Below are 57,671 nucleotides of genomic sequence, written 5' to 3'. Positions count from 1 at the left end.
GACCACGTTGGTTACGACCGCCACGGCCACCACGTTCGTCTTGCTTAGCCGCTGGTTTTTTCTTTTTACGACGGCGAGAAGTTTCTTCTTTGCGGTCTTGTTCGTCTTCTGCAGCACGAGCATATGTAGATGTCGTTGTATGGTAATCAGATTTTTCCATACTTACTGCTTGTTCAGGTTTTACCCCGTTTTTCTCGTTCTGTTCTGCCATTTTGCGAGCCTCTTCTAGCTGACGCTGACTTTCTTCTTCGGCTTTTCGCTTGGCTTCCTCTTCCAGACGACGCTGTAGTACTTCAGCATCTAACTTAGCCTGTCTGTCAACGACGGTGCGCTTAGCTTTTTCGTCAGCTTTACGCTTATCCTGTTCGGTACGATTCGCTTTATCCTCAGCGGCACGCTTCAATTTCTGTTCTGCTTCGCGCTCAGCAGTTTCTGTTGCCTTACGCTGCTCTTCAGCTTGACGTAATGCAGCTTCCTCTGCCTTACGTTTCGCTGCTTCTTCTGCGGCTTGGTGAGCAATCGTATCAGCTTCACGTTGCGCATCAGCTTCTGCTTCACGCTTAACAGCATCTTCTGCTGCACGTTGTTCATCCTCAAGTGCTGAACGTTTCACATAGGTACGCTTTTTACGCACTTCTACTTGAACATTTTTGCTCTTACCACCGTTGCCAGAGACACTTAATGTACTACGTGTCTTGCGCTGCAGAGTCAGACGAGTTGGAGCGCCGTCAGTATTGCCGTCACTGCCATGCTCCTTTTGGAGATGATTAAGTAACGCCTGTTTTTCGGTTTGGCTTACATTTTCATCAACATTCTTAGCAATCCCGGCATCTGAAAGCTGTTGAAGTAAACGGTCAATTGGCGTACCAATTTCTTCCGCCAATGTTTTAACTGTAACCTCTGACATAATGCTCCTCCCTTGCTTTATTTTTTTGATTACGCTTCGTCGCTGAACCAGCAAATATTACGTGCAGCCATAATTAGCTCACCCGCTTTTGCATCGTCTACGCCTTCAATGTCGGTCAAGTCATCAGTTCCTTGATCAGCAAGATCTTCAAGCGTACAAATACCTTTAGCTGCAAACTTAAACGCTAACTCGCGCTCAAGACCTTCCAGACTTAATAAATCTTCTGCAGGTTCAACACCATCAAGCGTTTCTTCTTTAGCAAGCGCTAATGTAGTCAATGCTGCTTTTGCGCGGCTACGTAATTGCTCAATGGTCTCTTCATCAAGGCCATCAACATCCATTAATTCACTTAGTGGAACGTAAGCAATTTCTTCTAGTGTAGTAAAGCCTTCTTCCACCAATACAGTTGCGAAGTCTTCATCAATATCAAGGTGCTTAGTAAACACTTCAATTGATGCTTGTGCTTCTGCTTGGTGTTTTTTCTGTAAGTCTTCAACTGTCATGACGTTTAGTTCCCAGCCAGTAAGCTGTGATGCTAAACGTACGTTTTGACCATTACGACCAATTGCTTGTGCCAGATTATCTTTCTGTACAGCAATATCCATAGTGTGGTTGTCTTCATCAACAATGATTGAATCAACTTCCGCTGGAGCCATTGCATTGATCACATATTGTGCAGCATTTTCATCCCACAATACGATATCAATACGCTCACCGCCAAGCTCACTAGAAACAGCTTGAACACGTGCACCACGCATACCAACACACGCACCTACTGGATCAATACGCTTATCGTTAGTTTTTACTGCGATTTTTGCACGAGAACCAGCATCACGAGCTGCGCCCATAAGTTCAATCAGTTCTTCGCCCATTTCTGGCACTTCAATACGGAATAGCTCAGATAGCATTTCTGGCTTAGAACGCGTCATGAATAACTGAAAACCACGAGCTTCAGGTGCAACTTTGTACAATAGACCACGAACACGGTCGCCTGGACGGAAGTTTTCACGAGGAAGTTGGTCATCACGTTGAATAACAGCTTCTGCGTTGCTACCCAAGTCGATGATTACTGCGTCACGATTTACTTTTTTAACAATACCAGTGATTAGTTCACCTTCGTTGTCAATAAATTGTGCCACAATTTGCTCACGCTCAGCTTCACGTACTTTTTGTACGATAACTTGCTTCGCTGTTTGTGTTGTAATACGGTCAAACGTTACAGATTCAATATCATCTTCAACATAATCGCCTACAGCGATTGTTGGATCTTCATATTGTGCCGCTTCTAACGTAATTTCAAGTGTTGGTTGAGTTACCTCTTCTACTGCTTTCCAACGACGGAAAGTTTCGAATTCACCTGTTTTACGATCGATAACAACACGAACTTCAATTTCTGCTTCGTGTTTCTTTTTAGTTGCTGTCGCTAATGCAATTTCAAGCGCTTCAAAAATACGCTCACGAGGAACAGCTTTTTCGTTGGATACCGCTTCTACGACAGCCAAAATTTCTTTGTTCATTTCTAATGCCCCAATTTAGCGGTTAGAATTTTGGAACTAGGTTGGCCTTGGAGATATTGCTCAGTGCAAAGGACTCGTCATTGCCATCTACGTTAAGTGTGATCAGTTCGCCTTCAACAGCGACAATGTCACCTTTCCACTTACGACGGTTACCCATCGCCATTTTTAATACTAAGCTAACTTCATGACCAATAAATTGTTGGTAATGTTCAGCTTTGAAGAGTGGTCTTTCCAATCCAGGGGAAGACACTTCTAGGTGGTAAGCGACAGTAATAGGATCTTCAACATCCATTACTGCACTAATCTGGCGGCTAACCTCAGCACAACCGTCTACATTAATACCATTTTCATGGTCAATAAACACGCGAAGTGTAGAGTGCTCACCAGCACGGATAAACTCTAAACCAACAAGTTCAAAGCCAATAGCTTGAACTGAAGGCTCAAGTAAGTCGGTTAATTGTGTCTCTAAAGCTGTCAAGACAACCCCCCGGAAACAAAAAAAGGGCATAAAGCCCAGTAAATACCTGAATGGTCATGTTTCAGATAATAAAAAACCCCGAATACGGGGTTTTTTATTACTGGACCCTGATTACTAAGATCATGCAAGCAAGAGTCTCAGTAAGAAAACAAACATTCAAAAATAAGAATAGTCTATTTTCAGGAAAGTGGTTGCGGGGGCCGGATTTGAACCAACGACCTTCGGGTTATGAGCCCGACGAGCTACCAAACTGCTCCACCCCGCGTCCGATTCTGAACAGAGTATACCGTTCAGATGTTACTATTACAAGTAACCAGTATAATGGTGCCGAGAAGGGGACTTGAACCCCTACACCTTGCGGCACTAGCACCTCATGCTAGCGTGTCTACCAATTCCACCATCTCGGCTAAATCTTTACTTACTGAGATTTTTCACTTATTGCTGGTGTTGTCTCAGCTGTGTTCTCAGTCGTTTTTGCTGCGGCAGCTACGTTTTCAGTAGTAACTACAGTCTTTGGTTGTTCAACAGTTTGTGTTGTAACAGGAGCCGAAAGGTCATCCCAACCACTTGTCTCTGTTGATTTCTTAGTACTGATGTTGCCAAGTACAAGACTAATCGCAAAGAAAATAATTGCACAAAGTGTTGTCATTCGAGTTAGAAAGTTTCCTGAGCCGCTAGAGCCGAACAAAGTTCCTGATGCACCAGCCCCGAATGAAGCTCCCATATCTGCGCCTTTACCTTGTTGAATCATTACTAGGCCAATAACACCAAGCGCAGCGACAAGATAAATCACAAGTAGAATTTCGTACATGGGTTCCACCTATGGTAAAATTGCTATACCGACTTTGCTTTAGCAGTGCCAGCGCATTCCTCTTATCTAGAGAGCGAATGAATACTAGCGAAACCCTGTAGCAGTGACAAGTAATATTTACTTAAAAAGTGAATATTCCGAACCACTTGCACAACATTTAGCCAAAAACAAAATCATCAAAATAAAAAGGCTGACTCTATTTTATTAGTCAGCCTCCACCTTTATTGATTAACGCTTAAATAATTAAGCCGTTATCAACAATTGCACTTAGCAGTTTTCTTTTACTGCTGTTGCAATATCTAATGCATATTGCTTAACATCAATTGCATTTTGGCCTTCTACCATAACACGAATCAATGGCTCAGTACCTGATTTACGTAATAATACGCGACCATTATCACCTAATTTTTGTTCAACCGCTTGTGTTGCCGCAATAACCGCTTGTGATTGTAATGGGTCACTCTCACCTTTAAAGCGAACATTTTCGAGCACTTGTGGGAACATTGTCATACCATCACTCAGCTCTTTTAAGCTCATTTTGCTAGATACAATAGAAGCCATGACTTGTAGACCCGCAACAATGCCGTCACCGGTTGTTACTTTATCAAGTAAAATAACGTGACCTGAATTTTCAGCGCCAATTAACCAGTTATTTTTAACCAGCTCTTCCATTACATAACGGTCACCGACTTTTGCACGAACAAAAGGAATCCCCAGATTTTTAAGTGCAACTTCCATACCCATATTGGTCATTAATGTACCAACTACGCCACCTTTTAGTTCACCACAACGTAATGCGTCACGAGCAATAATATAAGCAATCTGATCGCCATCAACTTTATTACCTAACTCATCAACCATGATCACACGGTCACCATCGCCATCAAGGGCAATACCAAAGTCAGCTTTTTCTGCTAATACTTTAGCTTGTAATGCTGCGACATCAGTTGCACCTACTTTATCATTAATATTGATACCGTTAGGCTCGCAACCAATAGTAATAATTTCAGCCCCTAATTCAGCGAAAACTTTAGGCGCAATATGGTAAGTTGCACCATGCGCACAATCGACAACAATCTTAAAGCCTTCAAGGCTTAAATGATTAGGGAATGTGCCTTTACAGAACTCAATATAACGGCCAGCTGCATCATCAATACGGTAAGCTTTACCCAGTAATGCAGACTCAACACATGTTAATGGTTTTTCCATTTCAGCTTCAATCGCCGCTTCAACAGCATCAGGTAGTTTTGTACCTTGCGCAGAAAAGAACTTAATGCCGTTATCGTGATAAGGGTTGTGTGACGCAGAAATCACAATACCCGCTTCAGCGCGGAACGTGCGAGTTAAATAAGCTACAGCCGGCGTTGGCATAGGACCGGTAAAAGCTGCTTTTAAACCTGCAGCGGCAAGACCTGCTTCTAATGCAGACTCCAACATGTAACCTGAAATTCGAGTATCTTTACCGATTAATACTTTTTTAGTGCCCGTTTGTGATAACACACGACCAGCAGCCCACCCTAGTTTCATTACAAACTCAGGTGTAATCGGGCCTTCACCAACCAAACCACGAATACCATCAGTACCAAAGAACTTACGTTCAGCCATTCTACGCTCCTAGCTTTCTTTTATAAGTATATTTGATTGTAATTAGCTCTGTGCTTTCTTCCGTTACAATCATTCACTGTAAATAAGGTTATATCTGCATTAATTTAGAATGATTCATCACTATATTACAGATTTTAATAACATCAATTGTCTCTTGTACGTCATGAACGCGAATTATCTGTGCGCCTTTCATTGCAGCAATCGTCGCACAGGCTAAACTTCCCGCAACACAATCAATAGGTGGCTTATTCAATAATTTTGAAATCATTGACTTACGAGACATCCCCGCTAATAAAGGCAAACCAAACTGATGAAATTGTTCAAGTTGTGCTAATAATTGATAATTATGTGCCATCGTTTTACCAAATCCAAAGCCAGGATCTAATATAAGCTGTTGACGAGCAATTCCATTCTGCTCACAAGCTTGAATCCGTTCAATAAAAAATTGATTAACGTCTACAATCAAATCGTCATAATTTGGATCGGACTGCATTGTACGCGGTTGGCCTTGCATATGCATCAAGCATATAGGAACATTTGCTTGTGCCGCAGCGTCTAATGCACCTAAATCTTGTAATGCGCGAACATCATTAATTAAATCAGCCCCCACATTAACCGCTTCAGTCATCACTTGCGCTTTACTGGTATCAATTGAAATCCAACAATCAAACCGTTGTCGAATCGCCTCTATCACAGGAATAACACGAGCCAATTCTGTCTCAACATTAACATCAGCCGCCCCTGGTCGTGTCGATTCACCACCAATATCAATGATTGCCGTTCCGGCCTCAATCATTGCTTCTACATGATGTAAAGCATGATCTAACTGATGGTATTTACCACCATCAGAAAAGGAGTCTGGCGTAATATTAACAATCCCCATCACTTGAGGCGTTGTAAGATCAAGGGTCTTACTTTTACTGATTAATTGCATATTATGACTCCGTAAATTTTAACAAAAAAAAACCCCGACCTAAGTCAGGGTTTTCTATTCACTTAGCAATTATGCTTGAGGCTTACTATCTGTATCATCTTTCTCAGATAGTGCATCAATACCGTCGCCTACAGGCTCATCAGGAGCAAGTTCAGTTTCTGGTGCATTTCGTAACGTATCACCATCATCAGTCCAGCCTTTTGGAGCTCGAATTTCAGCTTTACGTTCCATTAAGTCATCAATCTGACCTGCGTCAATGGTTTCATATTTCATCAATGCATCTTTCATTGCATGCATGATATCCATATTATCAACCAAAATCTGACGTGCACGTTGGTAGTTACGATCAATTAGAATACGAACTTCAGTATCAATAAGCTTCGCTGTGTCATCAGACATATGCTTACTTTGTGTTACTGAACGACCAAGAAATACTTCGCCTTCGTCTTCTGCGTACAATAATGGACCTAACTTGTCAGAGAAGCCCCACTGAGTCACCATCTTACGTGCAATATCAGTAGCGCGTTCAATATCGTTTGATGCACCTGTTGATACTTTCTCACGACCATAGATAAGCTCTTCAGCCAGACGACCACCGTAAAGGCTTGAAATCATAGATTCTAAGAATTCACGAGAGTGACTTACACGATCTTGTTCAGGTAAGTACATTGTCACACCTAACGCACGACCACGTGGAATAATGGATACTTTGTACACTGGATCGTGATCCGGTACTAAGCGACCAATAATTGCGTGACCTGCTTCATGGTATGCCGTTGATGCTTTCTGATCTTCAGACATCACCATCGACTTACGCTCAGCGCCCATCATGATTTTATCTTTTGCTAGTTCAAATTCAACCATTGAAACAGTGCGCTTATCACCACGAGCGGCAAACAACGCAGCTTCGTTAACAAGGTTTGCAAGATCGGCACCAGAGAAACCTGGTGTACCACGAGCAATCAATGATGGATTCACATCACCGTCTAGCGGTACTTTACGCATGTGAACTTTAAGAATCTGCTCACGACCACGTACATCTGGAAGACCAACAACAACTTGGCGGTCGAAACGGCCAGGACGAAGTAAAGCTGGGTCAAGTACATCGGGACGGTTAGTTGCGGCAATAACGATAATACCTTCATTACCTTCAAAGCCATCCATTTCAACCAGCATTTGGTTTAGTGTTTGTTCACGTTCATCATGACCACCACCAACACCAGCACCACGTTGACGACCTACAGCATCGATTTCATCGATAAAGATAATACAAGGCGCTGCTTTCTTCGCTTGTTCAAACATATCACGGACACGGGATGCACCCACACCGACAAACATTTCAACAAAGTCAGAACCAGAGATAGTAAAGAACGGTACTTTAGCTTCACCAGCAATCGCTTTTGCTAATAAAGTTTTACCCGTACCAGGAGGACCAACCATCAACACACCTGTTGGGATTTTACCACCTAGCTTTTGGAAACGGCTTGGATCACGTAAGTAATCAACCAATTCTTTAACGTCTTCTTTGGCTTCATCACAACCAGCTACATCAGCAAAAGTTGTTTTGATTTGATCTTCACCCATCATACGTGCTTTAGATTTACCGAACGACATGGCACCTTTGCCACCACCGCCCTGCATCTGACGCATAAAGAAGATCCAAACACCAATTAATAGCAACATTGGAAACCACGAAATAAAGATTGAAGCTAAAAGGCTTGGCTCTTCAGGTGGTGTGCCCGCAACAGCTACGTTTGCGTTAATTAAATCGTCTAACAGCTTTGGATCATTTGCAACAGGTAAGTATGTTACATAGCTCGCATTATCACGTTTGGTTACAGTGATTTCACGATCATTGAATCGTACTTCCTTTATCTGATCCTGACCGATTTGACGGACAAATGTCGTATAATCGACTTGGCCTTTGGTACTATTACTATTGGTTCCGAAACTCTGGAATACAGACATAAGAACAACAGCAATGACCAGCCATAAAATCAAGTTTTTTGCCATGTCACTCAAGGTGTTAACCTCGCGATAACTAAAAGATGAATGTAGATTACTACAGTTTGTAACCTGTAGCCACAATATAGACTTCACGCGAACGATCTCGCGAGGAATCTGGTTTACGAATTTTGACCACTTTAAACATGCTACGAATATCAGCGAGATATTGGTCAAAGCCTTCACCTTGGAAAACTTTTACCGTAAAACTGCCATTCGGTGCAAGTACTTGTCGACACATATCTAATGCAAGTTCAACAAGGTACATAGCTCGAGGTTGGTCGGATGCAAGATTACCACTCATATTAGGTGCCATATCAGACATTACCACATCGACCATTTCTGGCTTAATGCGTGTCAATAAAGCATCTAATACTGCTTCTTCGCGAAAATCACCTTGAAGAAAGCTAACCCCAGGAAGTGAATCCATAGGTAATATATCACAAGCGATGACCTGTCCATCATCACCTACAATTTCAGCCGCATACTGTGACCAACCACCAGGTGCAGCACCAAGGTCAACCACAGTCATGCCTGATTTTAATAATTTATCTTTATTTTGAATTTCTTCAATTTTAAAGAAAGCACGAGAACGATAACCTCGTTTTTGTGCTTCTTGTACATATTTATCGTCAAAATGTTCTTTTAACCACCGGCCGGAGCTAGCGGATTGTTTTTTTCTACTCATGCTAAACCTAATGCGTTGCCATACTTAGTAAGTATACGTCGGCTAAAGACTTTTATCGCACCTAATTTACTAGATTGCGTCCTAAAAATGTGCAGTGCAACATAATCACTGTAAATTTTCCGACTATCATCTATTAAACAAATTAGTCTTCTAGAGTAGATGGCGGTAGAATGTCGCGTTTTCAACCCTTGTAACCAAAAAAATAGAGTCATCATGAATCTAAGCACAAAACAAAAGCAATTTTTAAAAGGTCTAGCTCACAACCTAAAACCCGTTGTTCTTATGGGTGCGAATGGTCTTACTGAAGCAGTATTAGCCGAAATCGACCTTGCTCTTAACCATCACGAACTGATTAAAGTAAAAGTAGCGTCTGAAGATCGTGAAACTAAACTATTAATCGTTGATGCTATTATTCGCGAAACTAAAGCGGAAAAAGTACAAGTGATTGGTAAAACATTAGTGATTTACCGCCCAAGCGAAGATCGTAAAATCGAACTTCCTCGCAAATAAAAAAGGCCGCCTAGCGGCCTTTTTTATTGCTGTCGTTGGCAATAAATTCTTTTTGCTAACGACAAATTTACCTTTTATTAATAAGTTAGCGCTTATTTGTCAGACAATAGTCTATCTTTTAAATTACGACAAACAGTAACTAATTATTAAATGTATTGTACATCCATGATTTCAAACTCTTTTAAACCACCAGGGGTCGTAATTTGAACTTCGTCACCAACCAACTTACCAATTAAACCGCGTGCAATCGGTGAATTTATTGAAATCAAGTTTTGCTTAATATCTGCTTCATCATCACCCACGATACAATACGTCATTTCTTTATCACTATCTAAATCTAATAGCTTGATAGTTGTACCAAAAATAACTTTACCTGTGTTGGCTAATGTTGTTACATCAATAACTTGTGCCACTGATAATTTATATTCAATATCACGAATTTGTGCTTCACAAATACCCTGTTCTTCACGTGCAGCATGGTACTCAGCGTTTTCCTTTAAGTCACCAAGTTCGCGAGCTTCAGCAATAGCTTGAGAGATCAGCGGACGACGCTTCAATAACACATCAAGTTCTTTTAGTAGCTTCTGCTCACCGCGAACAGTCATTGGTACTTTTTCCATAAATAAATAGCCTCTGTAACCTGATAGCGCTCGCCAATTTCAGGTAAATAGTGTCAGCCTAACATTGTGCTAGCCTGACAGGATAAAAATGATTTGGTTTATTTTAAACAAAGATGACCCAGAGATCATCATTGATAAATGATAATCCGTATTTAACTGTTATTTATTGACTAATTATTTATACCGCAAGTCAAATATTCAGCAGCAAGAATTAACACCAACAACAGTCAGTGATTACTTACTACCGTTTTTATATCTCTAAATACAAAAAAGGAACCTTACATAATCAACATTAAAAAGAGCGTCAAATCACACTATTAAAAATAAAAATAATTATTTTAAGAATAAAAAATATATTAATACCTAAATAGAACTAAAATATAAAAAATAATTAGAACTTTTACTTATTATAATAACACATTGATTAATAAGAAAACAATAACGTAAAAAAAACTAAAAAAGCCACACACAAACTATTTTTCAGTTTTTTTTACTAACATATTATCAATGACACAAGTAAAAAGAACGCCATAGCATTCAGCATCGAAATGCAACCTATAAAAAACCATATATAAAGGATTCGGCAATGAACAAGAACCTAATTGCTCTAGCAGTAGCTGCAGCGACTTTCTCTGGTGCAGTATCAGCAGCAACAGTTTATTCAGACGACACTTCTAGCCTAGCTATCGGCGGCCGTGTAGAAGCTCGTGCACTACTTTCTGATAATGCAAAAAATGAAACAGCACCGGTTCTTTCACAGCAAACAACCAACGATGTAACCGACATCTCACGTGTTCGTGTAAACATTGATGCAAAAACACAAATTGCTGATGGCGTACAAGGTATTGGTTTTGTAGAAAAAGAATTTGGTAGCGACAGTGACAATGTCCCTGAAGAAACTCGTTACTTATATGCTGGTGTAAACAGTGACCAGTACGGCCAAATCGTTTACGGTAAGGCTGACGGCTCATTAGCTATGCTAACTGATTTCACTGATATCATGGCATATGCGGGTTCTGTTGTTGGTGGTACTAAACTAGCAGTATCTGACCGCGCTTCAAACAACCTTTCTTATGTTGGTGAATTCAACAACCTTACTTTCAGAGCAAACTACGTATTTGATGGTGCGGCATACAATGCTGCGGGTAAGAAAACAGACCAATCTGGTTTCTCTACTGCTGCTAAATACAAAGTAGGCGATACAGGCCTTGCCCTTGGTGTTGGTTATGCTCAACAAAAAGATCAAACTGCTGCAAATGATCTTCAAAACCAAACATCTAAGCAAACTTTCGCAGTTGCATCTTACACTATTGGCGACTTATACTTCGGCGGTCTTTACAAGTACGGTCACCGTGATGCAACTAACTTAGTAAATGGCGATCTAACTGACTCACAAGGTTATGAATTCGCAGCAGCATATACTATGGGTAAAACAGTATTCACTACTACTTACGGCTTCATGAAAGATGAGCGTAACACAAGCGGTGCTTACGACGAATTAGCAAACGCAGTAGCGATTGACGGTACTTACTACTTCAACAGCAACTTCCGTACTTATGCATCTTACACATTCAACATGCTTGATAAGAACGAAGTTGGTAAAGTTGCAGCTTCTGACCAATTTGTTCTTGGTGCTCGTTACGACTTCTAATTTTAATAATTAAAAGCGTACTAAAAAGCGTCGACCTCGGTCGGCGCTTTTTGTTATTTAATCGTACCTGAACACAGCACAGGTACATTTTTACTAAAGCCCCTAAAAAAGCTATCATTGTAACTAATTCTCTTCATACAATTGTACTCTGATATGCTTAAACGACTTATTTGTTCCGCCTTGCTATTAACAAGCATGCCTTCATTTGCTGCATTTTCGCCTCAGCAAGCCCTCAAGCAATTGCCGACAGGTAGTGATGCTTCACTATTAGTTGTTAACCCAACGACCAACAAAGTCATCTACCAGCACCAAGCGAGCCATTTACAAGCACCAGCCAGCACTCAAAAATTATTAACCGCACTAGCAGCTAAATTGTATTTAGGTAATGACTTCCGTTTCAGCACCAACCTTGAGACTCAAGGTAATAATGTTATTTTAGACTTTAATGGTGATCCAACATTAAAAAGCACTGATATTGCTAATCTGCTGCGCCAACTCAAACAGCAAGGTACTAACACCATCAAAGGCAATCTTTACCTTAATGGTGGTCATTTTACAGGCTTTGAACATGCCGTTGGCTCACCATGGGATATGCTGACACAATGCTACAGTGCGCCATCAAGCAGTATTACGTTAGAACATAACTGTTTTGAAGGTGCGTTATATTCAAATATGACCTTTGGTGCCAAAACACGTTTAAATATTCCAAGTCATCAGCCAGTAACGGCAACAAATGATGCGATTGTAGTAACGAAAGCTCAGCAAAAAGAACAATTCTGTGAATTATCATTACAAGCAAATGATAGCAACCACTACCATATCACGGGTTGTATTCAACCAAAGAAAGATCCACTACCACTTCGGTTTGCAGTTCAAAATACCACGTTATATTCAACAGCAATTATTAAGCAGCAATTAAAACGTGCAGGTATACGTTTAGACGGTAAAATTTTACGTAATGACACCATTACAGGAAAGATTATTGCCACTCATCAATCAGCACCGTTAACCACCCTGCTGTATATTATGCTTAAACGCTCTGATAATTTGTTTGCTGATAACTTAGCGAAAACCATGGGCGCTAAATACTTTAATCAAGCAGGTAGTTATACCAATGGTGTTGCTGCTATTAAAGCAATTCTAAAACAAAAAGCCAATATTGATTTATCTAACACCATCATGGTTGATGGCTCAGGATTATCACGCAATAATCGCCTAAATACGTATGATCTAATGGAAGTGCTTACTTACATTTATCATCACCCTAAACTAGGATTAATCACTGACTTACCCGTTGCAGGTAAAAGTGGCACCCTTCAATACCGAAAGAGTGTTAAAACTGCGCCTTTAAAAGATAATATAATGGCTAAAACAGGATCGTTATTTGGTACTTATAACCTTGCAGGCATTATTAAAACCAAATCAGGCCACCCATTATTGTTTGTGCAGCTAGTCACTAACTACTATCCAACAAAAGCTGAATTAACAAGCAGTGAATTACCACCAATCAATCAATTTGAAAAGCAATACTATACATCTCTATATGATAATTACTGATTGAAATTAATATAGTAGTCGTTTAATACGCTAATAAAAAAGCCGATCATTTTCATGATCGGCTTTTTATTACAATTAACAATCGTACCGAAATACGATTACTTAATCATTGCATGCAGTTCTTGAATAGAAGTTACTGTATTGCGGTCGTCGGCAGTGTGTGCCAAGCAAGTCGCAAAACCTGCGTTCAAAGTAGTGGTGTAATTCACTTTTTCAGCCAATGCACTACGACGAAGAACTTTAGAATCTTCAATCGCTTGACGGCCTTCCGCAGTATTCACAATATAGGTGTATTCATTATTCTTAATACGGTCAAGAATATGAGGACGACCTTCATGTACCTTGTTAACTAAGCGAGGGTTAATGCCCGCTTCGCCTAAAATAACGGCTGTACCGTGAGTCGCATCTAGTTGATAGCCAAGTTTGATTAACTTAGAGGCTAAATCAACCACTCGTTTTTTATCCCCTTCGCGCACAGAAAGTAATGCACGACCTGATGATGGATACTCTTTACCACAGCCTAGTTCAGCTTTAGCAAACGCTTCTGCAAACGTATTACCAATACCCATTACTTCACCTGTTGAACGCATTTCTGGGCCTAACAATGGGTCAACTCCTGGGAATTTATTAAACGGTAATACCACTTCTTTTACTGAGTAATACGGTGGAATAACTTCTTTCGTAAAACCTTGTGATTGCAGTGATTGCCCCGCCATTACACGTGCTGCAATTTTTGCAACAGGTACGCCAGTTGCTTTTGATACAAAGGGGACTGTACGCGCAGCACGAGGGTTAACTTCAATTAAGTAAACTTCGTTATCTTTAACGGCGAACTGAGTATTCATTAACCCGCGAACCCCAAGTTCAAACGCCAAGTTCTTCACTTGCTCACGCATCACGTCTTGGATTTCTTTGCTCAGCGTATAAGCTGGCAATGAACAGGCTGAGTCACCAGAGTGAACACCCGCTTGCTCAATGTGCTCCATGATGCCAGCAATAACAACTTGTTCACCATCACAAATCGCATCAACATCAACTTCAATAGCATCGTCAAGGAAACGGTCAAGCAATACAGGAGATTCGTTTGAAACGCTGACAGCTTCATTAAAGTAACGACGTAAATCTTGCTCATCGTATACAATTTCCATTGCGCGACCGCCAAGTACATACGATGGGCGCACAACTAACGGGAAACCGATGATTTTTGATTTCTCAATCGCCTGTTCCATCGTCGTAACTGTTGCGTTTTCTGGTTGTAATAAACCCAAACGGTCAACAGCTTGCTGGAAACGTTCACGATCTTCAGCGCGGTCAATGGCATCAGGGCTAGTACCGATAATTGGCACACCTGCCGCTTCTAATGCGCGAGCAAGTTTAAGTGGTGTTTGACCACCGTATTGAACAATCACACCTTTAGGTTTTTCAACACGTGCAATCGCTAATACATCTTCCAGAGTGACGGGTTCAAAGTATAAACGGTCAGAAGTATCGTAGTCAGTTGATACCGTCTCAGGGTTACAGTTAACCATGATAGTTTCATAACCATCTTCACGTAATGCTAGTGATGCATGGACACAACAGTAATCAAATTCAATACCTTGACCGATACGGTTAGGGCCACCGCCAAGAATCATGATCTTTTCTTTAGTGGTTGGATTTGCTTCACATTCATCATCGTATGATGAATACATGTAAGCCGTGTCTGATGAAAATTCTGCAGCACAGGTATCAACACGCTTGTATACTGGGTGAATATTATATTGGTCACGCAGTTTACGAATTTCGCTTTCAGCAACACCAAGCAATTTAGCTAAACGTGCATCAGCAAAACCCTTACGCTTAAGTGCACGTAACGATTGTTCATTTAAACCTGCAAAACCAGCGGCTTTAACGCGTGCTTCATCTTTAATGATATCTTCAATTTGAACTAAGAACCAACGGTCAATACCGGTTAGATTAAAGATACCGTCAACAGACATCCCCGCACGGAACGCATCACCAATATACCAAATACGCTCAGCACCCGCGGCTTTTAATTCATAACGAATTTTGCTCATTGCATCAGGTTCTTCAAGATCAACCATCTCGTCAAAACCGTTAGCACCTACTTCGAGGCCACGTAATGCTTTGTGCAATGACTCTTGTTGGTTACGACCAATCGCCATTACTTCACCCACCGACTTCATCTGAGTTGTCAGACGGTCATTCGCACCCGCAAACTTTTCAAAGTTAAAACGTGGAATTTTCGTTACCACATAATCGATAGTCGGTTCAAATGACGCAGGGGTTGCACCGCCTGTAATATCATTCATCAGTTCATCAAGGGTAAAACCAATCGCCAGTTTTGCCGCTATTTTAGCAATCGGAAAACCCGTCGCTTTAGAAGCCAATGCTGATGAACGTGATACACGTGGGTTCATCTCAATGATAACCATACGGCCATCTTCAGGATTGATACCAAACTGTACGTTTGAACCACCTGTTTCAACACCAATTTCACGTAATACCGCTAGCGATGCGTTACGCATTAATTGGTATTCTTTGTCCGTTAGGGTTTGAGCAGGGGCAACGGTAATTGAATCACCCGTGTGAATCCCCATCGGGTCAAAGTTTTCAATTGCACACACGATGATACAGTTGTCGTTCTTATCACGAACCACTTCCATCTCATATTCTTTCCAACCAATCAGTGATTCATCAATCAACAATTCACTTGTTGGCGATAAATCTAGACCGCGAGAACAGATTTCTTCAAATTCTTCTTTATTATATGCAATGCCACCACCAGTCCCCCCCATCGTAAATGACGGACGAATAATACAAGGGAAACCTACCATATCGAGCACTTTATACGCTTCTTCCATGGTGGTTGCAGTATCAGCACGAGGACACTCAAGACCGATAGACTTCATTGCTTTATCAAAACGAGAGCGGTTTTCAGCTTTATCAATTGCGTCAGCTGTTGCGCCAATCATTTCAACATTAAATTCTTTTAATACGCCGTATTTTTCAAGATCTAAGGCACAGTTAAGCGCAGTTTGGCCACCCATCGTAGGCAATACTGCATCTGGACGTTCTTTTTCGATGATCTTGCGTACTACTTCCCAGTGAATAGGTTCTATATATGTAGCATCCGCCATATCAGGGTCGGTCATGATCGTAGCAGGATTAGAGTTAACCAGAATAACGCGGTAACCCTCTTCACGCAGCGCTTTACATGCTTGTGCACCAGAGTAGTCGAATTCACACGCTTGACCGATAACAATCGGACCAGCACCTAAGATTAATACACTTTTAATGTCAGTACGTTTTGGCATTTTTTACTACTCCCGGTTTAAGCGCTGTGTTTCTTAATTAATTCGATAAAGTGATCAAATAGTGGTGCTGCATCATGAGGACCAGGGCTTGCTTCAGGGTGGCCTTGGAAACTAAATGCAGGCTTGTCGGTACGATGGATACCTTGTAGAGAGCCATCAAACAGGGATTTATGTGTTGCACGTAAATTATCAGGTAATGTTGCTTCATCAGCGGCAAAACCGTGGTTTTGGCTGGTAATCATCACCACATCACGTTCAAGATCTTTTACTGGGTGGTTTGCACCATGGTGGCCAAATTTCATCTTCACTGTTTGAGCACCGCTAGCCAAGGCTAAAATCTGGTGTCCAAGACAGATACCAAAAATAGGTAAGTTTTTATCTAGAAATACTTTGGTCGCTTCAATCGCATAAGTACATGGCGCAGGATCGCCAGGACCATTTGATAAGAAAACGCCATTTGGATTTAATGCTAACACTTCTTCCGCTGTTGTTTGCGCAGGAACAACCGTTAGACGGCAGCCACGATCAACCAGCATACGTAAAATATTGCGTTTAGCACCAAAGTCATAGGCAACAACATGGTACGGTAGCTCACTGTCATCTTTCGCTGCGGGTAAACCGCCAGTTAATGTCCATGAACCTTGCTTCCAGCTATATGTTTCAGTTGTAGTCACCTCTTTCGCTAAATCCATGCCTTTAAGACCTGGAAATGCTTGAGCTTGAGCGAGTGCCGCAGCTTCATCAAGGTGGTTCCCCGCAACGATACAACCGTTTTGAGCGCCTTTTTCACGTAGAATTCGCGTTAATTTGCGAGTATCAATATCAGCGATACCGACAATATTTTGCGATTTAAGATAGTCAGAAAGGGATTGTTCACTGCGGAAATTAGAAGCGATAAGAGGAAGATCACGAATTACCAAACCTTGAGCATGAATTGCCGTTGATTCTTCGTCTTCAGTATTAGTGCCGGTGTTGCCAATATGGGGATAGGTAAGAGTAACGATCTGTTGCGAGTAAGAGGGGTCAGTGAGAATTTCCTGATACCCCGTCATCGAGGTATTAAAAACAACTTCACCAACAGCCGAACCATCTGCCCCAATGGACACGCCGCGGAACACTGTCCCATCTTCAAGGACTAACAGCGCAGATTTGCTCAAGACAACCTCCAAAAAATAAAAATGCAATTAAAACAGATAAATTTGCAACTACCCATTCCATTTAACGCCAAAAACCCTTAACTACTGATTTTTGACAAATTGCGCAAATTCTATGGATCAGTTAGCAATCTGTCAACATTTAACCGTAATTAAATTTAAAAAATCACACACAATCACCACTTTCTGGCTCAAACACTGTAAATAATAACTTTCATTGCAGGTTTAGGACTATAGAATAACAATAGTTAAAATGTAATCGATTGCCTAAGTTGCAAATACGTTAATCTAAATTAAAATCACACGCAAACGATAAAATAACCAAACTTAAGCAACATAAACAAACAAAAACAATCAAAATCAGCACCAAGCGTTAATTATAACAACAAAAGTCAGCGTTATTTCAGCCTTTTACTCTAGTTGATATTTCAAACAACAACCTTACCTCCACAGTGACAATTTATGCATAACTATCCTGTTAATTTACATAAACAACAATGGTATTCTTATTAATTTAGGTATAAAAAAACCTGCCATTAGGCAGGTTATCGACAGTTATTGATGTGCTTTCTATAATCGGTCTAAATCAAGTACATCAGTCATAGTATAAAAACCCATTTGTTTTTGGTTTAACCATGCCGCTGCACGTACTGCACCATTGGCAAATGTCATTCTATCAGTCGCTTTGTGGGTAATTTCAACTCGCTCACCAATATCAGCAAACATTGCGGTATGTTCGCCCACAATATCACCAGCTCGAATAGTTGCAAAACCAATCTCATCACGACTGCGTTCACCTGTAATGCCTTCACGTGAATACACAGCAACATCACTGAGCTTGTTCCCCATCGCTCCCGCAATTGCTTCACCCATACCAATGGCAGTTCCTGATGGTGCATCAACTTTGTGACGGTGATGTGCTTCGATGATCTCTACATCACAGTAGTCACCCATCACTTTGGCCGCTTTCTCAAGTAATTTAAACACCAGGTTAACACCAACACTGTAATTAGGCGCCATAACAACAGCAATTTTCTCTGCAGCAGTATCAATCAATTGACGTTGTGACTCAGTGAAACCTGTTGTGCCAATAACAATTTTTTTATGATGTTGCAGACACAATTCAAGATTAGCGAGCGTCACAACGGGTGCCGTGAAATCAATTAACACATCAAAGTCATCAATTGCTTGACGTAAATCGTCAATAATCACTACATTCGCTAAACCAATACCCGCTAACTCTCCAGCATCGGCACCCACCAAGCTTGAACCAACACGCTCAGTTGCAATCGTTAATGTTGTTGCATTTGATAATGCAGTGGCTTTAATTAGTTGACGTCCCATTCGTCCGGCTGCACCGGCTATCGCAATTCTGACCATTAACGTGCATCTCCTACACTATTCATAATAATATGTCCCACTGTAGCTTGTTGACTATGATAAAAAAAGCCCCAGTTTTCACTGAGGCTCATCGTTCACTAACAAACACTGTCTTAGATATTTTTCACTTGTAATTCTCGTGGTACTTCAAAGAACATGTTTTCTTCTCGACCGGATAATTCTTCAACATCAGCGGCATTAGTGAGCTGTTTAATTCGTGTAATGATTTGATTCACTAACTCTTCAGGCGCTGAAGCCCCCGCAGTAACACCCACGACCTTCAGACCTTCAAGCCATTGTGGATCAATATCTTCAGCACTATCAGTTAAATAAGCGGGTGTACCTAATTTCACTGCAAGTTCACGTAATCGATTTGAATTTGATGAATTTTTAGAACCGACAACAATCATAGCATCAACAGTTGCAGCCATTTCACGCACCGCATCTTGACGATTTTGGGTTGCATAACAGATGTCATCTTTACGCGGGCCTTGAATCTCTGGAAACACCTGGCGTAGACGATCAATAACATCAGCAGTTTCATCAACCGATAACGTTGTTTGACTAACAAAATGCAAGTTTGACGGATCTTTTACGACGAGCATATCGACATCTTCTGGTTTTTCAACCAAATACATACCACCGTCATAATTAGCATATTGTCCCATGGTGCCTTCCACTTCAGGATGACCCGCATGACCAATTAATACCACTTCCATCGCTTTACGGCTTGCACGTGCAACTTCCATATGAACTTTAGTCACTAACGGACAGGTTGCATCAAAGACCGTTAATTGACGTGCTTTAGCCTCATTCCTAACCGCTTGTGATACCCCATGTGCTGAGAAGATAACAATATTGTCGTCAGGCACTTCGGTTAGATTCTCAACAAAAATAGCACCGCGCTGCTTTAGCCCTTCAACAACGAAACGGTTATGAACCACTTCATGACGCACGTAAATAGGTGGCTGATACATTTCTAATGCACGTTCAACAATGCTAATCGCACGATCAACACCAGCACAAAAACCACGAGGATTTGCGAGTAAGATTTTCATCAATAATGGCTCTTAACGTTCAATGGAGACAACTTCGACCTCAAAGGTAACTGTTTTGCCTGCTAATGGATGATTAAAATCAACGGTGACAGAATCACCCACTACTTGTGTAATTATTCCGGGAATATCATGTCCATCAGGGCCAGTAAAAGCAATAATACGCCCCACTTCTGCGGGAGTATCAACACTAAACTTACTCAATTCGACATGGTGAATATTATTGGGATTTAAAGGACCAAAGGCATCTTCAGGCGCTAAATCAAACTGTTTTTTTTGTCCCGCCGCTAAACCTAATAAACATTTTTCAAAATTCTCAGTTAAACTACCATCACCGATACGAAAAATGACTGGTTTAGCATTAGCGAACGTCGATTCAGCCACCGTCCCATCAGCTAATTTGATTGAGAAGTGCATCAACACTTCACTATTATCCTTGATCACTGACATATATTATTCCCTACTTTTAGTTACTACTATTTAACAACAAAGTGCCGTGGGTATCAACGTATGGACACAAGGGTTTTATCGCTATTCACGAATAACAATCCGCTTTCAAATCTCAACTCGTCTTTTTCAAGCTGCTTAATAGATATAATATTACGCCACAAAAAATAGCCACATCGGCTAAATTGAAAATAGCAAAGTGATGGTTTTTATAATGAAAATCCAGAAAATCAATCACAAATCCATACTGTATACGATCAAAAAGATTACCCAGTGCGCCGCCAATAATAAAAGCACAACCAATATTATGTGCCGTTTGAGTAATTGAGGCCTGTCTCATTTTATAACTTAAAAAGCCACAAGCAACGACAGCAATTAGGGCAAACAGCCACCGTTGCCAACCGCCCTCAGTACTGAGAAAGCTAAACGCAGCCCCCGTATTATGAACATAATACAGGTTCATAAATGGCAATACCGTAATCGGCGTTGAGCCATTAACCATCATCGTGCCAATAATAAAAACCTTGCTCAGGTAATCAATCATAAAAATAATCATTGCCAACCATAGCCAACGAAGGCCTGAACGTTGATCAGATTTTGAGTGTAACTTTACGTTAGACATTTGATATTCCTTAATGATGCCATAAGTACGCCGCGATAAACTGGCAACGTTATCGCCTTTAGTTTGTTACTTTCAAACATAACCTGTCAAAATATTAATTAATCAAAAAAAAACGCCACCAGTCAAAACAGGCAGCGTTTTATTTTAATAATAAATTAAAACTTAGTGAGCTTTAACGGCTTTATCAGTTTTAAAGCCATCAAGAATTAACAATACAGCACCCAAACAAATGGCTGAATCGGCAATATTAAATGCAGGCCAATGATAACTACCATAATAAAAATCAAGAAAGTCGACCACAAAACCATGGTAGAGGCGATCAAATAAATTACCCAACGCGCCACCAATGATCAGCGCATACGCAATATTGGCCATTTTATTGGTTACTGGCGTACGACGCATCCACAATGTTAATAAGCCACAAACACCAAACGCAATTGCTGCAAACAACCATCGTTGCCAACCACCCGCACTACTTAAAAAACTAAATGCGGCACCAGTATTGTGCACATACAGTAAATTAAAAAACGGCGTGATCTCAATCCGGTTTGGCCAGCCATAGCCCATCGTGTCCATCACCAATAGCTTAGTGCCATTGTCGATAATAAATACCAGAATCGCTAACCATAGCCAGCGAATACCCGATTGTTTAAGCGTTAACGCTTGCTGAGGTGCTGAATTAGTCATTAGGCAAATTTACGCTCTTCGCCGTCGCCATCGATGTTAGTTACACAACGGCCACACACTTCTTCGTGTCCAGCAATCGTGCCAACATCAGCAACATGGTGCCAACAACGCTCACACTTCGCAGCTTCAGAAGCGTTCACAGTGACAAATAATCCTTCGATATCAGTCTCTTGTGCACCTTCTGGCTTGCTATCAGCAACCACAACGTGTGCTTTTGATGTTAGCAATACAAAACGTAATTCGTCTTCTAGCTTATTCAGTTTAGCGGCAAGATCTGCATTTGCAGTTAGCGTAACTTCAGCTTGTAGTGAACCACCGATAACTTTTTCGCTACGTGCAGTTTCAAGTAACTTGTTCACAGCACCACGAACTTGTTGAATCTCAGCCCAGAAATCGTTGTTTAGCTCTTCGTTCTCAGCAAGACCAAATAAACCGTCGAACCACTCACCAGTAAACACGAATTGATCACGCTTACCTGGCATTTCGTTCCAGATTTCATCAGCAGTGAATGACATAATAGGTGCCATCCAACGAACAAGTGCTTCTACGATGTAGTAAAGCGCAGTTTGACAGCTACGTTGTGCATGACCACCACGTTTTGCTGTATACTGACGGTCTTTAATCACGTCTAAGTAGAAAGAACCCATTTCCACTGAACAGAACTGCATTAGACGCTGAGTTACTGTGTGTAGATTGTAGTCTTCGTATGCTTTAACGATCTCTTCTTGAGCCGCCATTGCACGACCTACAGCCCAACGATCTAGCGCCACCATTTCTTCAACAGGCACACAATCAGTTTCAGGATTGAAGCCATTTAAGTTAGCTAGGAAGAAACGTGCAGTGTTACGAATACGACGGTAAGCATCTGCAGAACGCTTTAGGATCTCGTCAGAAACCGCAACTTCACCCGTGTAATCGGTTGATGCAACCCATAGACGTAGAATATCTGCGCCAAGCTTGTTGGTTACATCTTTTGGTGCAACCACGTTACCCACTGATTTAGACATTTTACGGCCTTGACCGTCAACCACGAAGCCGTGTGTTAACACTTGCTTGTACGGGGCTTTGTCTTTCATCGCAACAGATGAAATCAATGATGACTGGAACCAACCACGGTGCTGATCTGAACCTTCTAGGTAAAGATCTGCTGAATGGCCATGAAATTCAGGACGACTATCAACCACAGAGAAATGGGTAACACCTGAGTCAAACCATACATCAAGAGTATCAAGTACTTTCTCGTAAATCGCTGCATCTTCTGCGCTCATTACGTCAGTCAGTTCTAGATCCCACCAAGCTTGAATACCCTTTTGCTCAACAAGCTGTGCTACTTTTTCAATTAGCTCAGAGGTTTGCGGGTGAAGATCTTGCGTTTCTTTATGGATAAATAAGGCAATTGGCACACCCCAAGTACGTTGACGAGAGATACACCACTCAGGGCGACCTTCGATCATACCTTCGATGCGGCTTTGACCCCATTCTGGCATCCATTGTACGTTTTTAATCTCTGCTAGTGCTTTAGTACGCAGACCGGCTTTATCCATAGAGATAAACCATTGTGGCGTTGCACGGAAGATGATTGGCGTTTTATGGCGCCAGCAATGTGGGTAGCTGTGAGTGATCTTAGAGAAATGTAATAATGAACCATGTTCACGTAATACATCTACAACCACTTCGTTTGCTTTAAATACGTGTTGACCAGCAAAGATCTCAGTATCAGGTAAGTAAACACCGTTGCTACCTACAGGGTTAGCAATTTCAAGATTGTATTTTTGACCTACCACGAAGTCTTCTTGACCGTGGCCAGGTGCAGTATGTACACAACCTGTACCAGATTCAGTGGTAACGTGATCAGCAAGCACAACTGGTACATCAAAGCTGTAGAATGGGTGATTAAAGCGCATTAGCTCTAATTCTTCACCTTTACAGAAACCTAGGATTTCTGACTCTTCAAAGCCAACACGTGCCATTACTTCTTTTACAAGCTCTGCCGCTACGATTAAACGTTGTGGTTGAGTGTGTACATCTGTAACAGGTGTTTGTACCAATGCGTATTCAAGATCAGCACTCACAGCAACACCGCGGTTAGCAGGCATTGTCCATGGTGTCGTTGTCCAAATAACAATCGACACGTCGCCTTCACCTTGGTCAGCAACACAGCCAAACTTCGCTAATACCGCAGCTTCATCTACCGCTTTAAATTTAACGTCGATAGATAGCGATACTTTATCTTGGTATTCAACTTCAGCTTCAGCCAATGCAGAACCACAATCAGTACACCAATGAACAGGTTTAAAACCTTTAAGTAGGTGATCTTTATCTGCGATTTTACCTAGTGCACGAATGATGTTCGCTTCAGTGCCGAAATCCATTGTACGGTATGGCTTGTCCCACTCACCTAGAACACCTAGACGCATGAAACTTTCTTTTTGACCTTCAACTTGGCCTGCCGCGTAAGCACGACATTTCTCGCGGAATTCAGCTGCCGTTAATTTTTGACCCGGCTTACCAAATTTCTTTTCTACCATTAATTCAATTGGTAGACCGTGACAGTCCCAACCTGGGATGTACGGTGAATCAAAGCCAGAAAGCGTCTTTGATTTAATAATAATATCTTTAAGAATCTTGTTTAACGCGTGACCGATGTGAATATCACCGTTAGCGTAAGGAGGGCCATCGTGTAATACGAAAGATTTTTTACCTTTCTTAGCTTTACGAATTTCACCGTAAAGATCTTCATCATACCAACGCTTAAGCATTGCAGGCTCACGTTGAGCTAGGTTGCCTCGCATCGGAAACCCTGTTTCAGGCAGGTTCAGGGTATCTTTATAGTCACTCATGGATTCTAGATTCCGTTACTTGGGCGAAGTTGGACATTATTACGCTCAGACAGCCACACCCGTGCTGCTTGAGCATCTCGTTCGATTTGTAATTTCAGCGCATCGAATGATTCAAATTTTTTTTCGTCACGCAACTTATGGCGCAACACGACTTCAAGCTGACGACCATAAAGATCCGCTTGATAATCAAATAAGTGTACTTCAAGTTGTTGTCGTACACCTTTTACCGTTGGTCGGTGGCCAACATTAGCCACACCAGCAATAGGCGCGGCGGTAATACCCAATACTTCGACCGCATAGACCCCTGCAACAGGTGTTACGCGACGTTTAAGTGGAATATTCGCCGTTGGAAAGCCGATAGTACGGCCTAATTTTCTTCCATGTGAGACACGGCCACGAATACTGTATGGTCGACCAAGCATTTGTTCTACTTGATCTAATTCATTATTCGCTAAAGCGTGACGAATTGCAGTACTGCTTACTCGCTGCTTAGAAACACAAAAACTTGTTGTACTAATTACTTCAAATCCGTATTTCTTACCGGCGGCCACCAGCATCGCAAAATCACCACGTCGCTCTTGACCAAAACGAAAGTCATCACCAATAACCAGAAATTTAACACCCAATTGCTTTACCAACAAGCATTCGACGAAATATTCAGCAGTCATTGATGCAAAATGATGATTAAAATTAACACACAATAATCGATCAATGCCGACTTTTTTCAATTCTACATATTTCTCACGAAAACGGGTCAACCTTGCTGGGGCTTTATTACCCGCAAAAAGCTCTTGTGGTTGCGGTTCAAACGTCATTACCGTAGCAGCTAACCCCATTGAGTGCGCTTTGGTGATGACTTGTTTAAGCAACGTTTGATGGCCAAGATGTACACCGTCAAAATTGCCAATGGTCAGCACACAACCATGATGGCGTGGCTGAATATTGGGTATACCTCGAATTAATTCCATAGGTAATTTAACTATGTCAGTACTCATAAGGCTATTTGCTCATCCTACAATCAGAACACTTGTTTATATGATGACCAATAACAGCCAAAAAAATTAATAACAGCGGTAACTAATCCACCACCATTACGGTTAAAAACCACTTTTTGGCATAAAGTTGGTGAATTATATACTACTCGGCGGTTTCAATCAGCTATCTGCACGCAGATGACGCGGGCGAACACCTAAAATAATGGCACATAACAGGTAAATACCACTACCGCCCAAAATTAAACCAAATAACCACGTGATACGTTCAAACAAATGAAAAGCTAACCATTGATCAGTCGTAGGGCTAAACCATAATAATCCACTAACCATTACCACACCGGCAATCACTAATCGCAGTACAAAAAATAACGTCTGGCGGCTCACTCGGTAAATATTTTCTTTATGTAAACCTCGGTATAACAACCCTGCATTTAGTAATGCTGATAATACACTCGCAATGGAAAGGCCGACATAGCCATAAAACGGTGCAAAGATACCGTTAAAAACCATATTGCTAACCATGGCAATAATACCAATTTTTACTGGCGTTTTGGTATCTTGACGAGCGTAATAGCCTGGGGCGAAAACTTTAATCAACATGTAGTTCAGCAAACCTGCTGATACCACCCATAGCGACATAGCAGTTTGGTTAACATCATACAGATCAAATTCACCACGCATAAACATCACCATCAGCATCGGTTTGGCTAAAGTGATCATGCCAAGCATCGCAGGGATACCCAAGATCAACACCATTCGCACTCCCCAATCCATAGTATCTGCAAATTGTTGAGGTGATTTATCAACATGTTTACGTGATAACGCTGGTAAGATCACGGTGGCAATCGCAATACCAAATAAACCTAACGGGAATTCTAATAAACGATCAGAGTAATATAACCAACTGATTGAACCGGTCATTAGAAAACTGGCAATTAACGTATCGAGCAATAAATTGATTTGCGTAACCGAAACACCAAACAGTGCCGGTAGCATTAATTTACGTATTTTCGTCACGCCAGGGTCATTCCAGCCCCATTGTGGTCGAACTAAATACCCTTCTCGATATAAAAATGGCAATTGAAAACAAAATTGTACTAAACCACCAAGAAAAACACCCAGCGCTAAACCAATTTCAGGTTTGGCTAAGTGAGGTGCCACAAATACAGCACAACCAATAATTGCGACATTGAGAAACACCGGTGTAAACGATGAAATCGCAAACTTACCCAGAGTATTTAAAATGGCGCCAGATAACGCTACAAAAGTCACAAACCACAAATAAGGAAAAGTGATTTTAAGTAACAAACTGGCTAACTCAAACTTTTCAGCTCCGGGAGACGTACCGTGCATCCAATCCCAAAACCAACCAAAACCAAATAATGCAGTCACAACACCTGAGCCTAAAACACCCAATAATGTCACGATGGTAACAATGCCCCCTAACGTACCCGCAGCACGTGCAATCAATAATCGGGTCCGATCTACATCACCCGCAGCATGATACTCAGTTAAAACTGGCACAAAAGCTTGCGAAAAAGCCCCTTCAGCAAAAAGGCGCCGTAAAAAGTTAGGAATTTTGTTGGCAAAGAAAAAAACATCGGCCGCAGCCCCTGCTCCCATGAGGTTAGCCACCACCACATCTCGGACTAAACCGAGCACGCGAGACACTAAAGTCATGGCGCTAACTATCATTCCAGAGCGTAAAAGACGCTTACTCACAAAAAAACCTCATAAAAGATGTTCAGAAAGGTGACTTCTGAATCGAAATACTGGTAAAATCTGTCGCCATATTAACCGTGTTAATCCGCAAGTGCCAACTAGATTGGTATGGCGGTTATTTGCACGAATCATTTGACAATGATTAAGATTAAGGGCATAGTCCTCGGCCTTAAATTGTCACCATACCAAGATTTGGGAGTTACACCCTTGGCAAATATCAAATCTGCTAAGAAACGTGCACTAACTTCAGAAAAACGTCGTCAGCATAACGCTAGCCGTCGTTCTATGATGCGCACTTTCTTCAAGAAAGTAATTATCGCTATTGAAGCTGGTAATAAAGAAGCTGCAACACAAGCTTTCGCTGAAATGCAACCTGTTATGGATCGCATGGCTACTAAAGGCCTGATTCATAAGAACAAAGCTGCACGTCACAAAGCTCGTCTAACAGCGAAAATCAAAGCTCTTTAATTTTAATTAATGAGTTTAGATTAAAAAAAACCGACCTTAGGGTCGGTTTTTTTATGTCTATTTATTAACCATTGCCTATAAAACTAGCATTTAGAGACAAAATATTGTTAATTTTATAGCTGAATTTATTTCACATCTTCGAGCATAAAATGAAAAAAACGCTATTACGCGGCTTGTTCAACGTCCTGCCGCTAGTATTAAGTATTTGGTTATTCTGGTCACTTTTTGAGTCATTAGATGAAGTAGGCAATTTTTTATTTGGCCTAGTTCACATTACTGAACTCTTCAAAGGTGCGGGTTTTTTACTCATTCTGATCTTATTGTTCGTTGCTGGATTACTTTTTTCTGTCAGCCCTATTGCATGGCTCTATGATTTTGTGATTCGCCAATTGATGCGATTCCCATTTTTTAAAACGGTTTATAGCAGTATTAATGATATTGCCTCACTGATGAGCAGCGACAATAAAAATAAGAGCCAGCAAACCGTGCTAGTGCATCAAGCTAATAATACCTACGTGGTAGGGTTCATTATGTCTAACGACACGCCAGAACCGCTTACAAGCGCATTACCAGATGGAAATTGGGTACCGGTATTGTTTCCACTTAGCTATCAAATTGCGGGGATTACAACGCTGGTGAAGCGTGAAGACTTAACGCTCGTTGATTGGTCGTTTGAAGATGCAATGCGTTATAACTTAACGGCCGGCATTTCAATTTCAGCCAAAGATAAAGAAGAAAAAGAAGAAAAAGAAGAAAAAGAAGAAAAAGAAGAAAAAACTACTACCGACGCAGCCACGACAAAAGCACCGTTATAGTGACAACGATTAACGCCTTACTATTATTGTTTCTAATTGAAATGTATAAGGCGTTAATAGATCATCAATACATTAAAATAATGTACTAAAATCAGCGGCACAAATGCGTTTTACTGCTGGGTGCATGATCATTCGCTCAGCAAAAATAACAAAATACTCATCACAAATATCTGTCACTCGCTTTACTTCATAAAGGCGACTATTGCTAGTTAGTTCGTCGGCATAAATAGATGGCGCAATAAACATCGACTTATAATAACAAGCAAACGCCTTCATTAACGCTGCATCATCAAACTCACCCAATATATTTGGCGTAATACCTTGCTGATCAAACCATTGATGCAATTTACGTCCCATTGCAGAACGTCGACTAGGTACCAACAACTTATAATCTTCAATACACGCCGGAAAATCTGCATCAGATAAATCGTCGGTACAAAAAAAACTCATCGCTGATTCACCCAATTTTTTACTGTATAAACCTGGGTTTTGGGTCGAACTCACTGGACAATCCGATAAAATCATATCTAATTTATGTTGTGACAACTGCTCTAACAACATTTCATGGGTCGATTCAAAGCAACTTAATTGAATTCGCTGATCGTTAGGAATGCCTTCGAGCAACACTTGACTCACTAACCGTTTTGACAACGCATCAGCTACGCCCACTTCAAATAATTGGTTATCACGTTGAGTGTAATTAATACGATCGAGCATTTGATAGCTTAAATCAAACATCTTATCAGCATATTTAAACACTAATTGACCAAGTTCTGTTGGTTCAATATTACGTCCAACGCGTTTAGTTAACTTACCTTTGAGGCGATCTTCTAATGATCGAATCTGACCTGTCACCGTCTGTGGGGTTAGAAATAATGCATCAGCAGCTTTCGTTACTGAACCTTGCTTGCAGACCATCCAAAAATAATAAAGATGGTTATAATTTAAGTGAGACATTGCCGCTATTTTAAATAAAAAAAACCAGCGACAAAGCTTACGCTGTGCCTCTGGGCTGTTCAATCTTTGACGGCATAAATTACAATAAAATCAAACCAAGATCGTATTTAAATCGTAATTAACGTTGCTGTCGTTCTAAATTACGTACTCGCTCGCCACCACGCTGTTCTAATGCTCGGTGGCGAAATGTAGTTCCATTATCAACTATCGTTGTTTTAACGACTGTCGCTTTAGCGTCGTTGATCCCCTGTAAGTACGCTTGACATAACTCAGAGCGATCGCCATTAATACACTGCTGATAATTCTCAGCAACACTGGGTAGTGAAAATAAACACGTAATAATAACTAGCAACGTTTTCATATTACACCTCTGATTTAGGTAGTGTTTTACTCAACATTATGTAACCAACGACAGCAGCAACTGTTGAACCTAATAAGATTCCAAGTCGAGAATAAGTTGCAAAACTCTCGTCAGCACCAACAAATGCCAATGATGAAATAAAGATCGACATGGTAAAACCAATACCACACAATATTGACACTGCAAAAATATGCTTAAAGTTAATCCCATCCGGTAATTTAGCTAATCCGGTTTTCACCGCAATAACACACGCAGTAAATATGCCGACAGGTTTACCAATAAATAATCCCGCCGCAATACCAACAGGTAACATTGACGATAGGCTTGCTAGTGATACACCTGTTAATGAAATTCCCGCATTAGCAAATGCAAATAATGGCAAGATTAAGAAAGCAACATAAGGGTGTAAGGCATGTTCAATCGTTTTCAGTGGTGAATGGGTATCTGCTCGTCCATCTTTGCCCGCTAATGGCACTGCAAAACCTAACACAACACCCGCTAATGTAGCGTGAACACCCGATTGCAGCACGCTGAACCATAAAATAGCACCGACAATTAAGTACAGTGGAATGCTGGTGATATTCTTTAAGTTCATAATAACCAGTGTCGCTGTTGCAGCAAAGGCCACGGTGAGCGCAATGGTTGATAAATCAGAGCTATAGAATAAAGCGATAATAACGATCACACCTAAGTCATCAATGATAGCTAACGCTAATAAGAACACTTTTAGGCTTACTGGTACTCGATTACCTAGCAATGCCATCACACCCAGTGCAAAAGCAATATCGGTTGCTGCTGGAATCGCCCAGCCTTTAACCGCCATTGGGTCGCCATAATTAAATGCCGTATAAATTAACGCCGGAGCAATCATGCCACCCACTGCAGCAATCGCAGGGAAAATAGCTTTTTCTTTAGTATTAAGTGCACCTTCAATAAGCTCTCGCTTAACTTCTAATCCAATTAAGAAAAAGAAAATCGCCATTAAGCCATCATTGATCCAATGCGCTACTGATAATCCGGCAATATAGCTGTGTAGCGTATCGGTGTATAACGATGCCAACGGAGAGTTAGCAATAACCATTGCAATTAACGCCGCGATAATAAGAATAATACCGCCAGCTGATTCTAATTTAAGAAACTTACGAATAGCATCGGTCATTAACCGTTACTCCTTTAACTATATTTCTCACGCGATCCAAGTACCCCTAACTTATAGGTTAGCTAAATACTTGGTCATCTCAATTAAATTTAGTGTAAACGTCAGTCTTACCAACTGAAAAATCGTTTGTATAGATATAAATACTCGATAAAACCGAAAGGTTGTAGTTATAGCGCTACTATATCCGCACTGTCAAGTTGTCGTCATTGATTAAATTTATACTAAAAACAAAATAAATCGCAAAATTTTACTTTTAATAAGTATGTTTTTATAATTTTTAACGCTAAAAAATAAAAATATCGAAAACTATTAAAAAACAATTATAAACAATCGACTAGGGCGTATTAATGCAACCTGACATTGTATAATTTAATCGGTTGCCCTCTCACATCTCTGACATCCCCCAAACAAATATCCATTTATGACACTCAGTGTAATATTTCTGAAATATAACCAAACTACTATTCACGCAGATTTCAACAAAATGACACCAAAACGACATATTCCTGTCATGGAGAAATGATTATGACTACCCAAGCCACTACTGCTGCATCTAAGTTCAGCTCTATGCGTTGGGTCCGCTGGGCCAACCTAGCGTTCATGCTATATTTGTTACTCGTTGCTGTATCTATGGTCAGCGGCGGCTTTAAATGGTCTGTAGGTGAACAAGCAAAAACATTATTTGAGTTTGCCTCTCATCCTGTTGCTGGCTTAATGATTGGTCTGATTGCTACCGCACTTATTCAATCATCGAGTACAGTAACCTCAATTATCGTTGGTCTTGTAGCGGGTGGTTTACCTGTCGAAACCGCAATTCCAATGGTTATGGGTGCTAACATTGGCACCACATTAACCAATACATTAGTTAGTTTAGGTCACGCTCGTTGTAAAGAAGAATTCCGCCGCGCATTTGCAAGTGCGACGGTACACGACTTCTTTAACTTATTAGCAGTAGCCATTTTCCTACCATTGGAAATGATGTTTGGTATTCTTGATAAATTATCAGGTTGGTTAGTGTCACCGTTCTTAAAAGCGGGTGACATGAGCATGAACGGCATGGATTTCATGAAGCCGTTAACGCAACCAGCCGTTGATTTAGTAAAAGGCCCACTAGAAGTATTTGGTCATAACGGTGGTTTTGGTCTGATCGTTCTAGGTATTGCGTTAATTTTTGTTTCTATCACATTAATGGGGCGCCTAATGCGAGGCCTAATGGTAGGTCGTGCACGTGATATTCTAAAGAGCGCAATCGGTCGTGGTCCATTACATGGTATTGCTTCTGGCACTGCGGTAACCGTACTTGTGCAGTCATCATCAACAACAACAAGTTTGATGGTACCTCTTGTTGGTACAGGTGTATTAACAGTACGTGAAGTTTACCCGTTTACCCTTGGTGCAAATATCGGTACGTGTATCACAGCTCTACTAGCAGCAACGGCAGTATCAGGCGAACATTCAGTGTTTGCACTACAGATTGCACTGGTGCACTTATGCTTTAACGTGTTAGCGACAGTATTGATTTACGGCGTACCGTTCTTACGTGAAATTCCACTTAAGTGCGCGTTCTTCCTTAGCGATTTAGCAACGAAGAATAAAGCCGCTGTTGCGGGTTACCTTGGCCTAGTGTTCATTGCTATTCCAGGTTCAATCCTAGCGTTTACAGCGTAATCGCAACGCTAAACATAACAACAGTTAAATAAAAGCCCCGCACAAGTAATTGTGCGGGGCTTTTTGTTATCTCTAATTTACCATCAATAAATTATGGTCATCGAGCTAGATAATCGTATTGTTATACTGAAAATGGGTATTGAATTGGCGCATGATGCTCATAACCCACCACCTCAAAATCATCTAAGGTTACCCATGTTTCTAAATCTTCTAACGAAGTGATCTTAGGGTTAATGATCAATTGTGGTGATGCAAATGGTGTACGGGTTAGTTGCTCATCGCGCATTAATGGTAATTGATCTTCATAAATATGAGCATTAATGATTTTATGGTAAGCCTGACCTGGTTTTTTACCCGTAATTTGCGCCATTAACGCCAGTAACGTAAATACTTGAACTTGGTTAAAATTAAGCCCTAACGGCACATCGCAAGAACGTTGAGCACTGGTGAGATACAACATATCCCCTAACAATGAAAACGTGTGGGTATGCATACATGGACGTAAACAACCCATATCAAACTCACCTGGATTATAAAACGTCAGAATTTCACCACGATCATCAATGCCCTTGGTTAAATCATCAACAATCTTTTTTAATTGATCAATGACGGTACCATCGGCTTTTTGCCAGCGACGACCTTGAACGCCATAAACGCGCCCCATATCATCAGCGCCTTTACGGTGCGGATTATCGAGCCATGCTTGGTTATCATTGGCATTGGCATTCCACGTATTACAACCTATAGCACGAAACTGAGCAGCATTGTCGTAACCACGTAGATAACCTAACAATTCCGCAATCGCGGCTTTCCAAAAGCTTTTACGGGTAGTAATTAGCGGAAACTGATTATTAGCAACATCATAGGTTAAATCAGCATTAATCACTGTCAGGCAACGTTTGCCAGTTCGTTCATTTTCAATCCACACACCGTCATCAACGATCCGCTGACACAACGCCAAGTACTGTTTCATTTGTCCTACCCGTTAAATTAATGACGCCCAGCAAAAGCGAGGCGTCTAAAGTCGTTATTCTTAATTCTATCAGAAGATAGCCCACTTAAATCTAGTCGATATCAACTCAAGAACATTTTAATACTGATAATAAGCAGCAGTATCGCAAACAGCTTTTTAAGCGTTGCTGTTGGTAAACGTGTCACCAATGCCGCACCATAACGCGTGGTCATCATTGAGGTCGCGGCAATCCCTACTAATGCAGGTAAATACACATACCCAAGGCTATATGCCGGTAAATTAGCACTACCGACACCAGCAAAGATAAAACCAATCATGCCCGAAATGGCAATCAAGAACCCAACCAGAGAGGCCGAACCAATAGCTCGTCGCATTTCAATGCCAAAATAGCTTAAATACGGCACAGTTAATGACCCGCCACCAATACCCGCTAAACTGGATAATAAGCCAATTACACCGCCGCCAATCGCTGATGCCAGCGGACTCGGAAGTGGTCGAGAATGGGTAACTCGTAACGATAACATCATTTGTAGAGCAAGCAGCAATACGATCACTGCAAACACTTTTGGCAAATATTGCGCTGGCACTAATTCCGCCACCACACTACCGCCAAGGCCACCAATAATAATGCCAGGCGCCAACACTTTAACTACTGAAAAATCAACATTTCCCAATCTAAAGTGATTGCGGGCAGAAGCCATTGATGTCATTACGATACTTGCGAGTGAAGTTGCAAGTGCAATATGCATTAACATTGCTGGCTCAATACCTATTTGCGGTAACAACCATACCAATGCTGGTACCACCAGCAAACCACCGCCAATGCCCAATAATCCAGCTAATAAACCGACAACGGAGCCTAAGATTAAACACATCAAAAACAGCCACATTACGCTTTCATGCATCATAATCACCCACACATGTTTTCACACTACACCACCGTTATTTATTACCTGCACGAATAAAACCACCCAGCTGATATTGTTCAATAAATGCTGTCGTTAATTGACGAACATCATCAGCAACATCAACTTGTAGCGCTTGAGTTGCTAATGATGTCATATCTGAACCATTAATATGCCGTAAAATATATTTAATTTTCGCGACATTACGCGCATTCATACTCAACGAACGATATCCCATACCGACTAACAACACCGCTCCAACAGGATCGCCCGCTAACTCACCACAGACACACACAGGTAATTGATACCGTTTAGCGCTATCGACAATATGTTTTAAGGCATGTAAAACTGCGGGATGAAGCGCATCATAGACACTCGCTACCCGCGCATTATTACGATCAACGGCTAATAAATATTGGGTTAAATCATTACTCCCCACTGAGATAAAATCGACCCGTCCAACTAAAGCATGCAATTGATATAACATCGACGGCACTTCAATCATGATCCCAATTCGAGGCTTATGCAGCAGTTGTCCTGCCGCTAATGCCGTTTGAGCGACATCGGTATATGCTCGTTCAAGTATGGCTTTAGCATCATCAAGTTCATTTATCCCCGAAATCATCGGCAATAAAATATCTAAATTAGTCAGCCCAATACTGGCTCGCAGCATGGCACGTACTTGAATCATAAAGATTTCAGGGTGATCAAGCGTAAACCGAATGCCACGCCAACCAAGAAATGGGTTATCTTCTTCAATGGATAAATAAGGTAATGGTTTATCGCCACCAATATCCAATGTTCGCATCACCACGGGTTGATCAGGGTAAGTGTGCAAAATTGCACGATACTGGTTAATTTGTTCTTCTTCGGAAGGAAAACTGCGTTGTAGCAAAAACGGCACTTCAGTGCGGTATAAACCCACCCCATCAATGCCTTTGTTTAAGGCTAAATGTGAATCAGCACTTAATCCGGCATTAATATGTACCATGATCCGCTGCTGATCTTTGGTTACTGCATGTTGCTGCTGATCGCATTCAACGATCTTTTCAAGCTCATCATCTTCACGCAATAAACGACGATACTCCGCCAACACATGACGATTAGGGTTAACCAGTAAATCGCCACGATAACCATCAACTACCACCAGATTGTTATGTACTGTTTGAGGTGTAAAATCGACTCCCATGATGGTCGGAATACCTAATGCTCGCGATAAAATGGCGGCATGAGAGTTAGCCGCGCCTTCTTGAGCAACCACTGCTGCTAGTTTTCCAGCAGGTACAGTGGCTAACATTGCCGCCGTTAATTCACGAGTCAACAAGACAATCGGTTCATCCCATTGTTGTTCATTCGGTTTATCATCACATAAAAAATATAACAGCCGTTGTCCTAACTCACGAATATCACGCGCGCGCTCTTTAAGGTAAAGATCTTTCATGTTAGCAAAACGGTTTGAATATGTTTCAACCACTTGCCGTACAGCCCATTCTGCTTGATCCCCTCCAGCTATATGATGTTTAAGATCCTTACGTAACAAAGGATCATTAAGCAGGTGGCTAAATAAGTCAAAAATGGCGAGAGTTTCTTTTTGTAATTCGCTATCAAACCGCTTTCGCAACCGTCGAAATTCTTTACCCGCAGAATCTATCGCAATGGTTAAGCGTTCTTGTTCAGCATGGCAGTCTAAACATGATGCTGGCGCCACATGCTCTAATAATGGCTGTGTGTCATCCCACCATGCTTTGGCAATCGCGACCCCAGTTGATGCAGCTGATCCCGTGAGGTGCAATCGGTGACCTTTTTCAAACCACATTCCTTGTGCTTTCGCATGCGCTAAAATACCCGCCAACTGAGCTGCTAGCGTAACTAAAAAAGACTCTTCACTTTCGGTAAATTCACGTTGCTCGCGCTGCTGGACAACAATAACGCCGAGAACTTGGCGTTGATGAATAATGGGAGTACCAAAAAAGGATCGAAAAGATTCCTCTCCGATCCCTGGTAAATGTTTAAAGCGGGGATGTACTCGAGCATCTGCAACATTTAATGGCTCAGCTCGTTGACCCACTAATCCTACTAATCCTTGATCAAAGCGTAAGCTGATGCGTCGTCGAGATTTATTCAATCCCTGTGTCGCCATCAGGGTATAAACCTGACGCTGATGATCGGCAATGTACACCGAACAACAATCGGTTTTCATTACCAAAGTAGTATTGGAAACTAATTGATCCAATGCATCAATCAATGTGTGGGCGCTGACAACCTTGTCAACAATTTCTCTTAGCTGTGTCAGCATAACGAGCCTTTAATTGTTCCCTGTGAGCCAATAACCTCGACTTGCTAATTACGTTTTTTAATGCGCTTAAATTTACGTTCTTTCCATTCTTTAAATGGCATTGCAACAGCTGCAAACTCCTTTAATGCTCGACGATATACGTCACGCTTAAAAGAGACAACTTGCCTTACTGGGTACCAATAACTTACCCAGCGCCAACCATCAAACTCAGGTGTTACACCACGCTGCATATTGACCTTGGACTCATCGCATTCCAAACTCAGCAAAAACCACTTTTGCTTTTGACCGATACAAACAGGTTTTGAATCCCACCGCACAAGACGCTTCGGTAATTTATAACGTAACCAGTGTCGGCTTGACGCAATTATCCTGACATCTTTTTTGGTTAATCCTACTTCTTCATACAATTCACGGTACATAGCTTGCTCAGGGGTTTCACCTTCATCAATGCCACCTTGCGGAAATTGCCAAGAATGTTGTCCATATCGTCGAGCCCAAAATACCTGGCCATGGCCATTGCAGATAACGATCCCTACATTAGGGCGGTATCCATCGCCATCAATCACTGGACGACCTCAAGTATAAATATCTATTAATAATGATTTTTTCATAGTAGACGTGATCGGTAAACAAACATTCATCAATATCGCCGAGTTTTACACAATAAAAACCAGATTCTGGATAACTTTGCACACTGATTACTTTACAGACAGCCAAATGAGACATGTCCCACATTTATTCACTCTTTCTGTGGATAGATTTGTGCAGAAACCTAAAAAAAGCCGATTTAAGTAACAAATAATGTCTTAGCAACGAACAACAACAATAGTCATTATATATTTTTTTCACATTAAAAACATAAAGATAAAATCAAATAATCTCTATAATAAAATAAAATAAAGGCAACTTTCACATCACTAAAAAACGATCGATTAAATATCAACCAATAATGACTTTACCCACAACTTCCCCCTAATCGTAATGAACAACACCACATCACAATGGTTACTTTTACAACTTATCACTGTGTAAATAATCAGTTATACTGCAATGAAATATTTTCAAAAAAAAAGCTGTGGATATCTTTTATTTTAATCTTAGTCTTAAATAACATGACCTGTAGCTAATAATAAAATCATCAGACCCTGCTACTGCGGCAATGATCAACCACAATCATCATTTACCTCTAATGATCAATACCGATCCTCACCCACCAACCCATACGAATATGATAGTATTAATTGCGATAAAAAATTGAATATAACTGACTATCACGACACTTTATGAATATAAAAATCATCCGTTCAACGCCAAAAACAGAAGCTGAATTACTCAATCGAGCCCAACAATTGGCAGGCATGACTCTTGGTGAATTAGCCGCAATCGCGGGCATCATTCCCCCTCCGGATCTTAAACGTGATAAAGGTTGGGTTGGTCAATTATTAGAATGGCACCTCGGTGCAACGGCGGGCAGTAAACCGGTTCCCGATTTTATTGAGCTCGGCATTGAACTAAAAACCATCCCGATCAGTTATCAGGGGAAGCCACTTGAGACAACGTTTGTTTGTGTTGCCCCTTTGATTGGAGTGCAAGGCTTACAATGGCACAGCAGTCATATCAGACAAAAACTGGCACGGGTATTGTGGGTCCCCGTCGAAGGAGAGCGAGATATTCCACTTGAAGAACGCCATGTTGGTTCAGCATTACTGTGGAGTCCTAGTGCCGAAGAAGAAGCACAACTACAGCAGGATTGGGAAGAGTTAATGGATATGATCGTGTTAGGACAAGTAGAAACTATCACTGCGCGTCATGGTGAAGTACTGCAATTACGTCCAAAAGCCGCCAACAGTAAAGTACTTACTGAAGCTTATGGTGCTAATGGTCAGCCCATTAAAACCTTGCCGCGTGGCTTCTACCTAAAAAAACAATTTACCGCGCAATTGCTGCAACAGCATTTTATTTAGTCATACTGATTCCAATAGATTAATCAGGCGTGACTTTGACGAAAACACCGCGGTGGTGGAATTAACTCATGCTTATTTAATAAACGATACATCGTTGCGCGTGATACGCCCAATTCACGTGCAGCTGCCGATATTTGACCTTTATTATTTTCTAATACGGTTAATAAAGCATTTCGTTCAGACTCTTCACGCACTTTTTTTAAACTTAATTTATCATCAATTAAACGAGGGATATCTAACTGATCCGCTTCAATACATTTATTTTCCGCTAACAATACCGCCCGTTTTATTTGGCAAATAAGCTCTCGCACATTACCGGGCCATGGATATTGCAATAACATTGCTTGAGCCTGTTCCGATAAAGATTTAGCGACGCTGTTATATTGACGTGCATATTTTAATAATAAAAAATCAGCTAAGGAAATAATGTCATCACTGCGCTCACGTAGCGGTGGCACTGTAATAGAAACGACATTTAAGCGGAAATATAACTCTCGTCGTAACGTCGCTAATGTCACCAGATTATCAAGCGAATGATGGGTTATTGAAATAATTCGTATATTAACAGCAATAGTCTTGCCTTTAGTGCCACAATAACTGCCATCAACCAACACTTGATACAGTGCTTGCTGGCAAGCATCCGTTAATGCGGTAAACCCCTCAAGCACTAACACCCCATTATTGGCCGCTTCAAAAACAGATAGGGGGCCATGTTCTGTCTCTATTATCCAATCAGCGGTTATAGTTTCACAGTTAACCCGTATCACCTGCTGTTTTGCACGCGCTGAAGCTTGAAAAATAGCATCAGCAACTAATATTTTCCCGGTTCCAATTTCACCACTAATAACAACAGAAACATCGCTTAATGCAATCCGCTTTACTTGATCGCGTAATTTTTTCATCACTGCCGTAGAGCCTTGTAGCCCTTGCTGGCCAAAATTACCTAATTGTGGCCATACCTTACGCTCTAAATTAACCATACCAATCTGATGACCGATCGTTTGTAATAATCGCTCTGACGGAACAGGCACCGAAAAATAATCAAGACAGAAATTAACGATAAATTGGCCTATCGCTTCATTAGCAAGTTGCTCATCACGTACAATCGCAATCCAGCGTACTTGTTTATTACGATTTACCATTGCAGAAAAACTATGGATACTAAAATCATCATGGCTAAGGTCAACAACACTAATGCAAGGACCAATTTCTAACAGTAATGTTTCTGCTGTTCGTAAATCATAACAACGATGACATAACCAACCAGCACTTTCCATTGTTGGTAGCCACTGCTGATTATTACCGCCAAAAATAACTAAGGTATTAGGAATAACAGCCTTAGCTTTTTTTACCATCCCGATAGTCATTCTTCCCTCCATCAATAACGCAATTATCTCTTTAGTGGTATTTAACAACTGCTTTATTAATAATATACCAACAAATGCAACCTGTTTAGTATAATGTGATTTTAGTAATATAATCTGTTGATGTAACTCGAATTTTTATAAAACAAATCGCTATTTGTCGCTTTTTTGACTCTTTTTTCAGACAAAAAAAAACCATCGCATAATGCGATGGTTTTTTATATCACGACACGATTAATTATTTAGTTGTGGGCGCATTGCCGGGAACAAAATAACGTCACGAATTGTATGTGTGTTAGTAAATAGCATTACTAAACGGTCAATACCGATACCTTGACCTGCTGTTGGCGGTAAACCATGCTCTAGCGCAGTAATGTAGTCTGCGTCATAGTACATAGCTTCATCATCGCCCGCATCTTTAGCATTAACTTGTGCTTTAAAGCGTTGGTCTTGGTCTTGAGCATCGTTAAGCTCAGAGAAACCATTCGCAACTTCACGGCCACCGATGAAGAATTCAAAGCGATCAGTAATGAATGGGTTTTCATCATTACGACGAGCAAGTGGTGAGATATCTGCTGGGTATTCAGTAATGAATGTTGGTTGCATTAGTTGAGGTTCAGCGGTTTCACCAAAGATCTCTTCTAATAACTGACCACACGTCCAGAAGCTTTCAACGTCAACATGTACAGACTTAGCAATCTTGACCATCAGCTCACGATCAGCAACGCCTTCGTAAGTTAATGCTTGGATTTCTGCATGATCTGGGTTGTATTGCTTGATTGCATCTAGCATGCTGATACGCGCGTAAGGGCCAGCAAATTCAACTTCAAACTCACCATAAGGCATTTTTGAAGAACCTAGAACGTCAATCGCAACGCTGCTTAGCATTTCTTCAGTAAGATCCATTAGATCATGGTAATCAGCGTACGCCATGTAGAATTCCATCATAGTGAATTCAGGATTATGACGTGGAGATAGACCTTCATTACGGAAGTTACGGTTAATTTCAAATACACGCTCAAAACCACCAACCACTAGACGCTTAAGGTAAAGCTCAGGCGCAACACGTAGGTACATGTCGATGTCTAATGCATTATGGTGAGTCACAAATGGACGTGCTGTTGCACCACCAGGGATCACGTGCATCATTGGCGTTTCAACTTCCATGAAGTTTTTTGTTACCATGAAATTACGGATCGCTGAAACTACTTTTGAACGAATGATAAATGCACGACGAGAATCGTCATTTACAATCAGATCAACATAACGTTGACGGTAACGCATTTCTTGGTCAGTTAGACCATGGAATTTCTCTGGTAATGGACGCAGTGCTTTTGTTAGCAACTCGTAGCTATCCATTTCGATGTAAAGATCACCTTTACCAGATTTATGTAGCGCCCCTTTAACACCGATGATGTCACCGATATCTAGACCAGAATATTTTTCTTTTAGCTCTTTCTGAACATCTTTAGATGCATAAGCCTGAATACGGCCAGATACATCTTGAATTGCAAGGAAAGGACCACGCTTAGCCATTACACGGCCAGCGATTGCAAACACATGACCGGCTTGTTCAAGCTCTTCCTTAGTCATCTCACCGTATTTTGCTTCTAGATCTGCCGCTAAGCTATCACGACGGAAATCATTTGGGTGGCCATTTGCTTTACAACCTTTGCGGATCATGTCTAATTTAGCACGACGTTCAGCAATCAGTTTATTCTCATCTTGTACTTGGTCAGTCATGGGGTATCCCTTAAAATTTTACTGAAATTCGGTTAAAGACCTGATTTCAAGCTAGCTTCAATAAAACGGTCTAAATCACCGTCCAATACTGCTTGGGTGTTTCGATTTTCCACCCCAGTACGTAAATCTTTTATGCGGGAGTCATCCAATACATAAGAACGGATTTGACTGCCCCAGCCAATGTCTGATTTGGTATCTTCACTGGCTTGCTTTTCAGCATTTTGCTTCTGCATTTCATATTCAAACAATTTCGCTTTTAATTGCTTCATTGCTTGATCTTTATTCTTATGCTGAGAGCGATCGTTCTGACACTGCACAACAAGGTTTGTTGGTAAGTGTGTAATACGTACCGCAGATTCAGTGGTGTTTACGTGCTGACCACCCGCACCTGATGCGCGGTATACGTCAATACGTAAATCAGAAGGATTGATATCAATAACGATATTGTCATCAATTTCTGGATACACAAATGCTGATGCGAACGAAGTATGACGACGACCGCCTGAGTCAAACGGTGATTTACGCACTAAACGGTGAACACCTGTTTCGGTACGTAACCAGCCATAAGCATACTCACCGCTAATACGTACTGTGACAGATTTTAGACCGGCAACATCGCCATCAGAAATTTCAATGATCTCGCTCTTAAAGCCTTTGGCATCAGCCCAGCGCAAATACATGCGGAGCATCATTGATGTCCAATCTTGTGCTTCAGTACCACCAGAACCTGCTTGAAGGTCAAGATAGCAATCAGAACTATCATGATCACCAGCAAACATTCGACGAAATTCTAACTTAGCTAACTTAGCTTCAAGCTCAGCTAACTCAGGTTCAATCTCATCAAAGGTTTCTTGATCGTCTTCTTCAACCGCTAACTCAAGTAGACCCGCAACGTCTTCAACGCCTTGGTCTAATAAGTCAATGGTTTCAACTACCGCTTCCAGTGCTGCACGTTCTTTACCTAACGCTTGAGCGCGTTCAGGTTCACTCCATACATCTGGTTGCTCTAACTCTGCATTGACCTCTTCTAGACGCTCTTTTTTAGCATCATAGTCAAAGGTACCCCCTAAGGATGTCAGTACGTGCTGACACATCCTCAAGTCGGTTTTTAATAGGATTAATTTCGAACATCGCCACGCTTCATTACCGAAATGGACATAACCGCAAGATTCTATCGAATTGTAGATAGAATATACAGGGGGAGTGAAAGGTTATCAGAAAATTAATCGAAATATGGTGACAATCTAGGCTGTCGACGCCAAGATCCTCACCACTTTCGGCTAAGTTCTCAGGCTAACATTATTTTGCAGTCAAATGTTCAACCATCAATTGCACGCTACGATTGCCGCGAAACTCATTAACATCGAGGCGATACACCAATTCAATTTGCTGTACTGAAGCATCTGGCCACCGTTTAAGATCAACATTAAATGCTATCGCATCGATCACACCTCCCCCCGATAACGGCTCAACCATCATTTTTAGATGTTTTCCTGCCACCAGCTTTTGGTGTAATAATCGAAACGTGCCATCAAACATCGGTTCGGGAAATTGTTGTCCCCATGGCCCACCTGCGCGTAATATTTCAGCAGTCTCAAGCGTTAGTTCATGAGGTTGTAGTTCACCATCACTGAGTAATACACCTTGCAATGCATCTTCATCTAACACTTTACGTACTGCGGCATCAAAAGCGAGACTGAAGGCGTCCAATTGAGACTCAGGGATGGTCAATCCAGCCGCCATCGCGTGACCACCAAATTTTAAAATCATACCAGGCTGTTGTGTATCAACCACATCTAACACATCGCGCATGTGTAATCCGACAATAGAGCGACACGATCCTTTTATTTCATCGTTGCCTGCATCAGCAAAAGCAATTACTGGTCGATGATATTGATCTTTGATCCGCGAGGCTAAAATACCGATCACCCCTTGATGCCAATCACGTTGAAACAGCACTAAACCATAAGGCATATCCTGCTGATTAAACTGTAACCGTTCACAAATCGCGAGACCTTCTTCTTTCATCCCTTGTTCTATTTCTTTGCGGGTTTGATTAAGTGCATCAAGCTCTGACGCCATACGTCGTGCTGCTTGAATATTGTCACACAGCAGTAACTCCACTCCGAATGACATATCGTCTAATCGTCCAGCAGCATTAATTCGCGGCCCAAGTGCAAAGCCAAGATCACTCGCCACTAATCGAGCAGGATCACGATTAGCCACTTCGATTAATGCTTGAATACCAGGGCGGCATTTACCAGCACGAATACGTTGTAACCCTTGATGGACGAGAATACGGTTATTACCATCTAAAGCCACCACATCAGCAACCGTACCCAGTGCCACTAAATCAAGCAGTTCAGCTAAATTAGGCACAGCCAGTGCTTGTTGTTCAAACCAACCGTTATTACGCAGTTCTGCTCGTAAAGCCAGCATCAAATAAAACGCGACCCCAACCCCACATAATGCTTTTGAGGGAAAACCGCATTGATCAAGGTTAGGATTCACCATCGCATCAGCAGCAGGTAAACAGTCTCCCGGTAGGTGATGATCGGTAACCAGCACTTGTACCCCTTGTGCCTTTGCTGCTGCGACACCAGCAATCGAAGAGACGCCATTATCCACCGTCATGATAAGTTCTGCACCACGATCAATCGCTTGCTGCGCCACTTCAGGACTAAGGCCATAGCCATCATCAAAACGATTCGGAACTAAATAATCCACATTACGACAGCCTAGCATTTTCAACGCCAACACTGATAATGCAGAACTGGTGGCACCATCGGCATCAAAATCACCGACAATAATAATACGAGTATTATTGATAAGTGCGGTAACTAATAATGTTACTGCATCAGCCATACCATAAAGCTGATTATAATTAAGTAATCCTTTCGCGCCGCGTTCAAGTTCAGCATCATTAGTGATACCACGGCTCGCATAAATGCGTTGTAAAATAGCAGGGATCTCATTCGAGAAGCATTGAGGATCGACAACAGGACGACGTTTGATTTCTATCATAATAACGGCTTCTTTAGTGGAATGATTATCTTTTCATCTTAACCAAATCACCGCCAACAAAAAAGCCTGATATCACTATCAGGCTTTTATCCACGATGACCGATGTTAATTAATGGCCGTGATTAGCTTTTCGCTTTGCTATCCAATAATTGCAGTAATGCCGCTGGCGGTTGGTAACCAGGGATCATAGTGCCATCTTCTAGCACTATCGCTGGCGTACCATTAACCCCCATTGCAACACCTAACTGGTATTGCTTCATCACTAAATCAGGGCGTGGAGTAATTTTTGATTCATCAAAAGTACCGCTCTTAGCATCATGCATTGCTTTAGCTCGATCTTTTGCTCCCCAAATCGCACTCATTTGATTGAAATTACTTGAGCGCTCACCGCCACGAGGGAAAGCAAGGTAACGTACCGTAATACCCGCGTCGTTATAAGCTTGCATTTCATTATGCAATTTACGGCAATAACCACAGCTAGTATCAGTAAACACGGTTACCACATATTTTTCATTTTTAGCAGGATAGACAATCATATCTTTATCCATACCCACTAATTTAGCTTTGTTTAACTGTGCCATTTTTTGCTCAGTTAAATTCACAGATTTAGCGTCGATATTTTGATATAAATGACCGGCTAAAAAATATTGTCCGTCATCAGAGGTATAAATAATACCACGTTCAGTCACAACTTCATTTACACCCGCCATTGGTGACGCTGTAATTGAGTTTGGCGTTAAACCCATGGTGGATAGTTGCTTAGTGATAGCCGTTACGTCAGGCTTTGCTACCGCAGAAAAAGTAGTCAGTGCAATAGTAGTGGCTAGCACGGTGCGACGAATAATATGCATCTTGTTATCCCTTTTAAAATGATGACTATCTCGATATAAAACAGACCGAGATTTCGACTATATAGTTTCAATTACACTATTGTTTTTATCCGCGCAGCATAGATGAAGTATCCCTAAATACAAATATAATCGTTAATTTTAGCTAACAACATCTCATAATTATGCACGAGGATGATGGCTTTGGTGTAATTGTTTCAATCTTTCAGTGGCAACATGGGTATAAATTTGGGTCGTTGAGAGATCACTATGACCTAGCAACATTTGTACCACTCGCAAATCAGCGCCATAATTAAGTAAATGGGTAGCGAAAGCATGGCGCATTACATGAGGTGATAATGTATCGGCATCAATGCCAGCTAATACCGCATAATATTTAATTCGATGCCAGAATGTTTGGCGTGTCATTTGACGAGCGCGTCGACTAGGAAACAGTACATCTGAACTTTTCTCACCTAATAGTACCGGTCGTCCACTTTCAATAAACTGCTCAATCCAATCAACGGCATTTTCACCCATAGGCACTAAGCGTTCTTTGTCGCCCTTACCTGTCACTCTCACCACACCTTGGCGCAAACTGACTTTATCCATGGTTAATGTAACTAATTCGGTCACACGTAATCCGGTGGCATACAGCAATTCCAGCATCGCTTTATCACGCAATTCGAGTGGATCATTAACATCTGGCGCTTCTAATAACGCTTCTACTTGTGCTTCACTAAGATCTTTTGGCAACCGTTTAGGCAACTTAGGCGTTACTAACATGGCACTCGGATCATCAATCCGTACTTTCTCACGGTATAAATATTGAAATAAACGTCGAATCGCCGACACCATACGTGCGCGTGATGTTTGCTTATAGTTTTGATCAAACAGCCATAATTGATAACGTTGTAAGTCATCAACCGAGGCTTGAGAAACAGTAATCGCTTGTTGCTGCATCCATTGTTGTAATTTTTTTAAATCATTACGATAAGAGGCAAGAGTATTGTCGGATAACCCTCGTTCCATCCACATCGCATCAAGAAAGCGTTCAATAATAACATCGTCGGTTACCATTTTTACCTCATCATAAGCTGTGTTATAAGACGGTTTAAATACATGGATAAAAACACAGTACTCAACGCATGATAGGATATTTACACTAAAAAGTAACCTCGTTATCTATTAATTCAACGGAATATTATACCGTTCAAGACCATGCTAACCTTGAGCTCAGCGATCAATAGCGAGTACACTTTAGTTAAAAATAAAATATAGGATACACAGCATGAAAATTGGTCTGTTTTATGGCTCAACGACCTGTTATACCGAAATGGCGGCAGAAAAAATCCGTGAATGCCTTGGGGCTGATCTGGTCGAATTACACAATATTAAACACACGCCATTAACGGAAATGAACCAGTATGACATGCTGATTTTAGGCATTTCAACTTGGGATTTTGGTGAAATACAAGAAGACTGGGAAGCGGTATGGCAACAATTAGATGGCTTACAATTACAACAAAAAACCGTGGCCTTATTTGGGCTCGGTGATCAAGAAGGCTATACCGAGTGGTTTTTAGATGCAATGGGTATGTTACATGACCAACTCAGCTCAACCGGGGTACAATTTATCGGTTATTGGCCTAATGATGATAGCTATCAATTTCAGGCATCAAAAGCATTAACAGCCGATGAATCATTGTTTGTGGGTCTCGCTTTAGATGAAGATAGCCAATACGAATTAAGTGATGATCGTATTCATCAATGGTGTGAGCAAATCATGCTCGAATACGCTCAACTTATCTAAACTTGGATCGTATTCATAAAAAAGGGATACTCATGCATCCCTTTTTTATATTTCAACAACTACATTGTTATTTCACTGTTTTATATAACAACGGTGTGCTTATTTTCATCTTTAGATTGTTTACCACCGATGAAACGCGTTATCACTAAAGCAATAACCGTTGGTAATACCCATGCCATACCATAATTAAACATTGGCAATGAACTAAACAACGACATATCAACCTTCAGGTATTTAGCCACATCAATCATACTAAAGATAAATGAGACTAATAATACCACACGATATGCTAATCGTGGATTAGGCAACCATTTGCGAATCAAGGCCAAGGCCACCAATGCGATAGCAACAGGATATAATGCAAACAACACTGGTATAGATAGTGAAATCAGCATATTTAAACCAACATTAGCAACAACAGCACACACAATCGCAAGTAATACTGCCCATTTTTTATAAGACATTGGGGTTAGCGTACTGAAATAATCCGCACACGCACTAATTAAACCAATCGCCGTAGTTAAACAAGCAAGTAATACAATCGTTGATAAAATGATTTGTCCTGTTGAACCAAACAGCGCCATCACATAAGTGGTTAAAATCGCACCACCGTTACCGACGCCAGCGGCAATACCCGCACTGGTTGCACCAAGATAAAATAATGATACATAAACAAAGGCTAAACCGGTTGCAGCAATCAAGCCTGCGTAAATAAGGTAAGTACAAGTCGTCCTATCATCCGTCACGCCTTTGCTACGAATAACATCAACAATCAGCATACCGAACATCAGTGCTGCAAAGGTATCCATGGTGTTGTAACCCTCAAGAAAACCAGTAATAAACGGTTGAGAGATATATTCACCTTGCGCTGCAATGATATTTCCTTGTGGATTAATAAAGACCGCAATCGCCAACACTGTTAACACCACAAATAAAGCGGGGGTTAAAAATTTGCCAATCATGTCGATTAATTTACCGCGAGACCAAGCAAAGAACAATGCTACCGAAAAGAAGATAATAGAAAAGAGGGTTAAACTGGTTTGGCTTGCGTCAGTAAGAAAAGGTTTTACTGCCATCTCATAAGCAACAAGACCGGTACGAGGAGCAGCAAACGCAGGGCCAATAATGATAAAAATCAATACCGCCATTAACGTTGCAACCTTTGATGGTAAATCACGGGTAAGCCCCTTCCAACCACCACCAGCGATAGCTACCGCGATAATACCAATTAAAGGTAAACCCACGGCTGTAACTAAAAATCCTGACATTGCCGATAGCATATTCTCACCCGCAAGCTGTCCGGCTAACGGTGGAAAAATGATGTTACCTGCACCAAGGAAGAACGCAAAGGTCATAAAGCCTAGCGCAATGATATCTGTTATTTTGAGTGTTTTTTTCAAACTGCACCTTCCACTCTCTAATGGGTTATATATTGTGTCTGCATTTTTTATAATAAGTAGCACGGGTTATATGTTGCTGTTAATTACGTGCCTTGCAGCATAATGACCAAAAAGATTAATCTTAGCAATAGAGCAGCGAAAAACACCATATAATTCAGTTTGAGAGTACAAAAAACGGAACCAACCACTGCTTGTAAAATTCAAAACAACATAAATAACCAACAAAAAGCAAAACAACCATACTTACAAAAAACATAACACTTAAACATCACCATGAAAACAAAACTATAACAAAATAAACATTAATAATTATAACTTGGTTATATAACCTTCGTTTTGTATGCTTTTGTGTGTTTTATAAACATGGTAACTATCCAAAAAAACAAGGGAATAAACAATGAGTCGCAGCTTTAACTTTAAACAATTCACCATCAATGATCATGGTTGCGGCATGCCTATCAGTACTGATGCCGTTTTATTAGGTGCATGGGCGGCGTTACCACAGCAAGGGCATATTGTTGATATCGGTACAGGTAGTGGCTTATTAGCATTAATGGCGGCACAACGCACCCAAGCAACAACAATCACAGCCGTTGAATTAGATTCCAACGCGGCAACCGCGGCAACCGCAAATTTTGCAGCATCACCATGGTCATCACGTTTACAGTGTATTGAAAATAATATTGTTCATTGGTGTCAACATATTGCCCCAGCTTCAATTGATAGTATTCTTTGTAATCCACCCTATTTTAATGCAGGTCAACAAGCCCAACAGCAGCATCGCGCCACAGCCCGCCACACCGATAACTTCAGTCATCAACAATTACTAGAAACTCTTCGCTATTTATTAACCACTAATGGCTGTGCTAGCATTATTCTCCCCACCTATGAAGGCCAACAGTTAATCACTCACGCACTCACTTACGGATTATACTGCCGGCGTCGTTGCGATGTTCGCACCACCGTTCAAAAACCAGTAATGCGGACATTAATCGAATTAACTAAAAATTGTTCTATTACTAAGCAACAACAACTTTGCATTCATGCCGATAACACTTATTCATCTGATTTTATTACACTTACTAAAGATTTTTATTTAAAAATGTAATCTGTCACCGTATAAAATATAATCAAGAAATCATGAAGATTAAGCATTAACTGAAGTTTTTATGTTTTAATCGGTGTTAGTTACGCCAAGAGTGGCTATAATGCCGCCCCTTAATATAAATACCCATGTTCTGGTTACACTGCAAAAACACAGTAACGAGAGCATATTTAGCATTTGTCTTGGGAGAGATAACTGGTGAAAGACTTTTCCGAATTAGAGTTAGATAGCGAGCTATTACGAGCGATTGACGAGATCGGCTATAGCCGCCCAACCGTAGTTCAAGCGCAGGCTATCCCTCATGCCCTTGACGGTAAAGATGTCATGGCTTCTGCACCAACAGGGACCGGAAAAACAGCGGCGTTTCTGCTTCCAATGATTCAGCACTTGCAGGATTTTCCACGCAAAAAACCGGGGCCTGCACGTGTATTAATCTTAACGCCAACGCGTGAGTTAGCGATTCAAGTTGCTGAGCACGCAAAAGCACTTTCTAAGTACACTAACTTAAAAGTATTCACCATTACTGGTGGTATTTCTTACGATGAGCATGCTGAACTACTTGGTAAAACGCAAGATATCGTCGTAGCAACACCTGGCCGTTTAATGGAATACATTGAGTCTGAGAAATTTGATTGCCGTGCAATTGAATGTCTGATTCTTGATGAAGCTGACCGTATGTTAGACATGGGTTTTGGCAAAATTGTTGAGCGCATCAACCATGAATGTCGCTGGCGTCGTCAGAGTTTATTATTCTCAGCAACCTTAGAAGGTAAAGGCGTACGTGAGTTCTCAGAAACGATTCTAAATGAACCACTTGAAGTTAACGCTGATCCATCTCGTCGCGAACGTAAAAAGATTCAACAGATGTATCTTCGTTGCGATAGTATGGAGCACAAACTTGCTCTGTTAGAAAACATCATTAAAGATCAAGCAGAACGTACCATCATCTTTGTAAAAACACGTGAGCGCCTAGGTATCCTTCGTAGTCAATTAGACGCAATGGGCATTCCTTGTAACTGGATTCAAGGTGAAATGGCACAAGCTGCGCGTACTAACATGATCACTCGTTTTCGTGATGGTGTAGTGAACGTACTCATTGCTACCGACGTTGCTGCGCGCGGTATTGATTTACCCGATGTAAGCCATGTTATTAACTTTGACCTACCACGTACTGCTGAAGTTTACGTACACCGTATTGGTCGTACTGCTCGTGCAGGCAAAAAAGGTACTGCTATTGCATTGGTTGAAGCACATGACCAAGGCATGATCGAACGTATTAGCCGTTACATGAAAGAAGAAGTGCAAGAGCGCTTTATTCATGGTCTACGTCCACAAACGAAGAAACCTAATACCGCCAAGAAAAAGAAAAAAGTTGATAAGAAAGTAAAAGAAGCGAAAGCGAAAAAGAAAATCAAACAAGCAGCTAAAAAAAGCCAAGCTAAGTCATAATTTTCTCTTTTACAAAACAGACAAATAAAAAGGCCAACGCTAATGCGTTGGCCTTTTTTTAGCATAAAATAATTACCGCTACATTAATTATTGCTGTTCACGCTTAAACACTAATTCAGTGGATGTTGATTCCGCTGCAACAAAATAATAGCCTGCACTATCAAACTGTTGTAACTGAGCAATAGACGTTAATTGATTATCTAAAATATAGCGAGCCATCATTCCACGGGCTCTTTTGGCATAGAAACTAATGACTTTATAAGTGCCATTTTTACAGTCTTTAAAAATAGGGGTAATTAATTGAGCATTGAGTTTTTTAGGCTTAACCGCTTTAAAGTATTCATTAGATGCTAGATTAACCACAATATTATCGCCTTGTTCAGCGACAGCGACATTAAGCTTATCGGTAATAATATCGCCCCAGAATTGATACAAATTACTGCCACGTTGGTTCGCTAGACGGGTGCCCATTTCTAAACGGTATGGCTGCATTAAATCAAGTGGTCGCAACACGCCATAAAGCCCAGATAACATTCGTAAATGCTGCTGTGTATAGGCAAACTGTGCTTCAGTCATGGTTTCAGCGGCTAAGCCCGTGTAGACATCACCTTTAAATGCCAAAATCGCTTGGCGAGCATTATCCACGGTAAACGTTGGCTGCCACTCTGCAAAACGCGCCGCATTTAATCCGGCAATTTTATCACTGACTTTCATCAAGCTCGCAATATCCATCGGCGTCAGATCTCGGCAAACATCAATCAATTCAGCTGAATCAACGGTTAATTCAGGTAACGTGTAAGTTGTTGTCGCTAATGGCGAGGTGTAATCTAACGTTTTTGCGGGTGATACCACGATTAACATAAGGCTTTTTCCTTTAAAGTCTGACGTATTTAGACTACCACCATCAAGAGTAAAAACCACATATAACTGCCGTGGTTATTACTATTTCATTAATAGGTATACAAACATTAATGTCGCGTTGACTTTACGGCAACGGATGCCGATTCATCCCAAATCCCCGCTTCAAGTTGAGCATGTAATTCGGGGTAATCTTGACGATTAAATGTGGGTATTTTTCCAAGCGATAACTGCTTATTATAATCTTGCGCTAACTTAATCACCGTCCCCGACAGTAACACTATCGCGGCTAAGTTAATCATTGCCATCATACCCATAGAGATATCAGCCATCGCCCAAACAGTAGGTAAATCAGCCATCGCTCCAAACATCACCATACATAACACTACCACTCGAAAAATATTTAAGCCCACCTTGTGATTATGCTCTAGAAATATCAAATTCGTTTCAGCATAAGAATAATTAGCGACCAGTGATGTAAAAGAAAAGAAGAATATAGCCACCGCAATAAAAATCCCCCCCCAATCACCCACTTGGGAACTGATGGCTTTTTGAGTCAATTCAATGCCAGTAATACTGCTATGTGGCTCATATTCACCTGACATTAAAATAATCGCCACCGTGGCAGAGCAGATAACAATAGTGTCCATAAACACCCCTAACATCTGTACATAACCTTGTGATGCAGGATGTGGAGGATAAGGTGTTGCCGATGCAGCAGCGTTTGGGGCAGAGCCCATGCCGGCTTCATTTGAAAATAATCCACGCTTTAAGCCATTAATCATTCCTTGTGCTATGGTGTAACCTAACGCGCCAGAGGCTGCTTCTTCAAAACCAAACGCACTACGGAAAATCAACATCAAAATATGCGGTAACTGTTCGATATTGCTCAGCATAATAAATAATGCCAATACGAGGTAACACAATGCCATCGTCGGTACTAAAATTTCAGCTGTACGTGCAATTGTGCGCAGACCACCAAAAATAATAATGCCCGTTAACACCACAAGGCCAAAGCCAACATATTGTGGTTGCCATCCAAAAGCGACATGTGTGGCTTGACTGATTGAATTGGCTTGCACCGCATTAAAAACTAAGCCAAAGGCAATAATCAAACAGATAGAAAAGATAACTCCCATCCATCGCATACCTAAACCGCGTTCCATATAATAAGCAGGGCCACCACGATAATTACCATCATCGTCACGGGTTTTGTACAATTGCGCTAATGCACTTTCTGCAAAAGCGGTCGCCATACCTAACATCGCAATTAGCCACATCCAAAAAATGGCACCGGGACCACCTAAGGTCAAGGCAACTGCAACCCCAGCCATATTGCCAGAGCCAACTCTTGCCGCCAAACTGGTACACAAAGCTTGAAAAGATGAAATACCCGACGAGTCTGACTTTCGACTATTTTTCATTACAGAAAACATATGTTTAAAGTGACGAAACTGAATAAAATTGAGGCGATAAGTAAAATAAATGCCAATACCAATCAGCAAATATATCAACACCGATCCCCATAACAAATCGTTGATAAAGTTAATTTGACTGGTCACATTTCACGCCTTAAAAATCGATAATTAATGATACAACGTCCTTTTTACTACCGTTATTAACCCAATAAAAAACAGCGCCAAACATGGCAATATACGCTACAGGTATTCCTTTAAACCCTGCCAACTTTAAAGCATAAGATCAGAGATAAGGTGCAAAACCATTATTAAAATAATAATTATCAGCATTTTTACAGTGAGTTATAAAACTTACAACTAAAAATATTTACTGATTATTACCCTCTAAAAATGGATTTTATTTAGATAATTAGCCTGTTTAACTACAGACTAATAATTGAACTATAAAAATCCTATTTAACACCAATAATGGTTTCTTTTTTAATCACTCACTCAACAACTGTGAGACCACCCACACAAAAGTTTCATATTTTAATAACAAATGAGAAACAGTTCAATTTTATTATTAACCATTTTATGGTAATAAATACTCAAATCGCTTACATCAAGCGAAAAGTAGGGATAGATATTTTATGGATAGCTTTGCATTTGATGACATGATGACAATCGATACTGTTTCTCGTCGCTCTCGTGCTAAACCAGAAAAACGAAAGTGGCGTGAAATTGAAGCATTGAAAGATCGTCAAAGACTACGTCGAGAACTACAAGACATGGATATGTGCGGTAGTTTCAATAGTGATGATTTTGATTTCTAAATATATTATTAAAACGGCCAGCATAAATACTGGCCGTTTTATTCCTAAAAGTAATACACCGTAACGCAGCTTATAATTGCCAATTAATCGATGGTTTATTCATCATCGACAATAAATTATTTGTCTCTGAAAAATGCTTACACCCAAAAAAACCACGGTAAGCAGACAATGGCGAAGGATGTGCAGATGTTAAAACATGGTGTCGTTCAAGATCGATTTTCTTACCTTTTTTCTGAGCATGTGCGCCCCACAATAAAAAAATCACCCCTTCGGTATTATCATTAATGTATTCAATAGCACGATCAGTAAACGTTTCCCAACCGATTTTAGCGTGAGAGTGCGCATTACCTTGTTCAACGGTTAAAACTGTATTAAGCAACAGTACCCCCTGCTCAGCCCATGGTTGTAAATAACCATGCTCAGGAATAGTAAAACCATTGATATCCGTCGCTAATTCCTTGTACATATTAGCTAATGAAGGCGGCGTTTTTACTCCAGGTAATACTGAAAAACTCAAACCATGTGCTTGATTAGGACCATGATAAGGATCTTGACCTAAAATCACGACTTTCGTCTCCATTAATGGCGTACTAAAAAAAGCATTAAACACAGCATCTTGAGGAGGAAAAACCATTTTACCTTCAGCGTGAGCCGTAGCAACGGCTTGTTCAATATCATTAAAATACGGTAATTGTTGTTGCTGCTCGATAAATGTTTGCCAATTTGCCATCATAGGTTAACTCTCTAATTCAAAACTGCGTAAAGTCATAATTTCATGGTGCCAGATATCAGGATTAATGGTTTCTAATATCAAAGGCATATTATTAAAGCGGTTATCTTGCATTAAAAATCGAAAGCAATCCCACCCAATCATTCCTTCACCTAGACTATGATGACGATCCAAATGACTCCCTAAATCTCCTTTAGAATCATTTAAATGCATTGCTCGCAAATATTGCATCCCAACCACTTGATCAAATTCAGCAAACGTCGCTGCCGTCGCTTCCATCGTCCGTAGATCATATCCAGCCGCAAAAGTATGGCAAGTATCAATACAAACCCCAACTCGGGATTTATCGTCCACTTGAGCAATAATTTCAGCTAAATGCTCAAAACGCCAACCTAAGTTAGATCCTTGCCCGGCAGTATTTTCAATCACAGCGACCACATCATCAACTTGCTGATGAGCGATATTAATTGATTCAGCAATGAGAGCTAAACAGGCCGCTTCTGATATTTTTTTTAAATGACTACCAGGATGAAAATTCAATAAATGTAGCCCTAATTGCTGGCAACGTTGCATCTCATCTACAAAAGCTAAACGTGATTTTTGTAATTTTTCAGCATCTGGTGATCCTAAATTAATCAAGTAAGAATCATGCGGTAAAATAGCAGTTGCATCAAAATTTAATTGCTGACATTTTGTCTTAAACGCCATAATAGCATTATCTTCTAACGGCTTAGATAACCACTGACGTTGATTCTTAGTAAACAGCGCGAAAGCATTTGCACCAATGATCGCAGCATTTGAAGGGGCATTGTATACACCACCAGCAGCCGACACATGAGCCCCAATCAGTTTCATAATAACTCCTACAAATAACCGTTAAACAATATATAAACAGCACCCAATAGTAGTGGTGACATTTAACATACTGCCACATAAACGATGACAATAAATTCACCATTAGTGTATTGTGACACTCTATAATGTTGTTATTTTACAACAAAATAACATTCAACTTATTTTTTAAAATTGACATTTTTAGTTGATTACCCAGTAAAATGCAGTTAGATTGACCTAGCTCAATAAAACACCCCTATTATATTTAAGGTTTTTTGTCGTAATTTGATCTACATCAATACACAAAAGTGCATTGAAGGTTATATAATAGATAGCTCAATACAAAAACGAATAAATTAACAATAATTTTCTTGGAGAAAAGTTATGATTACTGGTATTCAAATTACTAAAGCAGCAAACGATGATCTACTAAACTCAATCTGGATCCTAGATAGCGAGTCTAATGAAGCGCGTTGTGTTTGTGCACCTGGTAGCTACGATGCTGACCAAATTATCGCACAAGCAGATCTTGGTGACATTGAGTACCGTGAACTAGCTATCGAAGCGCCAGCTAAAATCGAAGGTGGTCAACACCTAAACGTTAACGTTCTTAAGCGTGAAACACTACTAGATGCAGCTGCACACCCAGAAAAATACCCACAGCTAACTATCCGTGTATCAGGTTATGCTGTACGTTTCAACTCACTAACAACAGAACAACAGCAAGACGTTATCGCTCGTACTTTCACTAGCAGCCTATAATTTATAGCCTAGTGTGAGTGTCTTGATTTGAGCAAGATGCTGTAATAAAAAAAGGAGCCACTGGCTCCTTTTTTGTCTCATGATTTACTTATGTCACATTATACAACGGGTTGAACCGAGTATAAAATTGTCTTAATTGTAGCAAAATCATTAGCAGTTTCTAATGATAATAGTGGCAATGCATTATGTTTTGCGAGCGGTGCAGGTAATGGCAAATCAGTACTAAGAATGTTATCAACCACATCTTTAAATTTAGCTGGATGTGCGGTACACAAGAACATGCCCGTTTCCCCCTTGACTAATTGTTGTTCTAAAACATGATAAGCAATTGCACCGTGTGGCTCACATAAATAGCCATCGGCATACATTTGTTTTAATGTCACCGCGGTTTGTTGGTCATCAACGGCGCCATACCCGATCTCGTTTAATCCCCAGTCATTGAGCTGACATAACTCTTCAATA

At 40.9% G+C, this 57,671-nt stretch carries 50 protein-coding genes and 2 tRNA genes (2 of these 52 cut by a window edge); 12 read left to right on the top strand and 40 right to left on the bottom strand.

The window, feature by feature from the left end:
• The 10 genes from infB to rlmE all read right to left on the bottom strand — a co-directional run.
• Positions 1-907, bottom strand: partial view of a translation initiation factor IF-2 gene (infB, locus tag Q0V26_RS00445; RefSeq protein ID WP_297474685.1) — the start only. 1,826 nt of this gene lie to the left of the window's left edge; 907 of the gene's 2,733 nt are visible here — the first part of the coding sequence; the start codon lies at positions 905-907; the stop codon falls past the left edge of the window.
• Positions 908-936: 29 nt separating this feature from the next.
• Complete coding sequence (nusA, locus tag Q0V26_RS00440) at positions 937-2,424, bottom strand: transcription termination factor NusA (RefSeq protein WP_297474683.1); 1,488 nt, start codon at positions 2,422-2,424, stop codon at positions 937-939.
• Positions 2,425-2,446: 22 nt separating this feature from the next.
• Complete coding sequence (rimP, locus tag Q0V26_RS00435; protein ID WP_297474681.1) at positions 2,447-2,902, bottom strand: ribosome maturation factor RimP; 456 nt, start codon at positions 2,900-2,902, stop codon at positions 2,447-2,449.
• Positions 2,903-3,090: 188 nt separating this feature from the next.
• Positions 3,091-3,167: transfer RNA gene (locus tag Q0V26_RS00430), tRNA-Met, on the bottom strand.
• Positions 3,168-3,224: 57 nt separating this feature from the next.
• Positions 3,225-3,309: transfer RNA gene (locus Q0V26_RS00425), tRNA-Leu, on the bottom strand.
• Positions 3,310-3,320: 11 nt separating this feature from the next.
• Complete coding sequence (gene secG, locus Q0V26_RS00420) at positions 3,321-3,713, bottom strand: preprotein translocase subunit SecG (RefSeq protein WP_297474679.1); 393 nt, start codon at positions 3,711-3,713, stop codon at positions 3,321-3,323.
• A gap of 267 nt (positions 3,714-3,980) precedes the next feature.
• On the bottom strand, positions 3,981-5,318 hold the full coding sequence (gene glmM / locus Q0V26_RS00415; protein WP_297474677.1) for a phosphoglucosamine mutase: 1,338 nt from the start codon (positions 5,316-5,318) through the stop codon (positions 3,981-3,983).
• A gap of 88 nt (positions 5,319-5,406) precedes the next feature.
• Entirely contained in the window at positions 5,407-6,252 is an 846-nt protein-coding gene (gene folP, locus Q0V26_RS00410; RefSeq protein WP_297474675.1) for a dihydropteroate synthase, read from the bottom strand.
• Positions 6,253-6,321: 69 nt separating this feature from the next.
• Complete coding sequence (gene ftsH, locus Q0V26_RS00405; protein WP_297474849.1) at positions 6,322-8,265, bottom strand: ATP-dependent zinc metalloprotease FtsH; 1,944 nt, start codon at positions 8,263-8,265, stop codon at positions 6,322-6,324.
• A gap of 49 nt (positions 8,266-8,314) precedes the next feature.
• The gene (gene rlmE, locus Q0V26_RS00400; RefSeq protein WP_297474673.1) at positions 8,315-8,944 is read right to left on the bottom strand and encodes a 23S rRNA (uridine(2552)-2'-O)-methyltransferase RlmE; all 630 of its coding nucleotides are present in this window, start codon (positions 8,942-8,944) and stop codon (positions 8,315-8,317) included.
• A 213-nt stretch (positions 8,945-9,157) separates the two neighbouring features.
• On the opposite strand from rlmE, the gene yhbY reads away from it, so the two are divergent.
• Positions 9,158-9,454 carry a ribosome assembly RNA-binding protein YhbY gene (gene yhbY / locus Q0V26_RS00395; RefSeq protein WP_080158459.1) on the top strand — a complete coding sequence of 99 codons (297 nt, stop codon included), beginning with the start codon at positions 9,158-9,160 and terminating at the stop codon, positions 9,452-9,454.
• A gap of 146 nt (positions 9,455-9,600) precedes the next feature.
• Here the strand turns inward: yhbY and greA are convergent, their stop codons facing one another.
• Positions 9,601-10,074 (bottom strand): transcription elongation factor GreA, encoded by a 474-nt coding sequence (greA, locus tag Q0V26_RS00390; RefSeq protein ID WP_297474670.1) that lies wholly within the window; start codon positions 10,072-10,074, stop codon positions 9,601-9,603.
• Between the two features lie 586 nt (positions 10,075-10,660).
• On the opposite strand from greA, the gene Q0V26_RS00385 reads away from it, so the two are divergent.
• Together Q0V26_RS00385 and dacB are read left to right on the top strand one after the other, a co-directional pair.
• A complete protein-coding gene (locus tag Q0V26_RS00385) occupies positions 10,661-11,725 on the top strand; it encodes a porin (RefSeq protein WP_297474668.1) in 1,065 nt (354 codons plus the stop codon).
• Positions 11,726-11,878: 153 nt separating this feature from the next.
• Positions 11,879-13,282: a serine-type D-Ala-D-Ala carboxypeptidase gene (gene dacB, locus Q0V26_RS00380; RefSeq protein WP_297474666.1), complete on the top strand. Its 1,404-nt coding sequence runs from the start codon at positions 11,879-11,881 to the stop codon at positions 13,280-13,282.
• 98 nt (positions 13,283-13,380) lie between these two features.
• Here dacB and carB read toward each other — a convergent pair whose 3' ends face one another.
• The 10 genes from carB to murJ all read right to left on the bottom strand — a co-directional run bounded on the left by carB (position 13,381) and on the right by murJ (position 27,501).
• Complete coding sequence (carB, locus tag Q0V26_RS00375; RefSeq protein WP_297474664.1) at positions 13,381-16,599, bottom strand: carbamoyl-phosphate synthase large subunit; 3,219 nt, start codon at positions 16,597-16,599, stop codon at positions 13,381-13,383.
• A gap of 17 nt (positions 16,600-16,616) precedes the next feature.
• Positions 16,617-17,756: a glutamine-hydrolyzing carbamoyl-phosphate synthase small subunit gene (carA, locus tag Q0V26_RS00370; protein WP_297474661.1), complete on the bottom strand. Its 1,140-nt coding sequence runs from the start codon at positions 17,754-17,756 to the stop codon at positions 16,617-16,619.
• A gap of 567 nt (positions 17,757-18,323) precedes the next feature.
• Entirely contained in the window at positions 18,324-19,133 is an 810-nt protein-coding gene (gene dapB, locus Q0V26_RS00365) for a 4-hydroxy-tetrahydrodipicolinate reductase (RefSeq protein WP_297474659.1), read from the bottom strand.
• Between the two features lie 113 nt (positions 19,134-19,246).
• On the bottom strand, positions 19,247-20,191 hold the full coding sequence (gene ispH, locus Q0V26_RS00360) for a 4-hydroxy-3-methylbut-2-enyl diphosphate reductase (RefSeq protein ID WP_297474657.1): 945 nt from the start codon (positions 20,189-20,191) through the stop codon (positions 19,247-19,249).
• A 12-nt stretch (positions 20,192-20,203) separates the two neighbouring features.
• On the bottom strand, positions 20,204-20,638 hold the full coding sequence (gene fkpB / locus Q0V26_RS00355; RefSeq protein WP_297474655.1) for an FKBP-type peptidyl-prolyl cis-trans isomerase: 435 nt from the start codon (positions 20,636-20,638) through the stop codon (positions 20,204-20,206).
• 112 nt (positions 20,639-20,750) lie between these two features.
• A complete protein-coding gene (gene lspA, locus Q0V26_RS00350) occupies positions 20,751-21,257 on the bottom strand; it encodes a signal peptidase II (RefSeq protein WP_297474653.1) in 507 nt (168 codons plus the stop codon).
• Positions 21,258-21,419: 162 nt separating this feature from the next.
• Positions 21,420-21,944, bottom strand: a complete 525-nt coding sequence (gene lspA, locus Q0V26_RS00345; protein ID WP_297474650.1) for a signal peptidase II — start codon at positions 21,942-21,944, stop codon at positions 21,420-21,422.
• Complete coding sequence (gene ileS, locus Q0V26_RS00340) at positions 21,944-24,784, bottom strand: isoleucine--tRNA ligase (RefSeq protein ID WP_297474648.1); 2,841 nt, start codon at positions 24,782-24,784, stop codon at positions 21,944-21,946. Before ileS ends, lspA (Q0V26_RS00345) begins: the two co-directional genes overlap by 1 nt.
• 5 nt (positions 24,785-24,789) lie before the next feature.
• Entirely contained in the window at positions 24,790-25,752 is a 963-nt protein-coding gene (ribF, locus tag Q0V26_RS00335) for a bifunctional riboflavin kinase/FAD synthetase (RefSeq protein ID WP_297474847.1), read from the bottom strand.
• A gap of 186 nt (positions 25,753-25,938) precedes the next feature.
• Complete coding sequence (gene murJ / locus Q0V26_RS00330) at positions 25,939-27,501, bottom strand: murein biosynthesis integral membrane protein MurJ (protein WP_297474646.1); 1,563 nt, start codon at positions 27,499-27,501, stop codon at positions 25,939-25,941.
• 207 nt (positions 27,502-27,708) lie between these two features.
• Here murJ and rpsT point away from each other — a divergent pair, with 207 nt between their 5' ends.
• Positions 27,709-27,969: a 30S ribosomal protein S20 gene (gene rpsT / locus Q0V26_RS00325; RefSeq protein WP_036796485.1), complete on the top strand. Its 261-nt coding sequence runs from the start codon at positions 27,709-27,711 to the stop codon at positions 27,967-27,969.
• A gap of 149 nt (positions 27,970-28,118) precedes the next feature.
• Positions 28,119-28,784, top strand: a complete 666-nt coding sequence (locus Q0V26_RS00320) for a DUF502 domain-containing protein (protein ID WP_297474633.1) — start codon at positions 28,119-28,121, stop codon at positions 28,782-28,784.
• Between the two features lie 72 nt (positions 28,785-28,856).
• Here the strand turns inward: Q0V26_RS00320 and nhaR are convergent, their stop codons facing one another.
• The 3 genes from nhaR to nhaA form a co-directional block, all read right to left on the bottom strand.
• A complete protein-coding gene (gene nhaR / locus Q0V26_RS00315; RefSeq protein ID WP_297474630.1) occupies positions 28,857-29,741 on the bottom strand; it encodes a transcriptional activator NhaR in 885 nt (294 codons plus the stop codon).
• Between the two features lie 118 nt (positions 29,742-29,859).
• Positions 29,860-30,102, bottom strand: coding sequence for a hypothetical protein (locus Q0V26_RS00310; protein ID WP_297474627.1), 243 nt, complete (start codon positions 30,100-30,102; stop codon positions 29,860-29,862).
• Position 30,103: 1 nt separating this feature from the next.
• Positions 30,104-31,261 (bottom strand): Na+/H+ antiporter NhaA, encoded by a 1,158-nt coding sequence (gene nhaA, locus Q0V26_RS00305; protein WP_297474625.1) that lies wholly within the window; start codon positions 31,259-31,261, stop codon positions 30,104-30,106.
• Positions 31,262-31,786: 525 nt separating this feature from the next.
• Between nhaA and Q0V26_RS00300 the strand changes: the two genes are divergently transcribed.
• Complete coding sequence (locus Q0V26_RS00300) at positions 31,787-32,929, top strand: Na/Pi symporter (protein WP_080158475.1); 1,143 nt, start codon at positions 31,787-31,789, stop codon at positions 32,927-32,929.
• Between the two features lie 121 nt (positions 32,930-33,050).
• Here Q0V26_RS00300 and Q0V26_RS00295 read toward each other — a convergent pair whose 3' ends face one another.
• The 4 genes from Q0V26_RS00295 to rppH form a co-directional block, all read right to left on the bottom strand.
• Positions 33,051-33,902, bottom strand: a complete 852-nt coding sequence (locus Q0V26_RS00295; protein ID WP_297474621.1) for a thymidylate synthase — start codon at positions 33,900-33,902, stop codon at positions 33,051-33,053.
• A gap of 101 nt (positions 33,903-34,003) precedes the next feature.
• The gene (locus tag Q0V26_RS00290) at positions 34,004-34,807 is read right to left on the bottom strand and encodes a sulfite exporter TauE/SafE family protein (RefSeq protein WP_297474618.1); all 804 of its coding nucleotides are present in this window, start codon (positions 34,805-34,807) and stop codon (positions 34,004-34,006) included.
• A 37-nt stretch (positions 34,808-34,844) separates the two neighbouring features.
• Complete coding sequence (gene ptsP / locus Q0V26_RS00285; RefSeq protein WP_297474616.1) at positions 34,845-37,103, bottom strand: phosphoenolpyruvate--protein phosphotransferase; 2,259 nt, start codon at positions 37,101-37,103, stop codon at positions 34,845-34,847.
• A gap of 44 nt (positions 37,104-37,147) precedes the next feature.
• Complete coding sequence (gene rppH / locus Q0V26_RS00280) at positions 37,148-37,669, bottom strand: RNA pyrophosphohydrolase (RefSeq protein WP_080158479.1); 522 nt, start codon at positions 37,667-37,669, stop codon at positions 37,148-37,150.
• Between the two features lie 732 nt (positions 37,670-38,401).
• Between rppH and mutH the strand changes: the two genes are divergently transcribed.
• Positions 38,402-39,067 (top strand): DNA mismatch repair endonuclease MutH, encoded by a 666-nt coding sequence (mutH, locus tag Q0V26_RS00275; protein WP_297474845.1) that lies wholly within the window; start codon positions 38,402-38,404, stop codon positions 39,065-39,067.
• A 23-nt stretch (positions 39,068-39,090) separates the two neighbouring features.
• On the opposite strand, the gene Q0V26_RS00270 is transcribed toward mutH, so the two are convergent.
• The 6 genes from Q0V26_RS00270 to xerD all read right to left on the bottom strand — a co-directional run bounded on the left by Q0V26_RS00270 (position 39,091) and on the right by xerD (position 47,105).
• The gene (locus Q0V26_RS00270) at positions 39,091-40,434 is read right to left on the bottom strand and encodes a VpsR-related response regulator (protein WP_297474611.1); all 1,344 of its coding nucleotides are present in this window, start codon (positions 40,432-40,434) and stop codon (positions 39,091-39,093) included.
• 231 nt (positions 40,435-40,665) lie between these two features.
• Complete coding sequence (gene lysS / locus Q0V26_RS00265) at positions 40,666-42,174, bottom strand: lysine--tRNA ligase (RefSeq protein WP_080158480.1); 1,509 nt, start codon at positions 42,172-42,174, stop codon at positions 40,666-40,668.
• 32 nt (positions 42,175-42,206) lie between these two features.
• Positions 42,207-43,305, bottom strand: a protein-coding gene (gene prfB / locus Q0V26_RS00260) for a peptide chain release factor 2 (protein WP_107276911.1) whose coding sequence is annotated in 2 segments (ribosomal slippage) — positions 42,207-43,229 and positions 43,231-43,305 — 1,098 coding nt in all. Because the reading frame shifts where the segments join, the coding sequence is not laid out codon by codon here.
• 168 nt (positions 43,306-43,473) lie between these two features.
• Positions 43,474-45,198, bottom strand: a complete 1,725-nt coding sequence (gene recJ / locus Q0V26_RS00255) for a single-stranded-DNA-specific exonuclease RecJ (RefSeq protein WP_297474602.1) — start codon at positions 45,196-45,198, stop codon at positions 43,474-43,476.
• Positions 45,199-45,320: 122 nt separating this feature from the next.
• Positions 45,321-46,049 carry a bifunctional protein-disulfide isomerase/oxidoreductase DsbC gene (dsbC, locus tag Q0V26_RS00250; RefSeq protein WP_297474600.1) on the bottom strand — a complete coding sequence of 243 codons (729 nt, stop codon included), beginning with the start codon at positions 46,047-46,049 and terminating at the stop codon, positions 45,321-45,323.
• 159 nt (positions 46,050-46,208) lie between these two features.
• Positions 46,209-47,105, bottom strand: a complete 897-nt coding sequence (gene xerD, locus Q0V26_RS00245; protein WP_297474598.1) for a site-specific tyrosine recombinase XerD — start codon at positions 47,103-47,105, stop codon at positions 46,209-46,211.
• 211 nt (positions 47,106-47,316) lie between these two features.
• Here xerD and fldB point away from each other — a divergent pair, with 211 nt between their 5' ends.
• Positions 47,317-47,838 carry a flavodoxin FldB gene (gene fldB / locus Q0V26_RS00240; RefSeq protein WP_080158484.1) on the top strand — a complete coding sequence of 174 codons (522 nt, stop codon included), beginning with the start codon at positions 47,317-47,319 and terminating at the stop codon, positions 47,836-47,838.
• Between the two features lie 80 nt (positions 47,839-47,918).
• Here the strand turns inward: fldB and brnQ are convergent, their stop codons facing one another.
• Entirely contained in the window at positions 47,919-49,238 is a 1,320-nt protein-coding gene (brnQ, locus tag Q0V26_RS00235) for a branched-chain amino acid transport system II carrier protein (RefSeq protein ID WP_297474594.1), read from the bottom strand.
• Positions 49,239-49,635: 397 nt separating this feature from the next.
• Here brnQ and Q0V26_RS00230 point away from each other — a divergent pair, with 397 nt between their 5' ends.
• Both Q0V26_RS00230 and srmB read left to right on the top strand, forming a co-directional pair.
• Positions 49,636-50,346, top strand: a complete 711-nt coding sequence (locus Q0V26_RS00230; RefSeq protein WP_297474592.1) for a methyltransferase — start codon at positions 49,636-49,638, stop codon at positions 50,344-50,346.
• 195 nt (positions 50,347-50,541) lie between these two features.
• On the top strand, positions 50,542-51,792 hold the full coding sequence (gene srmB, locus Q0V26_RS00225) for an ATP-dependent RNA helicase SrmB (RefSeq protein ID WP_080158487.1): 1,251 nt from the start codon (positions 50,542-50,544) through the stop codon (positions 51,790-51,792).
• 87 nt (positions 51,793-51,879) lie between these two features.
• Here the strand turns inward: srmB and yaaA are convergent, their stop codons facing one another.
• Both yaaA and Q0V26_RS00215 read right to left on the bottom strand, forming a co-directional pair.
• Positions 51,880-52,653 carry a peroxide stress protein YaaA gene (yaaA, locus tag Q0V26_RS00220; RefSeq protein WP_297474589.1) on the bottom strand — a complete coding sequence of 258 codons (774 nt, stop codon included), beginning with the start codon at positions 52,651-52,653 and terminating at the stop codon, positions 51,880-51,882.
• A gap of 107 nt (positions 52,654-52,760) precedes the next feature.
• Positions 52,761-54,212, bottom strand: a complete 1,452-nt coding sequence (locus Q0V26_RS00215; RefSeq protein ID WP_297474586.1) for a sodium:alanine symporter family protein — start codon at positions 54,210-54,212, stop codon at positions 52,761-52,763.
• Between the two features lie 488 nt (positions 54,213-54,700).
• Between Q0V26_RS00215 and Q0V26_RS00210 the strand changes: the two genes are divergently transcribed.
• A complete protein-coding gene (locus tag Q0V26_RS00210) occupies positions 54,701-54,883 on the top strand; it encodes a DUF3545 family protein (protein WP_080158490.1) in 183 nt (60 codons plus the stop codon).
• A gap of 70 nt (positions 54,884-54,953) precedes the next feature.
• Here the strand turns inward: Q0V26_RS00210 and ung are convergent, their stop codons facing one another.
• Complete coding sequence (ung, locus tag Q0V26_RS00205) at positions 54,954-55,616, bottom strand: uracil-DNA glycosylase (protein WP_297474579.1); 663 nt, start codon at positions 55,614-55,616, stop codon at positions 54,954-54,956.
• Positions 55,617-55,619: 3 nt separating this feature from the next.
• Positions 55,620-56,468 (bottom strand): deoxyribonuclease IV, encoded by an 849-nt coding sequence (gene nfo, locus Q0V26_RS00200; RefSeq protein WP_297474574.1) that lies wholly within the window; start codon positions 56,466-56,468, stop codon positions 55,620-55,622.
• Between the two features lie 363 nt (positions 56,469-56,831).
• Between nfo and grcA the strand changes: the two genes are divergently transcribed.
• Entirely contained in the window at positions 56,832-57,209 is a 378-nt protein-coding gene (gene grcA, locus Q0V26_RS00195; RefSeq protein WP_036796032.1) for an autonomous glycyl radical cofactor GrcA, read from the top strand.
• Between the two features lie 98 nt (positions 57,210-57,307).
• Here the strand turns inward: grcA and thrC are convergent, their stop codons facing one another.
• On the bottom strand, positions 57,308-57,671 hold the final stretch of the coding sequence (thrC, locus tag Q0V26_RS00190) for a threonine synthase (protein WP_297474571.1). It continues 929 nt past the right edge of the window; the window shows 364 of its 1,293 coding nt (coding positions 930-1,293); its start codon lies off the right edge, out of view — the gene reads right to left on this strand; its stop codon occupies positions 57,308-57,310.

The organism is uncultured Photobacterium sp., from assembly GCF_947039875.1.
Lineage (GTDB): Bacteria > Pseudomonadota > Gammaproteobacteria > Enterobacterales > Vibrionaceae > Photobacterium.
Note: the sequence above shows the minus strand (reverse complement) of the source record. Positions and strands in the feature narration are given on the sequence as shown.

Excerpts from the sequence above, each read along its gene's own strand:
- yaaA (WP_297474589.1), bottom strand. The coding sequence starts at position 52,653 with ATGTTAATCGTGGTATCACCCGCAAAAACGTTAGATTACACCTCGCCA.
- nhaR (WP_297474630.1), bottom strand. The coding sequence starts at position 29,741 with ATGTCTCACTTAAATTATAACCATCTTTATTATTTTTGGATGGTCTGC.
- lysS (WP_080158480.1), bottom strand. The coding sequence starts at position 42,174 with ATGACTGACCAAGTACAAGATGAGAATAAACTGATTGCTGAACGTCGT.
- fkpB (WP_297474655.1), bottom strand. The coding sequence starts at position 20,638 with ATGTCAGTGATCAAGGATAATAGTGAAGTGTTGATGCACTTCTCAATC.
- yhbY (WP_080158459.1), top strand. The coding sequence starts at position 9,158 with ATGAATCTAAGCACAAAACAAAAGCAATTTTTAAAAGGTCTAGCTCAC.
- fldB (WP_080158484.1), top strand. The coding sequence starts at position 47,317 with ATGAAAATTGGTCTGTTTTATGGCTCAACGACCTGTTATACCGAAATG.
- carB (WP_297474664.1), bottom strand. The coding sequence starts at position 16,599 with ATGCCAAAACGTACTGACATTAAAAGTGTATTAATCTTAGGTGCTGGT.
- ptsP (WP_297474616.1), bottom strand. The coding sequence starts at position 37,103 with ATGCTGACACAGCTAAGAGAAATTGTTGACAAGGTTGTCAGCGCCCAC.
- dapB (WP_297474659.1), bottom strand. The coding sequence starts at position 19,133 with ATGGTCAGAATTGCGATAGCCGGTGCAGCCGGACGAATGGGACGTCAA.
- lspA (WP_297474650.1), bottom strand. The coding sequence starts at position 21,944 with ATGACTAATTCAGCACCTCAGCAAGCGTTAACGCTTAAACAATCGGGT.
- Q0V26_RS00385 (WP_297474668.1), top strand. The coding sequence starts at position 10,661 with ATGAACAAGAACCTAATTGCTCTAGCAGTAGCTGCAGCGACTTTCTCT.
- nusA (WP_297474683.1), bottom strand. The coding sequence starts at position 2,424 with ATGAACAAAGAAATTTTGGCTGTCGTAGAAGCGGTATCCAACGAAAAA.
- ispH (WP_297474657.1), bottom strand. The coding sequence starts at position 20,191 with ATGAAAATCTTACTCGCAAATCCTCGTGGTTTTTGTGCTGGTGTTGAT.
- ftsH (WP_297474849.1), bottom strand. The coding sequence starts at position 8,265 with ATGGCAAAAAACTTGATTTTATGGCTGGTCATTGCTGTTGTTCTTATG.
- nfo (WP_297474574.1), bottom strand. The coding sequence starts at position 56,468 with ATGAAACTGATTGGGGCTCATGTGTCGGCTGCTGGTGGTGTATACAAT.
- Q0V26_RS00270 (WP_297474611.1), bottom strand. The coding sequence starts at position 40,434 with ATGACTATCGGGATGGTAAAAAAAGCTAAGGCTGTTATTCCTAATACC.
- ung (WP_297474579.1), bottom strand. The coding sequence starts at position 55,616 with ATGATGGCAAATTGGCAAACATTTATCGAGCAGCAACAACAATTACCG.
- ileS (WP_297474648.1), bottom strand. The coding sequence starts at position 24,784 with ATGAGTGACTATAAAGATACCCTGAACCTGCCTGAAACAGGGTTTCCG.
- rlmE (WP_297474673.1), bottom strand. The coding sequence starts at position 8,944 with ATGAGTAGAAAAAAACAATCCGCTAGCTCCGGCCGGTGGTTAAAAGAA.
- Q0V26_RS00210 (WP_080158490.1), top strand. The coding sequence starts at position 54,701 with ATGGATAGCTTTGCATTTGATGACATGATGACAATCGATACTGTTTCT.
- Q0V26_RS00300 (WP_080158475.1), top strand. The coding sequence starts at position 31,787 with ATGACTACCCAAGCCACTACTGCTGCATCTAAGTTCAGCTCTATGCGT.
- xerD (WP_297474598.1), bottom strand. The coding sequence starts at position 47,105 with ATGGTAACCGACGATGTTATTATTGAACGCTTTCTTGATGCGATGTGG.
- greA (WP_297474670.1), bottom strand. The coding sequence starts at position 10,074 with ATGGAAAAAGTACCAATGACTGTTCGCGGTGAGCAGAAGCTACTAAAA.
- Q0V26_RS00295 (WP_297474621.1), bottom strand. The coding sequence starts at position 33,902 with ATGAAACAGTACTTGGCGTTGTGTCAGCGGATCGTTGATGACGGTGTG.
- Q0V26_RS00290 (WP_297474618.1), bottom strand. The coding sequence starts at position 34,807 with ATGCATGAAAGCGTAATGTGGCTGTTTTTGATGTGTTTAATCTTAGGC.
- folP (WP_297474675.1), bottom strand. The coding sequence starts at position 6,252 with ATGCAATTAATCAGTAAAAGTAAGACCCTTGATCTTACAACGCCTCAA.
- Q0V26_RS00230 (WP_297474592.1), top strand. The coding sequence starts at position 49,636 with ATGAGTCGCAGCTTTAACTTTAAACAATTCACCATCAATGATCATGGT.
- glmM (WP_297474677.1), bottom strand. The coding sequence starts at position 5,318 with ATGGCTGAACGTAAGTTCTTTGGTACTGATGGTATTCGTGGTTTGGTT.
- grcA (WP_036796032.1), top strand. The coding sequence starts at position 56,832 with ATGATTACTGGTATTCAAATTACTAAAGCAGCAAACGATGATCTACTA.
- dacB (WP_297474666.1), top strand. The coding sequence starts at position 11,879 with ATGCTTAAACGACTTATTTGTTCCGCCTTGCTATTAACAAGCATGCCT.
- ribF (WP_297474847.1), bottom strand. The coding sequence starts at position 25,752 with ATGGAATTAATTCGAGGTATACCCAATATTCAGCCACGCCATCATGGT.
- dsbC (WP_297474600.1), bottom strand. The coding sequence starts at position 46,049 with ATGCATATTATTCGTCGCACCGTGCTAGCCACTACTATTGCACTGACT.
- Q0V26_RS00320 (WP_297474633.1), top strand. The coding sequence starts at position 28,119 with ATGAAAAAAACGCTATTACGCGGCTTGTTCAACGTCCTGCCGCTAGTA.
- nhaA (WP_297474625.1), bottom strand. The coding sequence starts at position 31,261 with ATGACCGATGCTATTCGTAAGTTTCTTAAATTAGAATCAGCTGGCGGT.
- secG (WP_297474679.1), bottom strand. The coding sequence starts at position 3,713 with ATGTACGAAATTCTACTTGTGATTTATCTTGTCGCTGCGCTTGGTGTT.
- Q0V26_RS00310 (WP_297474627.1), bottom strand. The coding sequence starts at position 30,102 with ATGAAAACGTTGCTAGTTATTATTACGTGTTTATTTTCACTACCCAGT.
- lspA (WP_297474653.1), bottom strand. The coding sequence starts at position 21,257 with ATGTCTAACGTAAAGTTACACTCAAAATCTGATCAACGTTCAGGCCTT.
- recJ (WP_297474602.1), bottom strand. The coding sequence starts at position 45,198 with ATGATAGAAATCAAACGTCGTCCTGTTGTCGATCCTCAATGCTTCTCG.